A 56,955-nucleotide genomic window follows, 5' to 3' on the forward strand; every position below is an offset into this window, starting at 1 on the left:
GGCGATATTGTCGAAGTAGGCATAAAGTTTATACGTGTCGGTAGTCGAAGTCGGAGACAGGCCACTGACCCGCAGAGCAAGCAGCAACAAAGCCAGGATCCCTGCCAGCAGGAACAGGCCGACACCGATTTCCAGGGTGCGGTTTTGCATCAGAAATCTCCAAACATCAAAGCGGTCAGAATAAAGTCCAGACCCAGTACCGCCAGCGAGGCGAATACCACGGTCTTGGTGGTGGCGCGACTGATGCCCTCGGAAGTGGGCTCACAGTCATAGCCTTGAAATACGGCGATCCAGGTCACGACGAAAGCGAAAACGATACTTTTGATGACGCCGTTGAGCACATCGCTGGTGAAGTTCACGCTGTTTTGCATGTTCGCCCAGTAGGAGCCTTCATACACTCCAAGCCAGTCGACAGCCACCCACGAACCGCCCCAGATACCGACCACGCTGAAAATCATCGCCAGCACTGGCAGGGAAATGAAACCGGCCCACAGACGCGGGGCAATAATGTATTTGAGCGGATCGACACCGATCATTTCCAGGCTGGAAAGCTGTTCGGTGGACTTCATGTTGCCGATTTCGGCGGTCAGCGCGGAACCGGCACGCCCGGCAAACAGCAGCGCTGTCACTACCGGCCCGAGTTCACGCAGCAACGTCAGGGCGACCATCTGCCCCACTGCCTGTTCGGAGCCATAGCTCGACAGAATATTGAAACCCTGCAGCGCCAGCACCATGCCGATGAAAATCCCGGACACGACGATGATCACCAATGACATCACGCCAACCGAATGCAACTGCTTGACCAACAGGCCAAACCCGCCACCGATACCGCCGCGTCCGAGCAAGGTGTGAAACAGGAACAACGTCGCACGACCGAAAACCGCGATGGAGTCGATCGCGGACTCGCCGAAGCGGCGCACGCGTTCTATCAATGAAATTCTGCGCATCAGCGCTTCCCCAGAAGATCTGCGCGGTAATCCGTCGCTGGAAAATGGTACGGCACCGGGCCATCGGGGTTGCCGGTCATGAACTGGCGGATACGCGGCTCATCCGAATTCATCAACTCGTCCGGCGTGCCCTGCCCCAACACCTGACCATCACCCACTACATAGATGTAGTCAGCGATGCTCGCGGTTTCGGCCAAGTCGTGAGAGACCACGATACTGGTGATACCCAGCGCATCATTGAGCAAACGGATCAGGCGGACCAATACGCCCATGGCGATCGGATCCTGACCGACGAACGGTTCGTCATACATGAGGATCTGCGGGTCGAGAGCAATCGCACGGGCCAGGGCGACACGACGCTTCATGCCCCCCGACAGCTCGTCGGGCATCAGCTCGATCGCGCCGCGTAGACCGACCGCCTGCAATTTGAGCAGGACGATGTCGCGGATCATCTCATCCGGCAATTGGGTATGAACACGCAGAGGGAAAGCGACGTTCTCGAAGACATCGAGATCGGTGAACAGCGCGCCACTCTGAAACAGCACGCCCATGTGCTTTCGCGCATCGAACAGATCACTGCGCGACAGCGTCGGCAGGTTCTGACCGTTGACCCAGACTTCGCCGCTGGAAGGACGCAATTGCGCCCCCATCAAACGCAGCAGCGTGGTCTTGCCACACCCGGAAGGCCCCATGATGCCGGTAACCTTGCCGCGCGGGATGCGAATATCGACGTTATTGAAAATGCTGCGCGCACCGCGCTTGAAGGAGACTCCCTTCAGCTCGACCGCGTAGGCGTTATCGGCACTCATCTAAACTCCTTGCGATGCAGCCTCTCACTCGGACGCCTGGCTTTCCTTGGAAAGCACATACCTCCCGGGCAGGCCGAACTGGCGGCGAACTATATCACTGCAAACCCCAAGCGCCCAAGGCCCACGCTGGTCCGAGTTCAGCGATATGACAGGCCCGACGGTACTTTTTAAGGGTTTTGGTGACGAGGAATGACAAAGCACGACGAACTTGCGTGAGGCTTTTCAACATAACCGCTATAATCGCCGCCTTTTCATCGGGCTATACGATTTCTGACATGAGCCAATCCAGCGACCTGATTCAATCGGCACAACGCACCATCCGCCTCGAAGTGGAAGCCGTACAAGGCTTGTTGCCCCATATCGACGCCGATTTCGTACGCGCTTGCGAGATGATTCTGGCCAGCAAAGGCCGTGTGGTCGTGGTCGGCATGGGCAAGTCCGGGCACGTCGGCAACAAGATCGCTGCGACCCTGGCCAGCACCGGCACCCCGGCGTTTTTCGTCCATCCGGCCGAAGCCAGCCATGGCGACATGGGCATGATCACCCGCGACGATGTGATCCTCGCCCTGTCCAACTCGGGCTCGACCAACGAAATCGTCACCCTGCTGCCATTGATCAAGCGCCTGGGCATCCAGTTGATCAGCTTGACCGGCAATCCTCAGTCGCCGCTGGCCAAGGCCGCCGAAGTCAACCTCAACGTGCATGTCGAGCATGAAGCCTGCCCGCTGAACCTGGCACCGACCTCCTCGACCACCGCCGCGCTGGTCATGGGCGACGCCCTGGCGGTAGCGCTGCTGGAAGCCCGGGGTTTCACCGCTGAAGATTTCGCCTTTTCCCACCCGGGCGGTGCACTGGGTCGACGCCTGCTGCTGAAAGTGGAAAACGTCATGCACGCCGGTCAGGAGCTGCCGCAAGTACAGCGCGGCACCCTGCTCAAGGATGCGCTCATGGAAATGACCCGCAAGGGCCTGGGCATGACCGCGATTCTTGAAGCCGACGGCAAACTGGCCGGGATCTTCACCGATGGCGACTTGCGTCGCACGCTGGATCGCAGCATCGACATCCGCAGCGCCACCATCGACCAGGTCATGACCGCGCACGGCAAAACCGCACGCCCCGAGATGCTCGCCGCCGAAGCGCTGAAAATCATGGAAGACCACCGAATCAACGCACTGGTTGTCGTGGACGAAGAAGATCGCCCGATCGGCGCCTTCAACCTCTCCGATCTGCTGCGTGCAGGAGTGATGTAATGACAAGCGACCTGCTGCAGCGCGGCAAAGCGATCAAACTGGCGGTTTTCGACGTCGACGGCGTCCTCACCGACGGGCGCCTGTACTTCCTTGAAGACGGCAGCGAATTCAAGACGTTCAACACCCTCGACGGCCAAGGCATCAAGATGCTGATGAACGCCGGCGTCGAAACCGCCATCATCAGCGGTCGCAAGACGCCAGTGGTCGAGCGCCGGGCGAAGAACCTCGGGATCGCGCACCTGTTTCAGGGGCGCGAAGACAAATTGGTGGTTCTGGACGGTCTTCTGCAGCAACTGGGCCTAAGCTATGAACAGGTCGCCTATCTCGGTGACGACTTGCCTGACCTGCCGGTGATCCGCCGTGTAGGCCTCGGCATGGCCGTTGCCAATGCCGCCGACTTCGTGCGCGAGCACGCCCATGGCGTCACTCGGGCTCGCGGCGGCGAAGGCGCTGCCCGCGAATTCTGCGAATTGATCCTGCGCGCCCAGGGCCGCCTCGATGCGGCCAACGCCGCGTACCTGTGAGCCAAATCATGTTTAGCAAAAAATTTCGCAACTTCCTGCTGTTCGGCTGTATCGCCGCCATGTTTGCGGCGGTCGGCTACTGGAACATCAGCCCTGAGCGTTTCCTCGACAAACCTCCGGTCAAGGTCGAAGACACTGCCATCGACTGGTACGCCACCAACACGCATACCCTGCAATACCTTCCGGATGGCAAGCTGCAATACGAAATGACCTCCGACAAGGCCGAGCACCTGAAAGCGACGGATGTGACCCTGGTCACCAAGCCTGACCTGAACATGTTCCGCGGCACCGAATTCCCGTGGCACGTGACCAGCGAGCGCGGCGAAGTGAACCCTGACGGAACTCAGGTAGAACTGATCGACTCGGTACGTATCAAGCGCACCGATGAAAAGAACCGCGACACCCTGATCACCAGCACACGCATGACGGTGTTCCCTCAGCAGCAATATGCGCAGACCGAGCAACCCGTTAGAATTGACGGCGCTGGCGGTGTATCGACTGGCGTGGGAATGAAGGCGTATTTGAAGGAAAGCAGGATACACCTGCAATCGAACGTAAGAGGACAGTATGAGGCTCGTTAAAACCCTCCCTATTTTGCTCAGTCTGGGCGCAGCACTGGGAAGCGTGAGCGCCTGGGCTCTGCCGAACGATCAGCAGCAACCTATCCGCATTCAAGCCGACGACGCCCAACTGGACGACAAGAACGGCATTGCCACCTATAAGGGCGATGTGATCATCACTCAGGGTTCGATGATCGTTAAAGGCAACACGGTAACCATCACCCGCACCCCGACCGGTGACATCGACGTCGTGACGTCGGTGGGCAATCTTGCCTACTTCGAGCAGCTGCAAACCCAGGGCGACACCAAGCCTGTACAGGGCTGGGGCGTGACGATCCAGTACCACGCCGCGCAAAACCGCGTCGTGCTGATCGACAAGGCCAAGGTTGTCGACAAGGACAACAACACCACTCAGGGCGAGAAAATCGTCTATGACACGGTGAGAAAACTGGCCAGCGCAGGCCGCGCTACCGGCAACAAGGTCACCGAGGCGCGTCCACGCATCGACATGGTGATCCAGCCGAAGAAGAAAACCGACGAGAAGGCCCAGTAATGGCGACTCTGAAAGCCCAGCACCTGGCCAAGGCCTATAAAAGCCGCCAGGTCGTGCGTGACGTCAGCCTGTCGATCGACAGCGGCCAGATCGTCGGCCTGCTCGGCCCGAACGGTGCCGGCAAGACCACCTGCTTCTACATGATCGTCGGCCTGGTGCAGGCCGATCAGGGCCGCGTGCTGATCGATGATCTGGACGTCAGCCACCAGCCGATGCACGGCCGCGCCAAGGCCGGTATCGGCTATCTGCCGCAAGAAGCGTCGATCTTCCGCAAACTGTCGGTGGCCGACAACATCATGGCCATCCTCGAGACCCGCACGGAACTCGACAAGGCCGGTCGCCGCAAAGAGCTGGAAAGCCTGCTGCAGGAATTCCACATCAGCCACATCCGCGACAACCTGGGCATGAGCCTGTCCGGTGGTGAACGCCGCCGCGTGGAAATCGCCCGCGCCCTGGCTACCGCACCGAAGTTCATCCTGCTCGACGAACCGTTCGCCGGTGTCGACCCGATCTCCGTCGGCGACATCAAGCAGATCATCCACCACCTCAAGGCCAAGGGCATCGGCGTACTGATCACCGACCACAACGTCCGCGAGACCCTGGATATCTGCGAAACCGCGTACATCGTCAACGACGGTCAACTGATCGCCGAAGGCGACGCCGAGACCATCCTGGCCAACGATCTGGTCAAGGAAGTGTACCTGGGCCACGAGTTCCGCCTCTAAAGCGCGAGCGCATTCGGCCAGCCGTCCGGGCGCTGTAACGTTGAAGCTGATTTTTTATACGCTTTTATTGTTACAGCGCTCTGGGCAGATACGACGCTTCAAAGATGTTCACCGCGCTTCGATGCGATGCGTCAACAAAGTTTTATACGCTTTTATTGTTACAGCGCTCTAGGCAAACACGACAGTTTCAGGCATATAATTTGCTTAAGTTTGGCGCTCCGGCGCCCTGTAGTGGATGGCGCATGCGCGCCGGCGAATAAGGTGTTTAGCCCCTGCCATGAAACCATCGCTAGTCTTGAGAATGGGCCAGCAGCTGACGATGACACCGCAGCTGCAACAGGCCATCCGCCTGCTCCAATTGTCCACCCTGGACCTGCAACAGGAAATCCAGGAGGCCCTGGAATCCAACCCGATGCTCGAACGCCAGGAAGAAGGCGACGACTTCGACAACTCCGATCCTTTGGCCGACAACGCCGAACAAAAACCCAACACCGAGATTCAGGAACCCTCCTATCAGGAAACCGCCCCGACGGTGGACAACCTGGAGGACGGCGAATGGAACGAGCGCATCCCTAACGAATTGCCCGTCGATACCGCCTGGGAAGACGTTTACCAGACCAGCGCGAGCAGCCTGCCCAGCAGCGATGACGACGAGTGGGATTTCACCACCCGTACCTCCGCCGGGGAAAGCCTGCAAAGCCATCTGTTGTGGCAATTGAACCTGGCGCCGATGTCCGACACCGACCGCCTGATCGCCGTGACCCTGATCGACTGCATCAACAATCAGGGCTACCTCGACGAAACCCTCGAAGAAATTCTCGACGCCTTTGATCCGGAGCTCGATATCGAGCTGGACGAGATCGAAGCCGTCCTGCACCGCATCCAGCAGTTCGAACCGGCCGGTATCGGCGCGCGCAACCTCGGTGAATGCCTGCTGCTGCAACTGCGTCAGCTGCCGGCCAAGACCCCGTGGCTGAACGAAGCCAAGCGTCTGGTCAGCGATTACATCGATCTGCTTGGCAGCCGCGACTACAGCCAACTGATGCGGCGCATGAAGCTCAAGGAAGATGAACTGCGCCAGGTCATCGAACTGGTGCAGAGCCTCAATCCGCGCCCGGGTTCGCAGATCGAATCGAGCGAAGCCGAATACGTGGTGCCCGACGTCATCGTGCGCAAGGACAACGAACGCTGGCTGGTCGAGCTGAACCAGGAATCGGTGCCCCGCCTGCGGGTCAACGCCCAGTACGCCGGGTTCGTGCGTCGTGCCGACACCAGCGCCGACAACACCTTCATGCGCAATCAGTTGCAGGAAGCGCGCTGGTTCATCAAGAGCCTGCAAAGCCGCAATGAAACCCTGATGAAAGTCGCCACCCAGATCGTCGAGCACCAACGCGGCTTCCTGGAGTACGGTGACGAAGCGATGAAACCGTTGGTCCTGCACGACATCGCCGAAGCGGTCGGCATGCATGAATCGACGATTTCCCGGGTCACGACCCAGAAATTCATGCATACCCCACGCGGTATTTATGAACTGAAATACTTTTTCTCCAGCCACGTCAGCACCTCCGAAGGCGGCGAATGCTCGTCCACGGCGATCCGCGCGATCATCAAAAAACTGGTTGCAGCGGAAAATCAGAAAAAGCCGTTGAGTGACAGCAAGATCGCTGGTTTACTGGAGGCACAAGGCATTCAGGTGGCTCGCCGCACCGTCGCCAAGTACCGCGAATCCCTCGGGATCGCGCCTTCGAGCGAACGCAAGCGGTTGATGTAAGCCACGTTACAGCGTTCCAGTGGCAGGCTATCCGGCCTGCCGCTTTATGCACTGGCAACGAAGGAGAAGCTGTATGCAAGTCAACATCAGTGGACACCAACTGGAAGTGACCGAACCTCTGCGCACCTACATCAACGAGAAACTCGAACGATTGGAGCGCCATTTCGACAAGATCACCAACGTGCAGGTCACGATGTGCGTCGAAAAGCTGAAGCAGAAAATCGAAGCCACCTTGCATATTCCCGGCAGCGAAGTGGTCGCCAACGCAGAAGATACCGACATGTATGCTGCGATCGACTCATTGACCGACAAGCTGGATCGCCAACTCAAAAAGCATAAGGAAAAGACCCAGAGCCTCCTCCAGGGCGCAACCGGTCGTTAACACCCCCAACCCATGATCCGACTTGAAAGTATCCTGACCCCCGGCCGTTCCCTGGTGAACGTGCCGGGCGGCAGTAAAAAGAAAGCCCTCGAACAGATTGCCAACCTCATCCATAAAGAAGTGCCGGATCTGGCCATGCAGGATGTCTTCGATGCGCTGATCGCCCGTGAGAAACTCGGCTCCACCGGTTTCGGCAACGGCATCGCCATTCCCCACTGTCGCCTCAAAGGCTGCGAAGCGCCTATCAGCGCGTTGATGCACCTTGATGCCCCCATCGATTTCGATGCCATCGACGGCGCACCGGTTGACCTGCTGTTTGTCCTGCTGGTCCCGGAAGCGGCTACCGATGCCCACCTCGAATTACTGCGCCAGATCGCCAGCATGCTCGATCGCAAGGATGTGCGCGAAAAACTGCGCAGCGCACCGAGCAACGAAGCCTTGTATCAGGTCGTCCTGAGCGAGCAAAACGGTCACTAATCATGCGTTTGATCATCGTCAGCGGCCGCTCTGGGTCGGGTAAAAGCACCGCATTGAATGTCCTTGAGGACAACGGTTACTACTGCATTGACAATCTGCCGGCCGGCCTGCTGCCGGAACTGGCCGAACGCGCCCTGATTCACACCGAGCTGGCCCAGCCGCTGGTGGCCGTCTCGATCGATGCCCGCAACCTGCCAAGTCACCTGTCGCGCTTCCCCGAGCTGCTGGAAGAGGTCCGTAGCCGCCACATCCAGTGCGATGTGGTCTATCTGGATGCCGATGAGGAAACCCTGCTCAAGCGCTTCTCGGAAACCCGTCGGCGCCATCCTTTGAGCACCGCCAATCGCTCGCTGGCCGAAGCCATTCAGGACGAGACAGCCCTGCTCGGGCCGATCGCCGACCTGGCCGACCTCAAGGTCAACACCACCAATCTGAACCTGTACCAGTTGCGCGACACCATCAAGCTGCGCCTGCTGAACCAGCCAGAGCCAGGCACTGCCTTTCTGGTCGAGTCGTTCGGCTTCAAGCGTGGCATGCCGGTGGATGCGGACCTGGTGTTCGACGTACGCTGCCTGCCCAACCCGTACTGGAAGCCGGAACTTCGCGCGCAATCAGGTCTCGATACACCGGTCGCCGAGTATCTGGCGGCGCAACTGGAAGTCGAAGAGATGTATCAGGATATCTTCGGCTATCTGAATAAATGGCTGCCGCGCTTCGCCGCGAGCAACCGCGCCTATGTCACCATTGCCATTGGCTGCACCGGCGGGCATCACCGCTCCGTTTACCTGACCGAACGCCTGGGTCAGGCCCTGCAGAAAACCCTGAAGAACGTCCAGGTTCGCCACCGCGACCTCACTTAAAGGATTCACACCGCGATGCCTGCTCTGGAAATCGAAATCATCAATAAACTGGGTCTGCATGCCCGGGCGTCGGCCAAGTTCGTTGGCGTGGCGGGCCAGTATCCGGATTGCACGATCAGAGTGGGTCGCACGCCGGAGACCACGGTCGATGGCAAAAGCATCATGGCGATGATGATGCTCGCCGCCGGCAAGGGCACGAAGATCTATCTGAGTACCGAAGGCCATCAAGAACAGGAAGCGCTGAACGCGCTGGTGGCGTTGATCAACAACTATTTTGATGAAGGCGGTTGACAGGTCAACATCAAAAGATCGCAGCCTTCGGCAGCTCCTACATTGGAATGCGTTCCCTGTAGGAGCTGCCGAAGGTTCGGCCCGCGTTCGGACGATCTTTTGATCTGCTTCAACCCAATGCTGTATCCATCACCATCATCAGACAGAACCCGATCAGCAAGCCAAGACTGGCCAGCTTGTCATGACCATTACGTCGCGACTCGGGGATCACCTCATGTGTCACCACCAGCAGCATAGCCCCCGCCGCCAGCGCCAGTCCCAACGGCAATAACAACTCTGCCAGACTGACCAGCCACGCACACAGCAGCGCGAACACCGGTTCCACCAGACCTGACGCCGCACCGATCAAGAATGCCTTGACCCGCGACATCCCCGCCCCGGCCAGCACCAGTGCAATCACCAGCCCCTCCGGCACGTCCTGCAAGGCAATGCCCATCGCCAGACTGTCCGCGTCGGGCATGCCGCCGCCGGCCGACACGCCGACCGCCATGCCTTCGGGAATGTTGTGGGCAATGATCGCGAAGACGAACAGCCAGATCCGTGGCGCAATAACCGGGTGCTCAAGAGTGCCAACGAGCATTTCCGGTGAGGCGCCGGACAGCCGCAGATCCACCAGGTACAAGCCGAACGCACCGAGCATGATGCCGAAACAGATCAGACTGCTGGCGGCCCAGGGAGTCAGGCCCAGACTTTCGGCGGCAGCGATGCCGGGCACGATCAGCGAGAACGCCGTCGCGGCCAGCATCACCCCGGCACCGAACCCCAGCAGGGTATCGCTGAGCATTTGCGGCATGCGCCGAATCACCAGCACCGGCACCGCCCCGAGCGCCGTACCGAGGGCGCAGATCGCGCCACCTTGCAAGGCCCGCGACAGCTTCGGCGGCAGGTCCAGCCATTCCAGTCCGTGCGCGACCAACAGGGTCATGCCCGCCAGCAGCAACAGCGATCCCACCGCGTAACGAAACATACGCCCACCGCCGATCGCCAGTGTTTCAGTGCCCATAGTCAGCCTTGGATTGTTTTTATAGATGACTTAAACCAGTGCGGCCTGATAGCGCGCGGCGACTTCAGGCCAGTTGATCACGTTGTAGAACGCGCTGATGTATTCCGGGCGACGGTTCTGATAACGCAGGTAGTAGGCGTGCTCCCAGACGTCCAGACCGAGAATCGGCGTATTGCCGTTCATCAGCGGGCTGTCCTGGTTGCCGCTGCTCTCCACCACCAACTGCTTGCCGGGTGTCACGCTCAGCCAGGCCCAACCGCTGCCGAAACGGGTCAGCGCGGCTTTGGTGAACGCTTCCTTGAAACTGTCGAGCCCGCCCAGTTGTTCATCAATCGCCTCGGCCAGCACACCGCCTGGCTTGCCGCCGCCGTTGGGCACCATGACTTCCCAGAACAGCGAATGGTTGGCGTGTCCGCCGCCTTGGTTGATCACTGCCGCGCGGAGTTTTTCCGGCAGTTGCTGAACGCTGGCGACCAATTTCTCGACCGGCCACTCGGCAAACTCGGTGCCTTCGACTGCCGCGTTGAGGTTATTGATGTAGGTCTGGTGGTGCTTGGTGTAATGGATTTCCATGGTTTGCGCATCGATATGCGGTTCCAGGGCGTCATAGGCGTACGGCAAGGCAGGCAAGGTAAAAGCCATTTCAGTGGACTCCATGGTGATGTGAGGCTGGCGCGCGGCGCGCATTGCCGGTATCCGGGTGCAGCAGGCGCTGGGTGCGCGGATATTCGCCGTGCTCGCTGATGAAATTCAGCAGCTCGACATAGGTCTTGCTGCTCTGGCGCAACGCCGCTTCCCGCAGGGCCGGGCGCAGGCGCTCATCCTGCATGGTCTGCAGCAGCCGCTGATGAATCGCGCAGAGGTACTCGGCGCTCTCCTCCGGCTGGTTCAGACGCAAATGCAGATCCGCCAGGTTGTGGTGGGAGATGACGCAGGCCGCCACCGCTTCGTCGGCATCGGCCCAGCGTTCGAACAGCACTTGCGCCAGGGCCAGGGCTTGCAGGTAAGCCTCGCGGGCATCGATCAGCTCGCCGAGCATGAAGCAGCGATTGGCCCGTTCGATCGTGCGTTTCCAGTGCTCCATGGTGAACCTCCAAAGCGGTTGCGGGGGTTACACGCCGCCGGCGGTGAGTTTCTCGGGATTGAGCAACTCTTCCAGCTGGCTGCGTGACAGGTCGGTGTGCTCCAGTGCAACGTCGATCACCGGACGACCTTGCTTGTAGGCCTGCTTGGCGATGTCGGCGGCTTTCTGGTAGCCGATGATCGGATTGAGCGCGGTGACCAGAATCGGGTTGCGCGCCAGCGCTTCCTTGATCCGCGACTCGTTGACCTTGAAGCTGGCAATGGCCTTGTCGCCGAGCAGACGGCTGGCATTGGCCAGCAATTCGATGCTGCTCAGCAGGTTCTGGGCGATGATCGGCAGCATCACGTTCAGCTCGAAGTTGCCCGACTGGCCGGCGATGGTGATCACCGAGTCGTTGCCGATCACTTGGGCGGCTACCATTGCGGTGGCTTCCGGGATCACCGGGTTGACCTTGCCCGGCATGATCGACGAGCCCGGTTGCAGGCCCTCGAGTTCGATTTCACCCAGACCGGCGAGCGGGCCGGAGTTCATCCAGCGCAGGTCGTTGGCGATTTTCATCAGCGACACGGCCGTGGCTTTGAGCTGGCCGGAGACAGCAACGGCGGTGTCCTGCGAGCCGATCAGCGCAAACAGGTCCTTGCCCGGAGTGAATTGCACATTCGTCAACTGACTCAGTTGGCGACTGAAACGTGCAGCGAATTCCGGGGGCGCATTGATCCCGGTCCCCACCGCCGTACCGCCCTGCGCCAGCGATTGCAGGCTCGGCAGCAAATCCTGCAGGTGAGCGATGTTGGCCTTGAGCTGCTGCGCCCAGCCATTGAGCACCTGGCTCATGCGCACCGGCATCGCGTCCATCAAGTGCGTGCGGCCGGTTTTGACGTGGTGGTGCACTTGCTCGGCTTTCTGTTCGATCACCTGCACCAGGTGCAACAGCGCCGGCAGCAGTTGTTCGTGCAACGCCAGGGCGGCGCTGACGTGGATGGTGGTCGGGATGATGTCGTTGCTGCTCTGGCCGCAGTTGACGTGATCGTTCGGATTGACCGGCTCGTCGAGCAGACGGCTGGCGAGGGTCGCGATCACTTCGTTGGCGTTCATGTTCGAGCTGGTGCCGGAGCCGGTCTGGAAGATATCCACCGGAAAATGCTGCATGAAGTCGCCTTCGAGCAGACTTTGTGCGGCATCGCAGATGGCTTTGCCTTGCGCCGCACTGAGCTGATTGAGTTCGACGTTGGCCCGTGCGGCGGCCGCTTTGGCGAGGATCAGCGCGCGAATGAATTGGGTCGGCATCGGCTTGCCGCTGATCGGGAAGTTATCCACTGCACGCTGGGTCTGCGCGCCATAGAGAGCGTCCATCGGCACCTGCAGTTCGCCCATGCTGTCGCGCTCAATACGTGTCTGATGGTAGATACTACTCATCGGTAAATCCTTGGACTAATTCAATAAGAGGAATCGAGGGAAGCAACTCGCAGGTCGCCAGTTGCCAGGTGTAGCGCTGCCAACGCTGGAGCCGGCAGTTGCACAGCGACAGGCGCTCCATGTCACGCAACGGGCGCCAGGCTTGATCGAGACACAGGCTGCGCCAGTGCCACGGCAAGGCGATGTCGCTGGCCGTGTCGAACAGCAGACAGAAGGAGGTTTCAGCGATGGTCCAGGGGGATGTGGCCGTGCAGCAGGCCAGATAACGGCCTTCAGCCAGGTAATGTTCGATCAGGCGCGGTTCGTCAGGATCCATCGCGCAGCGGATCTGGCGACTCATCCAGCGCCAGCTTTCGAGGTACGGCTGCTCGTGCAAGGCAGAACTCATGATCCGGGACTCGTGCGGAGATGAGATTTATTATTAGATGATAATGAGAACCAAAACAAGAGTGCTTTTGTAGGAGCTGCCGCAGGCTGCGATCTTTTGATCTTGTCTTTAAAAGCAAAATCAATCGCAGCCTGCGGCAGCCCCTACAGGGCGGACATAAAAAAGGCGCGCCATCCGACTGGATGGCGCGCCTTTTGGCGTGACGGACTGGGGGCTTAGCTGCCCGCCACCGTCATCCGCTCGATCAACACCGAGCCTGTACGAATGTTGCTGCGCAGCTCCAGATCGTTACCGACTGCGACGATCTGCTTGAACATGTCGCGCATGTTGCCGGCGATGGTCACTTCCTGCACCGCGAACTGGATTTCGCCGTTCTCGACCCAGAAACCCGCCGCACCACGCGAATAGTCGCCGGTGACCATGTTCAGACCGTGGCCCATCAATTCGGTGACCAACAGGCCACGCCCCATCCGCCGCAGCAGTGCCGCCTGGTCTTCATCGCCGTGGGTCACGAACAGGTTGTGCACGCCACCCGCGTTGGCGGTGCTCGGCATGCCGAGTTTGCGCCCGGAGTACGTGCCGAGGATGTACGACACCAACTCGCCTTTCTCGACGAACGGTTTGGCGTAGGTGGCCAGACCATCACCGTCGTACGACGCACTGCCCATGGCGCGCATCAGGTGCGGACGCTCGTCGATGGTCAGCCATTCCGGAAACAGCTTCTGCCCCAGCGTGCCTTCCAGGAACGACGATTTGCGATACAGACTGCCGCCAGACACCGCCGACAGAAAGCTGCCGAACAACCCGCCCGCCAACTCGGCGGAAAACAGCACCGGCACTTCGCAAGTCGGCACCGGACGCGCACCCAGACGGCTCGCTGCCCGCTGCGCGGCACGCTGGCCAATGCTCGCAGGATCGGCCAGCAGGCTGCCCTGGCGATTGACGTCATACCAGTAATCGCGCTGCATCTGGCCGTTGGCCTCGGCGATCATCACGCAACTGAGGCTGTGCCGGGTCGACGCGTAACCGCCGATGAAACCGTGACTGTTGCCGTACACACGGCAGCCCTGATGGGTGCTGAGGGTGGTGCCGTCGGCGTTCTTGATCCGCGCATCGGCGTCGAACGCGGCCGCTTCACAGAGCAAAGCCTTCTCGATGGCCTGCTCCGGGGTGATGTCCCATTCGTGGAACAGGTCGAAATCCTGTTGATCCTTGGCCATCAGCGCCGCATCGGCCAGGCCCGAGGCTTCGTCTTCAGAGGTGTGTTTGGCGATCGCCAGTGCGGCGGCAACCGTTTCGCGAATCGCATCAGGCCCGGTGGCGGACGTGCTGGCCGAGCCTTTGCGCTGGCCGACGTACAGGGTGATGCCAAAGCCCTGGTCGCGGTTGAACTCGACCGTCTCGACCTCACGCTGGCGCACCGACGTCGACAAACCCTGCTCCAGCGATACCGCGACTTCGCAGGCACTGGCGCCCTGACGCTTGGCTTCGGCGATGATCTGCTCGACCTGTTCCTGCAGTGCCGGCAATGCCTGCGGGCCGACGCTTTGAACTGCACTCATGCTCATCTCCACTCAAATTCTGCTTTCGGCTGGGGTCATCGAGCGACCGGGCCGGACAAGCGGCCCCCGACTGGTTATCATGGCGGCGTTTCTTTGCGGACTGCCACCATGGTTGATTCTTACGACGACTCCCTCGATACGGGAGAAAAAAGCAAATCTCAGGTCAAACGCGAGCTGCATGCTCTGGTTGACCTTGGCGAGCGCCTTACAACACTCAAGCCCGACTTGCAGGCAAAACTGCCATTGACCGACGCTTTGCGCCGGGCTCTGGCCGATGCGCCCAAGCACACCGCGAACATCGCGCGTAAACGGCACCTGCAGTTCATCGGCAAACTGATGCGCGATCAGGACACTGACGCGATTCTGGTCCTGCTCGATCAACTCGATGCCTCCACCCGTCAGTACAACGAGCGTTTCCATAATCTCGAACGCTGGCGCGACCGCCTGATCGCCGGTGACGATGCCGTGCTGGAGAAATTCGTCGTCGAGTACCCGGACGCCGATCGCCAGCAGTTGCGTTCCCTGATCCGTCAGGCTCAGCACGAGGTTGCACACAACAAACCTCCTGCTTCCAGCCGCAAGATCTTCAAGTACATCCGTGAGCTGGACGATACGCAACGCGGTCTGCGTTGATATCTCGCCCCTGCAGGAGCTGGCGCAGCTGCGATCTTTTGATCTTTTAAAAGCAAAGATCGCAGCCTGCGGCAGCTCCTACAGCCAGTTTATTTATGCGCCCGTGCCACCCACGGTAATCGCATCGATCTTCAGCGTCGGCTGACCGACACCCACCGGCACCGACTGCCCGTCCTTGCCACACGTGCCCACACCGCTGTCCAGCGCCAGATCGTTACCGACCATCGACACTCGGCTCATCGCCTCGGGGCCGTTGCCGATCAACGTCGCGCCCTTGACCGGCGCGGTGATCTTGCCGTCTTCGATCAGGTACGCCTCGCTGGTGGAAAACACGAACTTGCCGCTGGTGATGTCGACCTGACCGCCGCCAAGGTTGGCGCAGTAGATACCTTTCTTCACCGAAGCAATGATTTCCGCCGGATCACTTTCGCCGCCGAGCATGTAGGTGTTGGTCATGCGCGGCATCGGTAGATGCGCGTAGGACTCGCGACGACCGTTGCCGGTACGGGCCACGCCCATCAGGCGCGCATTGAGCTTGTCCTGCATGTAACCCTTGAGCACGCCGTTTTCGATCAGTGTGGTGCACTCGGTCGGGGTGCCTTCGTCGTCGACGCTGAGCGAGCCGCGACGACCACTCAGCGTGCCGTCATCGACGATGGTGCACAGCTTGGAAGCAACCATTTCGCCCATGCGCCCGCTGTAGGCGGAGCTGCCCTTGCGGTTGAAGTCACCTTCCAGACCGTGGCCGACCGCTTCGTGCAGCAGCACGCCGGACCAGCCCGAACCCAATACCACCGGCAAGGTACCGGCCGGTGCCGGAATCGCTTCCAGGTTCACCAGGGCCTGACGCAGCGCTTCACGGGCATACGACATGGCGCGGTCTTCAGCGAGGAAATAACGGTAATCGGTCCGCCCGCCACCGCCATGCCCGCCGCGCTCGCGACGACCATTCTGCTCGACGATCACACTGACATTGAAACGCACCAGCGGACGCACATCGGCGGCCAGACCACCGTCGGTGGACGCCACCAGAATACGCTCCCAGACCCCGGCCATACTCACGCTGACCTGCTGAATCCGTGGATCGAGGGCGCGCGTGGCGACATCGATGCGCTTGAGCAACTCGACTTTCTCGGCGCGGCTCAGCACTTCCAGGGGGTTGTCCGGCGCATACAACTGCGCGACATCCTGAGTGGTGAATGCCTGCACCGTGCCGTTCTGCCCGGCACGGGAGATCGAACGCGCAGCACGGGCCGCAGCGCCGAGGGCTTCGAGGGTGATCGCGTTGCTGTAGGCAAAACCGGTTTTCTCACCGGACTGCGCACGCACCCCGACACCCTGGTCGAGGTTGAAGCTGCCTTCCTTGACGATACCGTCTTCCAGCGACCACGACTCGGAGATCTGGCCCTGAAAATACAGGTCGGCCGCATCGATGCCCGGGCCTGCCAGGTCACCGAGCACGCCTTGCAGGCTCTCGATGGTCACGCCGCCGGGCGCCAACAGGTGATCACTGACTGAGGACAACAACTCGCTCATAGGTTTACGCCTTAAATTCATGTTCTGAAGCAGGCCGCTGTGCGCCCTGCGAGAAAAACCGCCGATGATTCGTCACCGGCATTCGCGCCCTGATAGACGCCTGTTCATCACTGTCGCGTTCGGCCAATAACACCGCTTCGCCTTGATCCTGATGCGCCAGCACCCGGCCCCACGGATCGATGATCGCTGCGTGACCGAAGGTTTCCCGCGGCCCCGGGTGGGTCCCGCCCTGTGCTGCCGCCAACACATAGCACTGAGTCTCGATGGCCCGGGCACGAATCAGCACGTCCCAATGCGCTGCACCGGTCACCGCCGTAAACGCCGATGGCGCCGTGATCAACTCAGCACCGGCGGCGCGCAACTCGCTGTACAGCTCCGGAAAACGCAGGTCATAGCACACGGTCAGACCGACCCGGCCGACCGGCGTATCCGCCACCACGACACCACTGCCATAAGCATAGTCATCGGATTCGCGATACCGCCCGCGATTGTCCGCCACATCGACGTCGAACAGGTGCAACTTGTCATACCGCGCCACGGTTTCCCCCTGATCGTTGACCAGCAGCGAACAGGCGTGGGACTTGGCGTCCGGCTGCCCAAGTGGCGGCAACGGCAACGTGCCGGCCACTATCCATAACTTGAGGTCACGGGCGGTCTGTTTCAACCATGGCAGGATCGGGCCTTCGCCGAGCGCTTCGGCGCGGCCGATGTCGGCAATGTCGCGACGGCCCATGGCGGCGAAGTTTTCCGGCAGCACTGCCAGCTTCGCACCGCCGGCCGCGGCCTGCTCGAGCAGGCGTCGGGCCTGGGCCAGATTGGCCAGCACATCGCTCTGGCTGACCATTTGAATCACCGCTAAAGACATGGCCGCTCCTCGGGATCTGCACCTAACTTTGTAGGAGCTGACGAAGGCTGCGATCTTTGGATCTGACTCTAAAAAACCAAATCAAAAGATCGCAGCCTTCGGCAGCTCCTACCAAGGGGTAGTTTCTGCTAGTTAAAAAGGCTTGTCGAAGGTGATTTTCGGCTCTTTCCACGGCCCTTTGACGGTGTATTTGACGCTGGCGAAGCGCGCCACGCGATCACCGATCAGCTTGTCGATCAGGAACAACGCCCCGCCGACCGCCGGCGCGCCGACGATCAGCGCCGCAATCGGCAGGTTGTTGGTCACCGGCAACGTCACCAGCAACTTGGCATCGACCTGCTCACGGACCAGGTCCAGCGTACCGTTGAGTTCAATGTTGCTCGACGGACCGGTCAGGCGAATCGGCTCGCGAGTGTCATACACACCGGCGTTGGCCACCAGCAGGCCCTTGACCCGGTCGTAGCTCAAGCCTTTGCCAAACAAGTCGGAGAAGTCCAGACGCAGTCGGCGACCGATGGAGTTGAAGTTGAGCAGACCGAACACCCGCAACGCCTGCGCGCCGCCCTCCACTTCAACGAACTGACCTTTATTGAGCGAGGCATCCAGGGTGCCGGAGAAGCGCTTGGTCGCCAGCCATGCCGGCGAGCCTGGCCAGCGGCCATCGACGTCCATGTGGAACTCTTCGCTGGTCACGCTTGGCGCAAAGCCCCAGCCTTTGAGCACGTCAGCGAGGTTCTTGCCGCTGATCCGGCCCTTGAACCAGCTGTTGGTCGAGCCCGGCGCACCTTCCCAGCCGCCATTGCCCTGCAACAGGATGCCCTTGAGGCCCATGTCGAGGTTGTTCAGGGCGATGCCTTTGGCTGTCGGACGCACCTTCAGTGACCAGCCGCCGACCAGATCCTGGCCCAGAAACAATTGATTGATGGTGATATCCAGCGCGGGAATCTTCGTCGGGTCGACGGAAACCAGCGGATCGGGCGAATTCTCATCGGCCTGCACCGCCGGGTCCGGCGCCGGCAGCCGCACGTATTGCAGATTGACCGCAATCGGTGCGCCTTTGGCATCGGGAAGGCTGGCCGAACCCTTGGCCTGCTGACTGTCGAGCGACAGGTTCCACGCCCACGGTTTGCGATTGACCTGCACCGCAGCCTGATCGAGCATGGTGCCGAATGCGCTGAGCTTGCCCACTTTGAAATCGGCGCTGTTGAGCAGTTGCTTGGCGCTGCCACCCGGATCGTTACCGGCGTATTTGTTGACCAGATCCTGCCACGGCCCGACATCCAGCTCAGACAGCACACCGCGTATACGCAGGCCCTTGGCATCCGGCAGGACCGCGTCGCCCGTACCGAGGAACAGCTCGCCCCGGCCATCAGCGATATTGCCCGGTGGCGCGGCGAAGGTGAAGCTCGCCAGTTGATCGTAACTGACCCAGTAACGCCGCTCCGGGCCTTGCAGGGTCATGCGAAACACGGTGTCACGGCCCTGCTCGGCCGACATGCCGAACGGCGCTGGCAGATCCACCGCCACGCCTTTCATGCTGGAACTGACGGTCAGCTGACTGTCGGTACCGTCAAGGTTGACCTGTAACTGATAAGGAATGGTCCCAGACACCGGCAACGGCTGCGTCACGCCCAGCCAGTCGGTGAGTTTCTTGACCTCGACCTGCCCGGAAGCCGCGACCCGAGTCTTGAGCCTGTTCGGGCTGCCATCAGCGAAAATCTGCGCGGTCACAGGCTTGTCGAAAGCCCTGGCGGCGATGTTCTGCCCGCTCAGGCCCTTGGCGCTGTCGAAGCGGAAATCCCCCTTGAGCTGGCTCAGCTCAAGCTTCGGCTCGGCCAGTTTCAGGCGCGCATTGGCGGTCTTGAAGTCGACGAGGATCTTCGGCAGATCGCCCTTTTCCAGCGGGATGTCGAGTTTGACCTTACCCTGCAGATCGCCCTCGCCTTCCCAACCGGCGAAGGTTTCTCCGGTGCCGATCGGTGCGGTCTGCAGAATTTTCAGACCATCGCCCAAACCGCCGGCAAAACCGCCGTCGAGGAACAGATGCACGGGCTGCCCGGCCGGTACATGGGGAATGTTGACGAAAACATCGCTGACCTGGGTGTCGAGCAACTGGCCCTTGTCGGCCACGATGCGCACACCGCTGTCCTCAATGAACACATCGCCGCTGACCTTGCTCACGTGCGGCCAGCCCGGCTGGAACGCCAGCTCGGCATCATGCACCTTGAAGAACAGGCTGATACTGCGATCAACGTCCTTGGCATTTTTGCTCAGCGAACCCTGGTACTGGAAGAAGCCCTGGTCCACCGCACCCTTGAGGATCGCCGTACGCAGCCATTCGTCGAGGGCCGGGCTGAGGACTTCGGGCAGGTATTTGGCAGTGTATCGACCGTCGCCATCGACCAGGCCGACGCGCAGGTCCATGTAGTCTTCCTGGGTATGGTCGAAATGCAGGCGAATCAGGAAGTCGCCAGCAATCTTGCCCTCTTCGCCGAGCACCTTCAGGTACGGCGCGATCAGGGTGAAACCGTCCTTGTCGAGTTTCCAGGTCAACCGGGCGTTGGCTTGAATGTATTGCCATGGCTTGGCGAAGATCGGATCGAGGTGCAGGACAAAATCCTTGCTGTCCATGCGCAACTCGCCACCGTCGAGGTTGCCGCTGAGGCTGCCACTGACGTTTCGCGCCGCCGGGGCACCGTGATAGGCGTCGAAACCGACTTGATCCAGATTGGCAGCGAAGCTGAATTTCGAGCCGTCGGTGGCGTTGGGACGAAAATCCAGCAGCACATTGCGCAGCCCACCTGTCACTTTCAGGTGGTCGACGACGGTAGCGAAACCTTCCGGCAACGGCCCCAGCGCATTCAGCAGCGGAGTAATCGGCGTCAGATCGAGGCGATCAGCCTGCAAATGCCAGAGTTCTTCGACTTTATCGGTGGCTGCCGTCTGCTTGAGCTGCACATGGGATTCCCAGCGGGTCTCGCCGAAGTTCATCGCCAGTGAATCAAGGGTAACGGTCGCGCCGTCATCGCCGCGCTGGTAGTAGCCGTTGAGCGCCAGATTGTTGATCTGGATCGGCTTGCGCTCGGCATAGGCGCCGTTCAGTTGTGGCGCATTCAAACGAATGGCGGCGCTCTGCAGGGCGCCGTCATTCCAGTTCACCCAGAGCTCGCCACCAGCCTTTATCCGGGAAAAATTCCACTGCTGGGTCAAACGCTCGGGCAACCACTTCGACCAGTCGCTTTGCGGCAGGCTGACATAACCCTCCACCGAGCTGTCGGGCAACTGCGTGGGGCGGATCCGTGTGCGCAGGCTCATGGCCACCGGTTGCCCGTCGGGCAAGGTCAATCGCGCATCGAGACGCTGCCGGCTGGCACCGGTTTTCAGGTTGAGGCCGACGTAGGTGAACGTCATCGGCGCGTGGTCCAGCGGCAGCACGGTCACCTGACTGTCGAGCACCGACAGTTGCTGAATCATCTGCGAGCGGTTGAACAGTTGCTCGGGATTGAGCGGCTGATCGTTCTGCACCGGCAAACCTTCCAGCGCCCAGGTGCCGTCCTGCGCTTCCTTGAGGCTGATCTTCAGACCGTTCAATTCCAGATGGGCGATGCGTACTTCGCGCGCCAGCAGGCTGGCCCAGAGATCCGGCACGGCGCGCACCCGGTCCAGACGCAAAGCATTGGCGCCGTCGCCGACCATCACGTCATGGGCCAGCAGGATCGGCGCAAATCCGCTCCAGTTACCTTCCAGTTCGCCGATCCGTAGCGGCATGCCAAGGGCGGCACTGGCCTTGTCTTCGATGTCCGCGCGGTACTCCGCCACCAGCGGCGTCAGTTCCCGACCGAGGCTGACGTACAACGCCATCAACACCAGAACCAACGCGCACAGGCCCAACCCCCAGCGGGTAAGTGCGGCCAGAATGCGTGTCAGACGCTCCATGTCAGTTGGCTCCCATGGCGAAAAAACTGCGAAAAGCTGAGGCCAGCCGTTGAGGATTAAATGTGCCGCAGGGGTTCAGAGCAGCACCACGTCATATTGTTCCTGGGAATACATGGTTTCGACCTGAAAGCGTATGGTGCGACCGATGAACCCTTCAAGCTCGGCGACGTTACCGGATTCTTCATCAAGCAGTCGATCCACCACTTTCTGGTTCGCCAACACCCGATAACCCTCGGCCTGATAGGCACGGGCTTCACGCAGAATCTCGCGGAAGATTTCGTAACAGATGGTTTCCGGGGTCTTCAGCTTGCCGCGGCCCTGGCAACTGCTGCACGGCTCGCACAGCACTTGCTCCAGGCTTTCGCGGGTGCGCTTGCGGGTCATCTGCACCAGGCCCAGCTCAGTGATGCCGATGATGTTGGTCTTGGCGTGATCACGCTCGAGCTGTTTTTCCAGGGTACGCAGCACCTGACGCTGGTGCTCTTCATCTTCCATGTCGATGAAGTCAATGATGATGATCCCGCCCAGATTGCGCAGGCGCAGCTGACGGGCAATCGCGGTGGCAGCTTCGAGGTTGGTCTTGAAGATGGTTTCTTCAAGATTGCGATGACCGACGAATGCCCCGGTGTTGACGTCGATGGTGGTCATGGCTTCCGCCGGATCGACCACCAGATAGCCGCCGGACTTGAGCGGCACTTTGCGCTCAAGGGCTTTCTGGATTTCGTCTTCGACGCCATACAGGTCGAAAATCGGCCGCTCGCCCGGGTAGTGTTCCAGGCGATCGGCGATTTCAGGCATCAGTTCAGCGACGAACTGCGTGGTTTTCTGGAAGGTTTCCCGGGAGTCGATGCGGATCTTCTCGATCTTCGGGCTGACCAGGTCACGCAAGGTGCGCAGGGCTAGCCCGAGGTCTTCATAAATCACACTCGGCGCGCCGATGGTCTGGATCTGCGCATTGATCTGATCCCACAGGCGCCGCAGGTAGCGGATGTCCATGAGGATTTCATCGGCCCCGGCGCCTTCGGCGGCGGTACGCAGGATGAAGCCACCGGCCTCCTTGATCCCTTCCTTGGCCACGCAATCGCTGACCACCTGTTTGAGGCGCTCACGCTCGGCTTCGTCTTCGATTTTCAGGGAAATGCCAACGTGGGCGGTGCGCGGCATGTACACCAGATAGCGCGACGGGATCGACAGTTGCGTGGTCAACCGCGCGCCTTTGGAACCGATCGGGTCCTTGGTGACTTGCACCACCAGACTCTGGCCTTCGTGCACCAGCGAGCTGATGCTCTCGACCGCCGGCCCTTCACGCAAGGAAATTTCCGAGGCGTGAATGAACGCGGCGCGGTCCAGGCCGATGTCGACGAAAGCCGCCTGCATGCCCGGCAGCACTCGCACGATCTTGCCTTTATAGATGTTGCCGACGATCCCGCGTTTTTGCGTGCGCTCGACATGGACTTCTTGCAGCACACCGTTTTCGACCACCGCCACACGCGACTCCATCGGCGTGATGTTGATCAGAATCTCTTCACTCATGGCAGGATCTCGTTCAGGCATGTTCACGATAATGGCCGCATCTTGATTCGTACGACGCTCATTGCGCGTGCAGGTTTTGCCAACAGGGTATGCCGAAATGGCCCAACAGTTCTGCGGTTTCGCAAACCGGTAGCCCGACCACGGCCGAATAGCTGCCGTTGAGGCCCGCGACAAACACCGCGCCCAGGCCCTGAATGCCATAACCGCCGGCCTTGTCCCGAGGCTCGCCGCTGGCCCAGTAGGCGGCGGCTTCGTCGCGACTGATCGGGCGGAACCGCACCAGACTGCGCACCACTCGCGACTCACAGCGCTCACCTTCCAGCACGGCGATGGCCGTCAGCACCTCATGCTCCTTGCCGGACAACATCATCAGCATGGCGCATGCCTCGGCTTCGTCCACCGGTTTGCCAAGAATTTTGCCGTCGAGCACCACGGCGGTGTCTGCCCCCAGAACGCAAAACGCCGCGTCGGACGCGAGCGTGCGGCGACCAGCCTCGGCCTTGCCGCGCGCCAGGCGCTCGACATAGGCCGAAGGCGATTCTTCGGGTAGCGGGGTTTCATCGATGTCCGCACTGATGGCGGAAAATGGCACGCCGATCTGCGTGAGCAATTCACGCCGACGGGGCGATCCAGAGGCGAGGTACAGCGGCTTCATCAAAACATCTCCCTGTTCAGTGCCCAGCCTCACCGGATCAATTGATTTTGTAGCGGCGGCGCAATCCACGCAAAGCGAAGCTGACCCACGGCCAGAGCAAGGCACTGGTCAATGCCGGCAGCACCAGGGCCAGGGTTGGCTGACGGTTGCCGGTCAGGGCGCTGAGCCACAGCTGAACCAGCTGTGCGAGACCGAAGATCACCAGGATCACCAGGCATTGCTGCCATATCGGGAACATTCGCAGGCGCTGCTGCAACGACAGCACCAGGAAGGTGATCAGCGTCAGGATCAAGGCGTTCTGCCCAAGCAGCGTGCCGTACAGCACATCTTCGGCCAGCCCCAGGCAAAACGCCGTGACCATGCCGACGGTTTGCGGCAGCGCCAGAGCCCAGAACGTCAAGAGCAGCGCCAGCCACAGCGGACGCAGGATTTCCATGAATTGCGGCATCGGCGACACGCTGAGCAGCAGGCCGATAAGAAACGTCAGCCAGACCATCCAGCCGTTACGGGAAGCGGTAGCCCCAACCATTATTCTTGTCTCCCGGTAGTGGCCGGCGCAGTGACAGGCGGTTTGGCCGCTGGTCGAGCCGCCGGCTGGGACGCCGCAGGCCTGCTGTTCGCGGGCGTGGCTGCAGGTGGTTTGGCTTGCGCAGGCGGCTTGCTGGCGGCCGGTTTGGCCGGCGTGGCGCTGGTGGCCGGAGCGGCGGTCGCGGCAGGTGCAGGCGCTGCTGCGGGCGGCGTCACGGTTTTCGGCACCGTGGCCGGAATCACCGGGCCACCGCCCTGCGCATCAAGATTTTCCTGGGCTTGCGCGGCATCGTTGGCGCGCTCTTCGGCAGTGCGGTTGTCGCTGAACACCAGCAGCAGGTAGCGACTGCGGTTCAGCGCAGCCGTCGGCACGGCGCGGACAATCGCGAACGGCTGGCCGGAGTCGTGGATAACTTCCTTGACCGTCGCCACCGGGTAACCGGCCGGAAAGCGCTGACCCAGACCGGAACTGACCAGCAGGTCGCCTTCCTTGATGTCCGCGGTGTCGGCGACGTGGCGCAGCTCCAGGCGTTCCGGGTTACCGGTGCCACTGGCAATCGCCCGCAGACCGTTACGGTTCACCTGCACCGGAATGCTGTGAGTGGTGTCGGTCAGCAGCAGCACACGGGAGGTGTACGGCATCAACTCGACCACCTGGCCCATCAGACCGCGCGCATCGAGCACCGGTTGACCGAGCACCACGCCATCGCGCTCACCTTTATTGATGATGATGCGGTGGGTGAAGGGATTGGGGTCCATGCCGATCAACTCGGCCACTTCGACCTTTTCGTTGACCAGTGCGGAGGAATTGAGCAACTCGCGCAGCCGAACGTTCTGCTCGGTGAGGGCGGCAAGCTTCTGCATGCGCCCCTGCAACAGCAGGTTCTCGGTCTTGAGTTTTTCGTTTTCGGCGACGAGTTCGGTGCGACTGCCGAACTGACTGGCAACACCGTCCCACAACCGTCCGGGCAGGTCAGTGATCCAGTAGGCGTCCATCAGCACCAGCGACATCTGGCTGCGTGCAGGCTTGAGCAGACTGAAGCGGGCATCGACCACCATCAGCGCGACCGACAGCACGGCCAGCACCAACAGGCGCACACCCAGCGAAGGGCCCTTGGCGAAAAGCGGTTTAATAAGCCGCTCCTCCCAGGCAAATGTTCTGTTTATTCATACGGCATCAAACCGGCCTGGATGAAGACTGACAGAAGATAAACGCCAACAGGCAGCACTGCAAAGTGCTGCCTGCGCGCTCACCCACGTATTGCAAACCGGCGAGTTATTCGCTGGAGAGCAGGTCCATGGTGTGCTTGTCCATCATTTCCAATGCACGGCCACCGCCGCGAGCAACGCAGGTCAGCGGGTCTTCGGCAACGATCACCGGCAGACCGGTTTCCTGGGCCAGCAGCTTGTCGAGGTCACGCAGCAGCGCGCCACCACCGGTCAGCACCAGGCCACGCTCGGCGATGTCGGAAGCCAGTTCCGGCGGCGATTGCTCCAGGGCGCTCTTCACGGCCTGAACGATGGTTGCCAGCGACTCTTGCAGAGCTTCCAGCACTTCGTTGGAGTTCAGGGTGAATGCGCGTGGAACGCCTTCGGCCAGGTTGCGACCGCGAACGTCGACTTCGCGAACTTCGCCGCCCGGGTAGGCCGTACCGATTTCCTGTTTGATGCGCTCGGCAGTCGATTCACCGATCAGGCTGCCGTAGTTGCGGCGCACGTAGGTGATGATCGCTTCGTCGAAGCGGTCGCCGCCAACGCGTACGGATTCGGCATAGACCACACCGTTCAGGGAGATCAGCGCGATTTCAGTGGTACCACCACCGATATCGACGACCATCGAACCGCGTGCTTCTTCAACCGGCAGGCCGGCACCGATCGCAGCAGCCATCGGCTCTTCGATCAGGAACACTTCACGAGCACCGGCGCCAAGGGCCGATTCACGGATGGCACGACGCTCAACCTGGGTGGATTTGCATGGAACACAGATCAGCACACGAGGGCTGGGCTGCAGAAAGCTGTTTTCGTGAACCTTGTTGATAAAGTATTGCAGCATCTTTTCGCAGACGCTGAAGTCGGCGATCACGCCGTCCTTCATCGGACGAATGGCAGCAATGTTGCCCGGCGTACGGCCGAGCATGCGCTTGGCTTCGGTGCCGACAGCTACGACACTTTTCTGGTTACCGTGTGTCCGAATGGCCACAACCGATGGCTCATTCAGGACGATACCGCGCTCGCGCACGTAAATAAGGGTGTTGGCAGTGCCCAGGTCAATGGAAAGATCGCTGGAAAACATGCCACGCAGTTTCTTGAACATGGGAAAGGGACCCTAGGCAACGCGTGGGTAAAAAAGTGCGGCAAACTCTAACAACGACAGGGATTTTGGGCAAGGCGCCAATATGTTAAATTGGCCGCTTTTCTGTGCACCAAGCCCCACAATCGCGGCCTTATGACCGTAGAAGTGCGGTAGTGTTCCGACAATCTAACACACGGACGCCGTCCGTTCTGTTTTCCACTGGAGAATCCCGATGGCGCTAGAACGCTCCGACGTGGAAAAAATCGCACATTTGGCCTGTCTAGGTCTTAATGATGCCGATCTTCCGCACATTACTTCCGCCCTCAACAGCATTCTCGGGCTGGTCGACGAAATGCAGGCCGTCGATACCGACGGTATCGAGCCTTTGGCCCACCCGCTGGAAGCCAGTCAGCGCCTGCGCGCCGACGTCGTGACCGAGACCAATCATCGCGAGGCCTATCAGTCCATCGCACCAGCGGTCGAAAACGGCCTGTATCTGGTTCCGAAAGTCATCGACTAAAGGGAAAGAGCCTGCAATGCATCAAATGACTCTGGCCGAGATCGCCCGCGGTCTCGCCGATAAAAAGTTTTCCTCCGAAGAGCTGACCAAAGTCCTGCTGGCGCGTATCACCCAGCTCGATCCGCAGCTCAACAGCTTCATCAGCCTCACCGAAGAGCTGGCGCTTGAGCAGGCGAAAGCCGCCGACGCGCGCCGGGCCAACGGTGAGAGCGGCGCCCTGCTGGGTGCGCCGATCGCCCACAAGGACCTGTTCTGCACTCTGGGCATCCGCACCAGCTGCGGCTCGAAGATGCTCGACAACTTCAAGGCGCCGTACGACGCCACCGTGGTGGCGAAACTGGCCGCTGCCGGCGCCGTGACCCTGGGCAAGACCAACATGGACGAATTCGCCATGGGTTCGGCCAACGAGTCGAGCTGGTATGGCGCGGTGAAAAACCCGTGGAACCTGGAACACGTGCCAGGCGGTTCGTCCGGCGGTTCGGCGGCGGCGGTTGCCGCTCGTCTGTTGCCAGCGGCCACGGCCACTGACACCGGCGGTTCGATCCGTCAGCCGGCGGCATTCACCAACCTGACTGGCCTGAAACCGACCTACGGTCGAGTTTCGCGCTGGGGCATGATCGCTTACGCCTCCAGCCTCGATCAGGGCGGCCCGTTGGCACGCACGGCCGAAGACTGCGCGATTTTGTTGCAAGGTATGGCCGGGTTCGATCAGAACGACTCCACCAGCATCGATGAGCCGGTTCCGGATTACTCCGCCAGCCTCGGCGATTCGCTGCAAGGCCTGCGCATCGGCGTGCCGAAGGAATACTTCAGCGCCGGTCTGGACCCGCGTATCGCCGAACTGATCCAGAACAGCATCCAAGAGCTGCAAAAGCTCGGTGCCGTGATCAAGGAAATCAGCCTGCCGAACATGCAGCACGCGATTCCTGCGTACTACGTAATCGCGCCGGCAGAAGCCTCCTCGAACCTGTCGCGTTTCGACGGCGTGCGCTTCGGCCATCGCTGCGAGAACCCGGAAAACCTGATCGACCTGTACAAGCGCTCCCGTGGCGAAGGCTTCGGTACCGAAGTGCAGCGCCGGATCATGGTCGGTGCCTACGCGCTGTCCGCCGGTTACTACGACGCCTACTACCTGAAAGCGCAGAAGATCCGTCGTCTGGTGAAGAACGACTTCATGGCAGCCTTTAATGAGGTCGACATCATCCTCGGCCCAACCACGCCGAACCCGGCCTGGAAGCTCGGCGCCAAGAACAGCGACCCGGTCGCTGCCTATCTGGAAGACGTCTACACCATCACCGCCAACCTCGCGGGCCTGCCGGGCCTGTCGATGCCGGCCGGTTTTGTCGACGGTCTGCCGGTTGGCGTGCAGTTGCTCGCGCCGTATTTCCAGGAAGGTCGCCTGTTGAACGTTGCCCACCAGTATCAGTTACACACTGACTGGCACACCCGCACCCCGCAGGGGTTTTGAAACTGCTGCGCTCGGTAATGCTGCGTTGAAAACTGGCTCGTAATGCTCATTGACTAACGTCAACTCCGCTTACTCGCCAGTTTTCGCCTTGCCTTACCTTCGCTCGTGACGTTTCAAAATCCCCAGCAAAAGGCTAGGAGACACACATGCAATGGGAAGTCGTGATCGGGCTGGAGATTCATACTCAGCTCACTACCCGATCGAAAATCTTTTCCGGTAGTTCCACCCAGTTCGGTGCGGAGCCGAACACCCAGGCCAGCCTGATCGACCTGGGCATGCCCGGCGTGTTGCCGGTGCTGAACCAGGAAGCGGTGCGCATGGCGGTGATGTTCGGTCTGGCGATTGACGCCGAGATCGGTCAGCACAACGTGTTCGCGCGTAAAAACTACTTCTACCCGGACCTGCCGAAGGGCTACCAGATCAGCCAGATGGAATTGCCGATCGTCGGCAAGGGCCACCTGGACATCGCGCTGGAAGACGGCACCGTCAAACGTGTCGGCATCACCCGTGCGCACCTGGAAGAAGACGCCGGCAAGAGTCTGCACGAAGAATTCAACGGTGCCACCGGCATCGACCTGAACCGTGCCGGCACGCCACTGCTGGAAATCGTGTCCGAGCCGGACATGCGCAACGCCAAGGAAGCCGTGGCTTACGTCAAGGCGATCCACGCACTCGTGCGTTATCTGGGCATCTGCGATGGCAACATGGCCGAAGGTTCGCTGCGTTGCGACTGCAACGTGTCGGTACGCCCGAAAGGCCAGGTCGAGTTCGGCACCCGCTGCGAGATCAAGAACGTCAACTCGTTCCGCTTCATCGAGAAGGCGATCAACTCCGAGATCCAGCGTCAGATCGAGCTGATCGAAGACGGCGGCAAAGTGATCCAGCAGACCCGTCTGTACGATCCGAACAAGGACGAGACCCGTCCGATGCGTTCCAAAGAGGAAGCCAACGACTACCGTTACTTCCCCGATCCGGACCTGTTGCCGGTGGTCATCGAAGAGTCGTTCCTGGGCGAGGTGCGCGCCACCCTGCCGGAACTGCCGCCGCAAAAACGCGAGCGCTTCCAGAGCCAGTTCGGTCTGTCGGCCTACGACGCCAACGTGCTGGCTACCAGCCGTGAGCAAGCGGACTACTTCGAGAAAGTCGCAGCCATCGGCGGCGACGCCAAACTGGCGGCGAACTGGGTGATGGTCGAGTTGGGCAGCCTGCTCAACAAGCAAGGCCTGGACATCGAGGATTCGCCAGTCTCCGCCGAGCTGTTGGGCGGCATGCTGCAGCGCATCAAGGACAACACCATCTCCGGCAAGATCGCCAAGGTGGTGTTCGAAGCGATGGCCAACGGCGAAGGCACGGCGGATGAGATCATCGACAAGCGCGGTCTCAAGCAAGTGACCGACACCGGCGCGATCTCCGCCGTACTGGACGAAATGCTCGCGGCCAACGCCGAGCAGGTCGAGCAGTACCGTGCGGCCGACGAAGCCAAACGCGGCAAGATGTTCGGCTTCTTTGTGGGCCAGGCCATGAAAGCCTCCAAAGGCAAGGCCAACCCGCAGCAAGTGAACGAACTGCTGAAAAGCAAGCTCGAAGGCTGATGAAAATGGAGCCAGACAAACAGCCTGGCTCCATCCCCTGTAGGAGTGAGCCTGCTCGCGATAGCGATTTGACAGTCACTTTTCCGGTGTCTGACATTGCGCTATCGCGAGCAGGCTCACTCCTGCATTTGTTTTTGGGAAACCTTGAATGAAGCGTCTGCTCAGCCTTTTTGCCCTGCTCTCTCTACTGGCCGGTTGCGCCAGCAACGACATCATCGACCCGCACGGTTACGACCAGACCGGCGTCGCCTCCTACTATGGCGCCAGGCACCACGGTAAGCGCACCGCCAGCGGCGAAGCGTTCAACCAGAATTCCCTGACCGCCGCCCATCGCCAACTGCCGTTCGGCACGCGGGTGAAGGTCACCAACCTGAAAAACGAAAAATCCTGCATTGTGCGCATCAACGATCGCGGACCGCACACCCGTGGCCGCTTGATCGATGTCTCGCGCGAAGCGGCCGAACGTCTCGGCATGCTCAGCAGCGGCACGGCACGGGTGCGCATACAGGCCCTCGACGACTGATGGAGCGCTGACCATTTTTGCTCTTGCCGATTTACCGCTGATCAACGTGATCGAACTGCTCAGCGGTTTGTTCCTGCTGATCGTCGGCGCCGAACTGATGGTGCGTGCCGCCGTGCGTCTGGCGGCGCGCCTGCATGTGCGCCCCCTGATTATCGGCCTGACCATCGTCGCCCTCGGCAGCAGTGCCCCGCAGATGGCCGTCAGCCTGCAGGCGACGCTGGCGCACAACCCCGACATCGCCGTCGGCAGCGTGATCGGCAGCAGCATCTTCAACATCCTCGTGACCCTCGGCCTGTCGGCGCTGATCATTCCGCTGCGGGTCTCGCGGCAACTGGTGCGCCTGGACATTCCGCTGATGATCGGCGCCAGCCTGCTGGTGTTCGTCCTCGCCTGGAATGAACAGATCGGCCGCTTCGACGGCGTCCTGCTGCTCGCCGCACTGGCGCTGTATCTGGGCTTGCTGCTACGCCAGTCGCGGCACTCGGCCCGGCCGCATTCCGAATTGCCACAAACCCCGCAAGCACCGTGGTTCAGCAGCCTGCTGATGATCGTTGTCGGCCTGGCAATGCTGGTGTTCGCCGGGCATTTGCTGCTGGGCGCGGCGGTGGCGGTGGCGACCGACCTGGGCTTCTCCGAGCGAGTGATCGGCCTGACGGTGGTCGCGGTCGGCACCTCGCTGCCGGAACTCGCCACCTCGCTGATCGCGGCATTGCGCGGTCAGCGCGACATTGCGGTGGGCAACGTGATCGGCGCCAACCTGTTCAACCTGCTGGGGGTGCTTGGTGTCACCGCGCTGATCGCGCCGACGCCACTGTCGGTATCGCCCAACGCACTGGATTTCGACTTGCCGGTGATGCTCGGCGTCGCCGCGCTGTGCCTGCCGGTGTTTTATTCCGGCTACCGCGTGACCCGCGCCGAAGGTTTGTTGCTGCTCGGTTTGTACCTGGCTTACGGGCTGCATGTGGTGTCGTTCACCACCGGCATGCCGCTGGCCGGCAGACTCGAAAAGCTGATGCTGTTTTACGTGCTGCCGACGCTGCTGGCGTTCCTGTTGTTCACGTCCGTACGCGCCTGGCGCCGCCAACACCACAAGAGGGATGTGCCATGACCGATTCGAAGAAATCCGGGGTTGAAATCCGCCGCCAGGTAATGGGCGATGCGTTCGTTGATCGCGCGCTGGGCAATGCCACCGAGTTCACTCAGCCGTTGCAGGACTTCGTCAATGAACACGCCTGGGGCGGCGTGTGGAATCGCGAAGGTTTGCCGCTCAAGACCCGCAGCCTGATCACCCTTGCCGCGCTGACGGCATTGAAGTGCCCGCAGGAATTGAAAGGCCACGTGCGCGGTGCGCTGAACAATGGCTGCACCGTCGAAGAGATCCGCGAGGCGCTGCTGCATTGCGCGGTGTACGCCGGGGTGCCGGCGGCGATCGATGCGTTTCGCGCGGCGCAGGAAGTGATCGACAGTTACCAGAAAAGCTAAAAGATCGCAGCCTGCGGCAGCTCCAACATTGGAATGCATTTTCCTGTAGGAGCTGCAGGTTGCGATCTTTTGATCTTGCCCGTCAGATCCACCCACCCCACTGCAACAGAAAGATCCCGACATTGGTGGTCACCGCCGCCATCAGCGTGGTCAGCACAATGATCGCCGCCGCCAGTTCATGATTACCCTGCGCCGCCCGGGCCATGACGAAACTGGCTGCCGCCGTCGGGCTGCCGAAGTACAGAAACAGAATCCCCAGCTCCGCCCCGCGAAAACCCCACAACCATGCGCCGAGCGTCGCCAGCAGCGGCAAACCGATCATCTTCACCAGGCTGGAGCTGAGCGCCATGCTCCCGCTCTTGCGCAACGCCGCCAGTGACAGCGTGCCGCCAATACAGATCAGCGCCAGCGGCAAGGTGGTTTGTGCCAGGTACTGGCCGGAGGTTTCCAGCCAGCCCGGCAGGCTGATCTTGAACCAGGCAAACGGCGCCGCCGCAATCACGCTGATGATCAACGGGTTGCTGAAGACGCTTTTGCAGATGCTCCACGGATCGGACTTGATCACCGGGCTGTACACCGCGAGCACAATGGTCGACAGCGTGTTGTAAAACAGGATCACCAGCGCCGCGAGAATCGCCCCGAGGGAAATCCCGTAGTCGCCGTACATGCTCGCCGCCAGCGCCAGGCCGATCACCCCGTTGTTGCCGCGAAACGCGCCCTGGGTGTAGATGCCGCGATCTTCGCGCGGGCACTTGATGATCGCCCAGCCCCAGGCCAAGGCAAAACTCGCCAGCGTGGCAACCGCGAAATAGATCAGCAACGCCGGTTGCAGCGCCGCGTGCAGATCCGCATGCAGAATGCCGAGAAACAGCAGCGCCGGCATGCTGACGTTGAACACCAGCGACGAGGCGGTGTGGATGAAGTTGTCGTTGATCCAGTCGATGCGCTTGAGCAACACCCCCAGAAACAGCATGGCAAACACCGGCGCGGTGATGTTCAGGGTTTCGAGGAAGATTGCCAGCATGCCGGGAGAGCCTTTGGGTGAGCGTCGTCAGGGGTTAATGATAAGCCACTGAGCCTCACATGAAGATCAAAAGATCGCAGCCTGCGGCAGCTCCTACAGAGAAACGCAAATCCAATGCAGGAGCTGTCGCAGGCTGCGATCTTTTAATACAGGCACCTCAGTCTCAGGTAATCGGCGCCGGATTGAACAGGGTGATGTCGTTATGCAGCTTGTGCTTCTCCGCCCAGGTCTGCTGCTTGCCGCTCGCCACATCCAGATAGTAGTGAAACAGCTCCCAGCCCAACTCCTCGATAGTCGCCCGCCCGGTCGCAATCCGTCCGGCGTCGATATCGATCAAGTCCGGCCAGCGTTGCGCCAGTTCGGTCCGGGTCGAAACCTTGACCACCGGCGCCATCGCCAAGCCATACGGCGTACCACGCCCGGTGGTGAACACATGCAGGTTCATCCCCGCCGCCAGTTGCAACGTGCCGCAGACAAAATCACTGGCCGGGGTCGCGCAGAAAATCAGGCCCTTGCGCTTGAAGCGCTCGCCCGGGCCGAGCACGCCGTTGATCGCGCTGCTGCCGGATTTGACGATCGAGCCCAGGGACTTCTCGACAATGTTCGACAACCCGCCTTTCTTGTTGCCTGGGGTGGTGTTGGCACTGCGATCCGCTTCGCCCTTGGCCAGATAGCGGTCGTACCAGTCCATTTCGCGCACCAGCTCCTGCGCCACGGTCTGCGTCTCGGCGCGGGAGGTCAGCAGGTAGATCGCATCGCGCACTTCGGTGACTTCGGAAAACATCACCGTCGCGCCCGCGCGCAGCAGCAGGTCCGAGGCGTAGCCCAGCGCCGGGTTGGCGGTGATCCCGGAAAACGCATCGCTGCCGCCGCACTGCATGCCGAGGATCAGCTCGGAGGCCGGCACGGTCTCGCGACGACGCTGGTCGAGCTTCTTCAAGCGGACTTCAGCCAGCGCCATGATCTGCTCGATCATCTCGGTGAAACCGTGACTGGAATCCTGCAGGCGATACAGCCACGGCTCGCTCAAGTCGACCGACGCATCGTCCTCGTGCATCACCTGCCCGGCCTGCAATTTCTCGCAGCCGAGGCTGATCACCAGCGCCTCGCCACCCAGGTTCGGGTTGCGCGCCAGGTTGCGCACGGTGCGGATCGGGATATACGCATCGGTGGCGGTGATCGCCACGCCGCAGCCGTAACTGTGGGTCAGCGCGACCACGTCATCGACGTGCGGATATTTCGGCAGCAACTCGTCCTTGATACGCTTCACCGCGTGATCGAGCACCCCGGTGACACACTGCACCGTGGTGGTAATCCCGAGAATGTTGCGCGTGCCGACGGTGCCGTCGGCGTTGCGGTAACCCTCGAACGTGAAGCCTTCCAGTGGCGCCTGAGCGGCCGGCACTTCGGTGGACAGCGGCAGGCTGTCCAGCGGCGGCGCGGTCGGCATGCGCAGTTGATCTTCCTTGACCCAACTGCCGCGGCGAATCGGCTGCAACGCATAGCCAATCACCTGACCGTAGCGAATCACCTGGCCGCCCTCGGGTATGTCTTCCAGCGTGACCTTGTGGCTTTGCGGGACGAAATCCACGGTCACCAGACCGTCGGGGAATTCGGTGCCGGCCGGCACGCCCTGGTCGTTGACCACAATCACTACGTTGTCCCGCTCGTGCAGGCGGATGTAGCGCGGCGAGTCGGAATGTTCAATCAACTGCATGACGCCGCTCCTCAGGAATGCGCTTGAGACAATTTGCCGGTGGCTTCAGAACCACCGTTGGTTGGCGGCTCTTTGAGCACCACCCGTTTGATCGGGCCGACGATCACCAGATAACTGAACACCGCGACCAGTGCGTTGGCGCCGACGAACACCAGTGCCCATTTGAACGAACCGGTGGAGCTGATGATGTAGCCGATCACGATCGGTGTGGTGATCGAGGCGATGTTGCCGAAGGTGTTGAACAGGCCACCGCTCAGACCGGCGATCTGTTTTGGCGAGGTGTCGGAGACCACCGCCCAGCCCAGCGCGCCCACGCCTTTGCCGAAGAATGCCAACGCCATGAAACCCACGACCATCCATTCAACGTCGACATAGTTGCAGGCCACGATGCTGCTGGACACTAGCAAACCGGCGATGATTGGCGCCTTGCGGGCGAAGGTCAGCGAATGCCCTTTGCGCAGCAGGTAATCGGAAATCACCCCGCCGAGCACACCACCAATGAAGCCGCAGATTGCCGGCAACGAAGCGATGAAACCGGCCTTGAGAATGGTCATCCCACGCTCCTGCACCAGGTACACCGGGAACCAGGTCAGGAAGAAATAGGTGATGCCGTTGATGCAGTACTGGCCCAGGTACACGCCGAGCATCATGCGGTTGGTCAGCAACTGGCGGATGTAATCCCACTTCGGCCCGTCAGCCTTTTTGCCTTGCTTCTGGTCCATGTCGACCATGCCGCCGTTGTCGGCGATGAACTGCACTTCCGCTTCGTTGGCCATCGGGTGCTGACGCGGGCTGTGGATAACCTTGAGCCAGATCCCCGAGAAAACGATGCCGAACACGCCCATGACGATGAACACGTGTTCCCAGCCGAAGCTGTAGACGATCCAGCCCATCAGCGGTGCGAACAACACGGTGGCAAAGTATTGCGCCGAGTTGAAGATCGCCGAAGCGGTGCCGCGTTCAGCAGTCGGGAACCACGCCGCTACGATGCGTGCGTTACCCGGGAAGGATGGCGCCTCAGCCAGCCCCACCAGAAAGCGCAGCATGAACAGCGCCACAATGGCCGTGGACATGCCGAATTCACCGACAAAACCTTGCAGCACGGTGAACAGCGACCAGGTGAAGATGCTCAGGGCATAGACTTTTTTCGAGCCGAAGCGATCGAGCAGCCAGCCACCGGGAATTTGCCCGGCGACGTAGGCCCAACCGAATGCGGAGAAGATATAGCCGAGGGTGACCGCGTCGATGCCGAGGTCTTTTTGCAGGCTGGAACCGGCGATGGCGATGGTCGCGCGGTCGGCATAGTTGATCGTGGTCACCAGAAACAGCATGAGCAGGATCAAATAGCGGACGTGAGTCGGCTTGGACGATTGCATGTAGATGTACTCCCACTGATTATTTTTATGCGCGGGTGAATCTGTTGTGTATTCGCTTGCTCCCTGTAGGAGCTGCCGCAGGCTGCGATCTTTTGATCTTCGGCGTCATCCGAGACGCCAGAGAATCAAGATCAAAAGATCGCAGCCTGCGGCAGCTCCTACAGGGGTATTGCGTCGATCAGGAGCCGATGTAGGCAGTTTTCACGACCGTGTAGAACTCTTGCGCATAGCGGCCTTGCTCACGTGAGCCATAGGATGAACCCTTACGGCCACCGAACGGAACGTGGTAATCGACACCGGCGGTCGGCAGGTTGACCATCACCATCCCGGCTTGCGAGTGGCGCTTGAAGTGGTTGGCGTACTTCAGCGAGGTGGTGGCGATACCCGCCGACAGGCCGAACTCGGTGTCGTTGGCCATCGCCAGCGCCGCCTCGTAATCCGCCACGCGGACGATATTCGCCACCGGGCCGAAGATTTCTTCACGGCTGATGCGCATCGACGCTTCGCTGTCGGCAAACAGCGTTGGCGCGAGGAAGTAGCCTTCGGTGTCGCAGGTCACCAGACCACCGCCGCTGACCACTCGCGCACCTTCGCTCTGGCCGATGTCGATGTATTTCAGGTCCTGTTCCAGCTGCGCCTGGGAGACCACCGGGCCGATGTCGGTGCCGGACTTCAGCGCGTGACCGACCTTGATCGACTGCATGCGCTCGGCCATGGCTTCGACGAACTTGTCGTGAATTCCAGCGGTGACGATCAAGCGGCTGGACGCTGTGCAACGCTGACCGGTGGAGTAGAACGCGCTCTGCACCGACAGCTCGACCGCTTGTTTGAGGTCGGCATCGTCGAGAATGATCTGCGGGTTCTTGCCGCCCATTTCCAGCTGCACCTTGGCTTGGCGCGACACACAGTTGACCGCGATCTGCCGGCCCACGCCCACCGAACCGGTGAAGCTGATGCCATCGACTTTCGGGCTGTTGACCAGCGCTTCGCCCACCACGCGACCACTGCCCATCACCAGGTTGAACACGCCGGCGGGGAAGCCTGCGCGGGAGATGATTTCCGCCAGCGCCCAGGCGCAGCCCGGTACCAGATCCGCCGGTTTCAGCACCACGCAGTTGCCGTAAGCCAGGGCCGGAGCGATCTTCCATGCCGGGATGGCAATCGGGAAGTTCCACGGGGTGATCAGGCCGACCACGCCGAGGGCTTCGCGGGTCACTTCGACGTTGACGCCCGGGCGCACCGACGGCACGTAGTCACCGGACAGACGCAGGCATTCACCGGCGAAAAACTTGAAGATGTTGCCGGCGCGGGTCACTTCGCCGATGGCTTCAGGCAGGGTCTTGCCCTCTTCCCGGGCCAGCAGGGTGCCGAGCTCTTCGCGACGGGCGAGAATTTCCGTGCCGACTTTATCCAGCGCATCGTGCCGGGCCTGAATGCCCGAAACCGACCAGGCCGGGAACGCGGCGCGGGCCGCATCGATGGCCGCGTGCACCTGAGTCAGGTCAGCCTTGGCGTAGTCGCCGATGGTGTCGCTCAACTCGGACGGGTTGATGTTGGCCGAGTAATCGGCACCGGCGACCCATTCACCGTTGATGTAGTTGTCGTAACGCTTGGAATCAGCCACAGAATTTTCTCCTCTCTACGCAAAAGCCGCTGATTGCTCAGCGGCCTTGTGGGTCGGTGTTTATTGCGCGCCTTGCTTGTCGATCAGTGCGGCGAGCATTTCGAATTCTTCGCCGGTCAGGTCGGTCAGCGGCGCCCGCACCGGGCCTGCGTCATAGCCGGCAATTTTTGCCCCGGCCTTGACGATGCTCACGGCGTAACCGGCCTTGCGGTTGCGGATGTCGAGGTACGGCAGGAAGAAGTCGTCGATGATCTTGCCGACGGTGGCGTGATCGTCGCGGGCAATGGCGTGGTAGAAATCCATCGCGGTTTTCGGAATGAAGTTGAACACCGCCGACGAATAAACCGGCACGCCGAGGGCCTTGTAGGCGGCGGCATAGACTTCAGCGGTCGGCAGGCCGCCCAGGTAGCTGAAGCGGTCACCGAGGCGGCGACGGATCGACACCATCAGCTCGATGTCGCCCAGGCCGTCCTTGTAACCGATCAGGTTCGGACAGCGCTCGGCCAGACGTTCCAGCAGCGGAGCGTTGAGGCGGCAGACATTGCGGTTGTAGACCACCACCCCGATGTTCACCGATTTGCACACCGCTTCTACGTGGGCGGCGACGCCGTCCTGGCTGGCTTCAGTCAGGTAGTGCGGCAGCAGCAACAGACCTTTGGCGCCCAGACGCTCGGCTTCCTGTGCGTATTCGATGGCCTGACGGGTCGAACCGCCGACACCGGCCAGAATCGGCACGCTGGTGGCGCAGGTGTCGACCGCAGTCTTGATGATTTCCGAATATTCGCTGGCCGCCAGGGAGAAGAATTCACCAGTGCCACCTGCGGCGAACAAGGCCGAAGCGCCGTACGGGGCCAGCCATTCCAGACGTTTGATGTAGCCGGCGCGGTTGAAATCGCCTTGGGCATTGAAATCGGTGACCGGGAACGACAGGAGGCCGGCGGAGAGGATGGACTTCAGTTCTTGTGGATTCATTTTTCGAACACCCTGGGTAGCAACGTTTTTTGTGAGTTTTAGGGTTCAGCCAGCGCTGAAGTTGTAGGTCATCGTACAACTTAAAAAATAACCGTCAACTGCATTTCATCGCTGCCGGGCATTTTTTGTCGGACAGGATTCTTTCTTGACGTAGGAAAAATCTCGTCTAGGCTCGATTTGGCTGTATGGATATACAGTTAAATTAAATCCTACCGATGACATATCAAGGAGAAAGAAATGTCCGGACTGCACCCCAAACCACAGGAAAGACCCACGCCAGTCATCGCCCGTTTCGATGATCTGTTCACCCCAACCGGCATCCGCTTCAGCGCCGACAACCCGCATCTGGTGCTGCACATTGCCGATGCTCACAGCGATGTCGAACCGGACACCGCCCAACCCGGCAAACCGCTCAAAGGCAAACCGCAATTGCGCTTCGAAGGCGGTGAACACACGGCCATCGGCGATAACACTCTGCTGCGCTTCGTCGAAAACGCCGAACCGATCCGCGCGCAGAACGTGCAACTGCACCTGCCGAATGGCCTCGCCCTGACCTACGGCCAGGTCGTGGCGCTGGCCGGCGATTTCTACGGTGTCGTCGACCGGCCAATCAGCGAAGGCGCGACCCCGGCCGATCGTCTGAACCGCTTCAACGCCGCCTTCGATTCCCTCGCCGTGCTGCCGGCCTCCCGCGCCGAGGCGCCGCAGATCCTCGCGGTCATGCAGAAAGAGATCGACGCGGTTAAACAGGCGATCAAGGACGGTAAACCACCGCACGAAGCCTACGACGCCCTGGGAGATACGTTGTCCGAAGAGTGGAACAAGCTCACCGGTGGCGGCAGTTTCGTCTCCGCACTGTTCCCCCTCGGGCGTTACCTGAAACTGGCGGCGAACAACGCCGACCACTTCGGCGAATGGGCAAAACTGGCTTACATCGCCGGGCACACCGCCGCCCTGCAGACCGCCGTCGCGGCCCGCGCCAATCACGATGAACAACAGTTGGAACGGGCCTACGCGATGAACGCGTTCGCCGACCACTTCCTCACCGACCTGTTCTCCTCCGGCCACCTGCGCGTGCCACGTAAAGAGATGGCGGCGGTGGTAACGCCAAGCGATCTCGGCTCGCTGGTGACCCGCTTCATGCACGACGAGGACAGCAAATTCGGCCTCAAGGTACGCAACGCCCATGGCGATCAATGGCGCGCCTACGGTGACAAGCGCTACTTCGAGGCCAGCGACGCGGACAACCGCACCCAAGTCAACCTGGCGGTGCAGGCCTCGGCGGATGAAATCTTCGCCGCCTACCTCAACGGCAATGTGCCCGTCCCTTCGACGTTCGCCGCGCTGCAACGGCTGCCGGATCTGACGGCGGTGCAGAGTCTTTCCAACAACTTTTCACCACTGTTCCGCGTCGAGGGCGGCAAGGTGCTGCGGCGTAAAGACGTGAATAACCTCAACGACACCGCCACCGTCGATGACTGGTGGGGCTGGAGCACGTACCTGCTGCTCAAGGACTACCACCCGACGGGCAACGTCAATTAAGGAGAACGACCATGACGATCAAATTGAAACTGGAACTGGCGTCGGGCCAGTCGCTGCAAGGCGCGCCGCTGGAGTTGCTGGCCGATGGCAAGCCGATTGCGCGAGGGGTTGTGGATAAGGAGGGGTGGGTGGCGTTTGCGCTAGTGCCAGGGAAAGCGGAATTGGCAGTAAGGGTCGATCACTCGATATTGCCGCGCTGAAGTCAAGGGCCCCTTCGCGAGCAGGCTCACTCCTACACTGATTGATGCCTCCCTGTGGGAGCGAGCCTGCCTGCGAAAGATGTCGTGACCACGACCGTTCGTCGAAACTGGTATTTCTTACAGGTGCAGGCCACATTCGAACTTGACTGAATGACCGAGGAGCAAACGACCGGCTCCGACATCGCAACGCCGCAACTTATGCTCACTCCACGGTCAATGGTTAGTAAAAAGGAATTGGATCATGACTGCACAAGCAAAAGCATTGGCGACTCCAGTACTGAAGGAAGCCGTGAACGGGGTACTTCACGTTGGCAAATTGGAAGGAAGCGCTCACGCTGTTGTACCTCCTCCCCCTGGTTTGGCTGTCGGTGACTTAGTGTCATTGCGCGTAGCTACATCTATGGGAAACGACTTTCAAGAACGGATCGTAGTGACCGCTGCCGAAATCGGGAAACCGCTCACGTTCGCCATTCCAAAACACGTTTTTGAGAAAAATCTCGTTTCGGACGCCAGCGCCAAGATTGACTACTCCGTTACCAAAATGTCTCAGCCGCCCGAAACTTCTCCAGCGCTAACCGTCAAACTCGAACGTTAAACCCATCACCCCTGCGCCTGCGCCTCTTCATGGGCCTGGCGCAGTCTCTCGCGACTGTTGGTCAAATGCAGCCGCATCGCCGCCCGCGCCGCATCGGAATCCTGGCGAGCAATCGCGTCATAGATCTCTTCGTGCTCACGGCTCAGGCGATTCATGTAGTGCTGTTGATCATCATGCGCCAATCGCGCCGAATTCAGCCGCGTGCGCGGAATGATGCTGGTGCCCAGGTGGGTCATGATGTCGGTGAAGTAGCGGTTGCCGGTGGACAGGGCGATTTCCAGGTGGAAGGCGAAGTCCGATGCCACCGCATCACTGGCGTGGGCCACGCTGTCGTTCAGCGCATCAAGGGCGGCGCGCATGGCGGCCAGTTGCTCGGGGCTGCGACGTTGCGCGGCAAGGCCTGCGGACTCCACTTCCAGGCTGATGCGCAATTCCAGAATCGCCAGCACGTCACGCAGGGTGACGACCGTGGCCGGGTCGATGCGGAAACCGCTGGGGCTCGGCGTATCGAGCACGAACGTGCCGATGCCGTGGCGGGTTTCCACTTGGCCTGCGGCCTGCAAACGGGAAATCGCCTCGCGCACCACGGTGCGGCTGACGCCATGCTCCTGCATGATCGCCGACTCGGTGGGCAGCTTGTCGCCACGCTTGAGCAGACCATCGCGGATCTGCTCGGTCAGCACCGTCACCAGCTCCTGGGCCAGGCTGCGGCGCTTGCGAGGAAGGCGCGGTGTCTCGATCGGGTTTTCCATGGTTAACGTCTGGTCTCGAAAATTCGGCTAGGTTCGCATCATAGCGCAGGCGGGTTGTACGATCACTCGCCAAAGCCCCCCCTGTAGGAGCTGCCGCAGGCTGCGATCTTTTGATTTTGTCTTTTAAGATCAAAAGATCGCAGCCTGCGGCAGCTCCTACAAGGGGATTTGTGTGGGTCAGGCCGTCACGGCCTGTTCCACCAGATGCCCGCTGTCGATCCGTACATGCCGTGGGTGGAAACGCTTGAGGCTGCTGCGGTGGCCGACGCTGACGATGCTCAGCCCCGGCAACTGATCGATCAGCGCCTGATACAGCGTCGCCTCATCCTCTTCATCCATCGCCGATGTCGCTTCGTCCATGTACAGCCATTGCGGTGCGAAGAGCAACGCACGAGCGAAGGCCAGACGTTGCTGCTCACCCGGCGACAGCATGCGCTGCCAGTGATTGGCTTCATCCAGACGCGCGACCAGATGCGGCAGACGGCAGGTTTCCAGCACCTCGGCGTAGCGCTCAGGCGCATAGGTATCGCCCGGTTGTGGATAACTCAAGGCTTCGCGCAGGGTACCGATCGGCAAGTACGGTTTCTGCGGCAGGAACAGATAGCGCGCTGCCGGCAGCCGGATGTTGCCGTGGCCCGCCGGCCACAAATGCCCCATCGCCCGCAGCAACGTGGACTTGCCGCTGCCGGATCGGCCGCTGAGCATCACCCGCTCGCCCGGTTCCACCGTCATGTCGGCATGGGTCAGCAGGTGACGACCGTCGGCCAGGTCCAGACCGAGGTTGTGCACTTTCAGTTCGCTGCCCTGGTTCTGCACATCGATGGCCGGGGTGCGATCTTCGTTGTCGGTCATGGCCTGACGGAAGCTCAGCAGACGATCACAGGTGGCGCGCCAGGCGGCCAGCTCCGAATACGCACTGATGAACCAGCTGAAGTTCTCCTGCACGTTGCCGAATGCCGAGTTGATCTGCATCAGCTCGCCCAGCTCGATCTTGCCTGAGAGGTAGCGCGGCGCAGCAACGATGAACGGGAAAATGATCGCGATCTGGCCGTAGCCAGAGGTGAAGAACGTCAGGCGCTTGGACACGCGCATGATGTCCCAGAAGTTGTGCCAGACCAGCCCGAAGCGGCTGCTCAAGCGGCGGTTTTCGTTTGGTTCACCGTTGTACAACGCAATGCTTTCGGCGTTCTCACGCACGCGGACCATGGAGAAACGCAGATCGGCTTCGAAGCGTTGTTGTTGGTTGTTCAGGCCGATCAAGCGTTTACCGATCAAGTGCGTCAGCCAACTGCCGACCGCGGCATAAATCAACGCACACCAGAACATGTAGCCGGGGATCTCGATGCCGAACACCTCGATGCTGCCGGAAACGCCCCACAGAATGATCGAGAACGACACCAGACTGACCACCGTGCGCACCAGTCCCAGGCCCAGGCTCAGGGTGTTGGCGGTGAAGGTGTTGAGGTCTTCGGAGATCCGCTGGTCGGGGTTATCGGTGTAACCGCCCTGCTCCAGCTGGTAGTAGTTCTTGTTGCCCAGCCAGCGCTGGAAGTGGTTCTCGGTGAGCCACGCCCGCCAGCGGATGGTCAGCATCTGCGTCAGGTACAGGCGATATACCGCACCGAGGATCGCCACCGTAGCGATGCCGCAGAAATACAGGATCAGTTGCCAGAACGCGGCCTCATCCTTCTTCTGCAGGGCGTTGTAGAAATCCTTGTACCAACTGTTGATCCACACCGAGATCGCCACGCTGAACAGCGACAGCGCGATCACGGCAATCAGCAATGTCCAGGCCTTGCCCTTCTCTTCGCTGCGCCAGTAAGGCGTGGTCATCGCCCACACTTTGCGAAAAAACTGCCCGCGCACAGCATCGTTGACCGCGGAGTATTCAGCGTTCTGATTCATGGAAAAGGCTCAATAAAGAAAAGAACAGACACGCACCGATCATAGATGATCGGTGCGTGTTATCGCGAGGGCTGGCGATGGCCGTTCAGCGCAGGTTCAGCGACGAACCGGGCGCTTCTGCAGTTTGCGCTGCAGGGTGCGGCGGTGCATACCCAAGGCGCGGGCAGTAGCGGAAATGTTGCCTTCGTGCTCGGTCAGCACACGCTGGATGTGCTCCCACTGCAGGCGGTCAACCGACATCGGGTTTTCCGGCACCAGGCTGTCGAGGTCGGCGTGCTCGGAGAGCAGCGCGGCCAGCACGTCGTCGGCATCGGCCGGTTTGCACAGGTAGTTGCAGGCGCCGCGCTTGATCGCTTCGACCGCGGTGGCAATGCTCGAATAACCGGTGAGGATCACCACGCGCATTTCCGGGTCCAGCTCCAGCAGCTTGGGCAGCAGCACCAGGCCGGAGTCGCCGTCCATTTTCAGGTCCAGCGCGGCGTAGTCCGGCAGGTCGGCCTGGGCGATGGTCAGGCCTTCTTCGGCGGAACCGGCGGTGCTGACGCGAAAGCCACGGCGGGCCATGGCACGGGCCATCACTCGGGTGAAGGTCGCGTCGTCGTCGACCAGCAGCAGATGCGGCAGTTCTTCGCCTTCGACTTGGATTTCGTCACTCATGTTGGTCTCCTCGGGCGCCGTGGGGCAGGCGCAGCTCGGTGAGCGTGCCGCCTTCCTCATGACTATAGAGTTTCACTGAGCCGCCAGCGCGTGTCACGCTGGCCTTGCTCAAAAACAGGCCCAGGCCGAAACCTTTGCCCTTGGTGGTAAAAAACGGCTTACCGATCTGCTCGGCGATGGCCAGCGGCACACCGGCGCCGTGGTCACGAATGCTGATGGTCACGGTTTCCGCGTCCCAGTCCAGCGTCACCTGGAGATTTTCCGGGCAGGCGTCGGCAGCGTTGTTCAACAGATTAAGCAGCGCCTGGGTCAGGTCCGGCGGCGGCGCCATGCGCGGCACAGAGCCCTGGCCGAGACGCTGGAAGCGATAACTGGCTTCCGGACGCATCAGGTGCCAGCGGTTCAGCGCTTCGTCAAGCCACTGGGTGACGTCCTGCATCTCCACCGCCATACGGCGATTGGCCTCAGCGGCGCGCACCAGTTGCTGCAGGGTTTCTTTGCACAACTTGACCTGATCCTGCAGCACCTTGAGGTCGTCCTGCAGCATCGGATCGGGGTGATCCTGCTGCATTTCCTTGAGCAACACGCTCATGGTCGCCAGCGGTGTGCCCAACTCATGCGCCGCGCCAGCCGCCTGGGTGGCGACAGCGAGCAACTGCTGGTCACGCAGGCCCTCTTCGCGACGAATCGCGCGCAACTCTTCCTGACGGCGCAGCTCTTCGGCCATGCGTGCAGCGAAAAACGTAATCACCGCAGCAGCCAGCGCGAAGCTCAGCCACATGCCGTAGATCTGCAGGTTCTCGCGGGCCACCGGCAGGGTTTCCAGCGGGTAGAACCGCGTCAGCATCACGGTGTACAGCGCCAGCGCGATGCCGGACAGAATCACCGAATAACGCCACGGCAGCGTCACCGCCGCGATGGTCAGCGGCACCAGATAATAAGACACGAACGGGTTGGTCGAACCGCCGGAGAAATACAGCAGCGCACTGTGGATCACCAGATCGCAGGCCAGTTGCAGGGCGTATTCAAGCTCGGTCACCGGCCACGACGTGCGCAGGCGCACAGCGGTGAACACACAGAGCAGAATCGAACAGCCAAGCGTCATCGCCAGTTGCACCCACGGCAACGGCAACAATTGCAGCCAGTAGGCCAGGCCGACGGAACCGGCCTGCGCGGCAAGCACCAGGGTGCGGATAAAAGTCAGCCGCCAGAGGTTCTGGCGAGTGGCGGAAGTCAGTTGTACGGGGGCGAGCATGAGCTCTCCTGATGAGCGCTCCAGGCGAATCGCACGGAGTATAACCAAGCCGCGGCCTTGAGAGGCGAAAGTGCGGCAAACGACCACATGGCGCTGGCGGTAAAATCGGCTACTGCGCATGGCTGTCCGAGATCGACTGTGGCGAGGGAGCTTGCTCCCGCTCGGCTGCGAAGCAGTCGTAAATCAGGTATCTGCGGTATTTCTGGCAGACCATGTTTGCCGGTTTTGGACCTGCTCCGCAGTCCAGCGGGAGCAAGCTCCCTCGCCACAAAAATCTCACTCGCTCAAGGAATACGTGCAGACATGACATCTGTATAGAAGTTGTAACTGGGCGAACCGGACCGCAGCAGCTAGAGTCTGATGGTTTCACGCAGGGACGAACCAACACCTGCGCATTATTCAAGGAGCCTTCATGCACACCTTTCGCCGCAGCGCCGCCCTTCTCGCTCTGACCGTCGGCAGTGTCGCCAGCCTTCCGGCCCTGGCCGCCGATGAGTTGCACTACAACCAGATTTCCCTGCGCGCCGAAGTCAGCCAGGAAGTGGCCCGCGACCTGATGATCGTGACGCTCTACACCGAAGAGCAAAACACCGACCCGGCCAAACTCGCCGCCGACGTCAGCACCACCATGAACAAGGCACTGGCCCAGGCCAAGCAAGTCAAAGACATCACCCTGCGCCAGGGCAGCCGCAACAGCTACCCGATCTACGACACCAAAGGCCAGAAAATCACCGGCTGGCGTGAACGCGCCGAACTGCGCCTGGAGAGCGCCGACTTCGCGGCCCTGTCCAAACTCACCGGCGAACTGCTGACCGACCTGAAGATGGGCGGCATGGACTTCGCCATCGCCGAGCCGACCCGCAAGGCCAGCGAAGACAAACTGCTCAAAGAAGCCGTCAGCGCCTTCAAGGCCCGCGCCCAACTGGCCACCGATGCACTGGGCGGCAAGGGCTATAAAATCGTCAACCTGAACCTCAACAGCAACGGCTACCCACAACCGTACATGCGCGCCCCAATGATGATGAAAGCCGCCGGCATGGATTCAGCACCGGTCACACCGGAAGTCGAAGCCGGCACCAGCCAGGTCAGCCTGACCGCCGATGGCTCGATTGAAGTGTTGATGCAGTGAGTTGATGTGGGCTGAATGAGAAACCGGCGATCCGTGAATGATCGCCGGTTTTTTTGTGTCTGGGATTTTTGGTGAATCATCTGGTGCCATCGCGAGCAGGCTCACTCCTACAGGGGTAACCCATTCCAAATGTAGGAGTGAGCCTGCTCGCGATGAACGATGACGCGGTCTCAGGTCTGCGGATCAACCTGATCCAGCGCGCGGTTCACCGCCAGTTCAGCCAGCATGATGATCTGCTGGATCGCCAGCGCCGTATTGCGTTGCGGGCGACTGAGTTGATCAGCGAAATCGCTGGCCATGGTGTTGGCCGACGCCAGGGACTCACAGGCGTGCGCCAACAGACTTTCGGTGTCGATGCCCGGATGGACGAGGAACATCGAGCTGGGTGGGCGCGGTTTTGCGGCTTCGGGGCTGAGGTAGAAATCGAGGGCGCGCTTTATGGCTTCGCGGTTTTTCGCGAGGTCTTCGGCGTGGAGGGCTTCGGCGAGTGGGGTTGTTTCTGGAGGTGGATCGGGGACAGGCTTGGACATTGATAGCGTTCCTAATCAATAGCCATTCACTTGCCGTTTCTCACGCGGCGGAGTGGTGGCAGCAATGTGCGGGGTGAGAAACCGGTAGGAACAAGCCCGGCCGGACCGAAGCCCGCCCGCACACAGCCGCCATAAAACATTGCGAGCAGCAGAAATGCCGGCGGCAATTATGGTGGTACTGATTGTGGATTAACAGTTCCTATGGGTTCTCACACCCGATCGCCGAGTTTTCAGCGACAACCCAAGGCTAGAGAGCCGGCGTCCGACGGACAACCTGAAAACATTGTGGGAAGGTTCTGGTTATTCCACACACTTTTAAACACAACCACACTCGCTGTAGGAGCTGCCGAAGGCTGCGATCTTTTGACCTTGGCTTTTCACAGTCAAAAGCAAAATCAAAAGATCGCAGCCTTCGGCAGCTCCTACAGGGGGACTGGGTGTATTCAGTTAGAGATTGGTCAGCTGGCAGGCCCCACAGTTTTGATTTGAGTAAGCCCATGCGGCGCAGCCGCCCCACTCAACAGGATGAGCGTTAGCTCGGCTGCAGCTCTTGATCTTGATCTTGATTCACAGGCCCCTTCGGCAGGCTGAGTGGAGGGATTCATCCGGGGGTGGGAGCGCAGCGACCGTTCGACGAAGTCGAACACATCGAGAGGAGGTGCAGCGAAGCAAACCGTAGGCGATGCCCCCGGATGAGTCCCGTAGCGAAGGAACCCGAGCCCCAGCGAGGGCCGTACGCTGGGGCAAGACTTTTTGGTTACTTTTGGGGCGTTTGCCAAAAGTGACCCGCCGTAAGGGCGGAACCCTAAGCCGCCGTTACCGCAGCAACGGATATGTACCCGACAAAAGCCGCCACATATACCGAGATAGACATCTCAGCAGGAAAAACGATATTTCCGAACACCCCCAAATCCCCGCTAACCTCAACAAACAACCACCTCCAAATCCCGGGGACTCCATGGAAAGATCCACCCTAAAACCACTACTAATCACCCTCGCACTCACCGCCATCGCCCCGATCGCCAACGCAGCCACCACCCTGGTCTACTGCTCCGAAGCCAGCCCCGCAGGCTTCGACCCCAGCCAATACACCAGCGGCACCGACTTCGACGCCTCCGCCGAAACCGTCTTCAACCGCCTCACCCAATTCCAGCGCGGCGGCACCGACATCGAACCCGGTCTGGCGACAAAATGGGACGTTTCCAGCGACGGCCTGCAATACACCTTCCACCTACGCCAAGGCGTGAAATTCCACACAACGGAATATTTCACCCCGACCCGCGACTTCAACGCCGACGACGTGCTGTTCACCTTCCAGCGCCTGCTCGACCCGGACAACGCCTTCCGCAAGGCCTACCCCGCCGAGTCCCCGTACTTCACCGACATGGGCCTGAACACCACCATCAAGTCGGTAGAAAAACTCGACGACAACACCGTGCGCTTCAACCTGAACAACGTCGACGCCGCGTTCGTGCAAAACCTCGCCATGAGCTTCGCCTCGGTGCAATCGGCCGAATACGCCGCCCAACTGTTAAAGGAAGGCAAAGCCGCCGACCTCAATCAGAAACCGGTGGGCACCGGCCCGTTCGTGTTCAAGCGCTACCAGAAGGATTCGCAGATCCGCTACGCCGCCAACAAGGCCTACTGGAAACCCGAAGACGTGAAGATCGACAACCTGATCTTCTCGATCACCCCCGACGCCGCCGTACGCCTGCAGAAACTCAAGGCCGGTGAATGCCAGGTCAGCGGCTACCCGCGTCCGGCTGACATCGAAGTGATGGAAAAGGACCCGAACCTGCGCGTGCTCAAGCAGGCCGGTTTCAACCTCGGCTTCCTCGCCTACAACACCACCCATCCGCCGCTGGATCAGCTCAAGGTCCGTCAGGCGCTGGACATGGCCATCGACAAACCGGCGATCATCAAAGCCGTTTACCAGAGTGCCGGCCAGTTGGCACAAAACGCCTTGCCACCTGCGCAATGGTCGTATGACCCGAACATCAAGGACGCGCCTTACGATCCGGTGAAAGCCAAGGCGCTACTCAAGGAAGCCGGGGTTGCACCGGGTACCACCATCAACTTGTGGGCGATGACCGTGCAGCGCGCCTCCAACCCGAATGCGCGGATGTCGGCGCAGATGATCCAGCAGGACTGGGACAGGATCGGGATCAAGGCCAATATCGTCAGCTATGAATGGGGCGAGTACATCAAGCGCGCCAAGAATGGCGAACACGACGCGATGATCTACGGTTGGACCGGCGACAACGGCGACCCGGACAACTGGCTCGGCGTGCTCTACAGCTGCGCGGCGGTCAAGGGCAGCAACTACGCCAAGTGGTGCGACCCGGCCTACGACAAACTCGTGCAGCAGGCCAAGGTGACGACCGACAAGGCGCAACGGGTAAAACTGTATCAACAGGCGCAATTGATCCTTAAACAGCAGGTGCCGATCACGCCGATTGCCAACTCCACGGTGTTCCAGCCACTGCGCAAGGAAGTGACCGACTTCAAGATCAGCCCGTTTGGCCTCACACCCTTCTACGGCGTGGGTATAAATAAGTAACACCGGGCCCCAAGGCGGCGCGCACAACGTGACCAACGCACCGTTTTGGGGCTCCATTTGCACCGTTAAAAACACCCGCAAACGGTCAAATGCGTCAACTCTTATACAAATGCGACATTAAGGTACGTTCGTGCCACGCTTTGAGGCCGGCAGTCGCTCTGGATCTTGCATTGGGTATGGCCCCTGCATAAGTATCCGCAGGCACGACTCACGAGGTCGTACCTCAATATTAAAAAATGACAACAAATCATGAGGCCAACATGCTTAAACACGCGGTCATTCCGTTTTTAGTCGGCGCAGGCTTGTTAGCCTCCGCACCTTTCGCAACCGCTGCGACTAACCTGGTGTTCTGCTCCGAAGGGAGCCCGGCCGGTTTTGATCCAGGCCAGTACACCACCGGAACCGACTTCGACGCCTCAGCCGAAACCATGTTCAACCGTCTGAGCCAGTTCGAGCGTGGCGGCACCGCCGTAATCCCGGGCCTCGCCACCAGCTGGGACATTTCCCCGGATGGCCTGACCTACACCTTCCACCTGCGTGAAGGCGTCAAGTTCCACACCACCCCGTATTTCAAGCCGACTCGTAACTTCAACGCCGACGACGTGCTGTTCACCTTTAATCGCATGATTAACAAGGATGACCCGTTCCGTAAGGCGTACCCGACCGAATTCCCGTACTTCACCGACATGGGGATGGACACCAACATCACCAAGATCGAGAAAGTCGACGACAACACCGTCAAGTTCTCCCTCAAAGAAGTCGACGCTGCGTTCATCCAGAACATGGCCATGAGCTTCGCCTCGATCCAGTCCGCCGAGTACGCTGCTCAGCTGCTCAAGGAAGGCAAGGCCGCCGACATCAACCAGAAGCCGATCGGCACTGGCCCGTTCGTGTTCAAGAGCTATCAGAAAGACTCGAACATTCGCTACACCGGCAACAAGGACTACTGGAAACCTGAAGACGTGAAGATCGACAACCTGATCTTCGCTATCACCACCGACCCGTCGGTGCGCATCCAGAAGCTGAAAAAGAACGAGTGCCAGGTCACCCTCTTCCCGCGTCCGGCGGATCTCGCGGCGCTGAAAGCCGACAAGACCCTGAAGATGCCTGACCAGGCCGGTTTCAACCTGGGCTACATCGCCTACAACGTGATGGACAAGGTCAAGGGCAGCAACGAGCCTAACCCGCTGGCTGACCTGCGCGTGCGCCAGGCGCTGGACATGGCGGTGAACAAGCCGCAGATCATCGATTCGGTTTACCAGGGCGCCGGCCAGCTGGCCGTCAACGCCATGCCGCCGACCCAGTGGTCCTACGACACCACCATCAAGGACGCCAAGTACGACCCTGAAAAAGCCAAGCAACTGCTCAAGGAAGCTGGCGTCAAGGAAGGTACCGAGATCGTTCTGTGGGCGATGCCGGTGCAGCGTCCGTACAACCCAAACGCCAAGCTGATGGCTGAAATGCTCCAGTCCGACTGGAAGAAGATCGGCCTGAACGTGAAGATCACCAGCTACGAGTGGGGCGAGTACATCAAGCGCTCCAAAGGTGGCGAGAACCAGGCCATGCTGATTGGCTGGAGCGGTGACAATGGTGATCCGGACAACTGGCTGAACGTGCTGTTCGGCTGCGATTCGCTCAATGGCAACAACTTCTCCAAGTGGTGCGACAAGAAGTACGACGGTCTCGTCAAGGATGCCAAGCGCACCACCGATCAGGCCAAGCGCACCGAACTGTACAAACAGGCGCAACACGTCCTCAAAGATGCTGTGCCCTACACACCTATCGCTCACTCGACGGTGTTCCAACCCATGCGCGCCAACGTGCAGGATTTCAAGATCAGCCCATTCGGCTTGAATTCCTTCTACGGCGTCAGCGTCAGCAAATAAGCCATTGCAACGGCGACGTTCGTGACGTCGCCGTTGTTTTAGCTGCCGGGAAGTCAGGAATTTGCCTACAGCCAATTCCGCTGCGGATGACTGCAGCGGCAGAGGACGTGTCGACTTTTCCTACGAGTTTTCAGGCAATTACGCATTTACTGCCAGACCCACGGCCCCTACCGTCGGGTTCTGACCAGCTTCTGCGTGGGCCACCGGCTTGCCGTACGTGCTGGATTGAGCTCAATGCACCTCAACGTCCCTGGACGGGATCGCGGTGCATTGAACAACACTACAAAAAGAGGGAGCGTCATGCGCCATACCTTGGTTTTTTCCGCATTGCTGGGCGCCGGCCTGTTGGCCGCCACGTCCGCCAGTTACGCCGCCAGCAACAGCCTGGTGTTCTGCTCCGAAGGCAGCCCGGCCGGTTTTGATACCGCGCAATACACGACCGCGACCGATAACGACGCCGCCGAGCCGCTGTACAACCGTCTGGTTGAATTCGAAAAAGGCGCGACCAATGTCGTACCGGGCCTGGCAACCAAGTGGGATATTTCCGAGGATGGCCTCAAGTACACCTTTCACCTGCGTGAAGGGGTGAAATTTCATACAACGCCGTACTTCAAACCGACGCGTGATTTCAACGCCGACGACGTGCTGTTCACGTTCAACCGCATGCTCGATCCGCAACAACCATTCCGTAAGGCTTATCCGACCGAGTTCCCGTACTTCAACGGGATGAGCCTGAACAAGAACATCGCCAAGGTCGAAAAGACCGGGCCGCTGACCGTGGAGTTCACGCTCAACAGCGTCGACGCCGCGTTCATCCAGAACATCGCCATGAGCTTCGCCGCCATCCTGTCCGCCGAATACGCCGACAAGCTGCTGGCCGAAGGCAAGCCGAGCGACATCAACCAGAAGCCGGTCGGTACCGGGCCGTTCGTGTTCAAGAGCTATCAGAAAGACTCGAATATCCGCTACACCGGCAACGAGCATTACTGGGACCCGAGCCGGGTCAAGCTGAAGAACCTGATCTTCGCGATCAACACCGACGCTTCGGTGCGCGTGCAGAAGCTCAAGGCTGGCGAATGCCAGATCACCCTGCACCCGCGCCCTGCCGATGTCGAAGCGCTGAAGGCCGACCCGAAACTGCAACTGATCACCAAGCCGGGTTTCAACCTCGGTTACATCGCCTACAACGTGCGCCACAAACCCTTCGACCAGCTCGAAGTGCGCCAGGCGCTGGACATGGCGGTGAATAAACAGGGGATTCTCAACGCTGTTTATCAAGGCGCCGGCCAACTGGCCGTCAACGCCATGCCGCCGACCCAGTGGTCCTACGACGACAGCATCAAAGACGCCGCCTACAACCCGGAAAAAGCCAAAGAGCTGCTCAAGGCTGCCGGCGTGAAAGAAGGCACCGAAATCACCCTGTGGGCGATGCCGGTACAGCGTCCGTACAACCCGAACGCCAAACTGATGGCCGAAATGCTCCAGGCGGACTGGGCCAAAATCGGTCTGAAAGTGAAGATCGTCAGCTACGAATGGGGCGAGTACATCAAGCGCACCAAGAATGGCGAGCACGACATCAGCCTGATCGGCTGGACCGGCGACAACGGGGACCCGGACAACTGGCTGGGCACCCTGTACAGCTGCGACGCCATTGGCGGCAACAACTACTCCATGTGGTGCGACCCGGCGTACGACAAGCTGATCAAAGAGGCCAAGGTCGTCACCGACCGCGACCAGCGCACCACGCTCTACAAACAGGCGCAGCAGTTGCTCAAGCAGCAAGTGCCGATCACGCCTGTCGCCCACTCGACGGTCAACCAGCCGTTAAGCGCCAGGGTTGAAGGCTTCAAGGTCAGCCCCTTCGGTCGCAACGTGTTTTCGGGCGTCAGTATCGATTAACCCAACCGATTAGCCGCAACGCTGAGGGGGACCGTCTATCCCCCTCACGCAAGCGCTTTGCCGAAATTCGCCAATCAGGCATTTTGCAAACGTTTGCGGTGTGTGAATGAGTTCTAAACCAATAACCGGCCAACCCAAAAAAGCCGGCATAAAAAGAAAGTAAAGGAGCTTCACCCATGAAACTGAGCAGCACCGCGATACTGGCTCTGGCCATCAGCAGCATCACTGCCACGGCTTATGCCGAGCAACAGAGCCAGGCGTTCACCCCGGTGACCGTCAACGAAAAGAGCGCCCAGGCTGACGCCACCGGCTTCCTCGAAGGTTCCACGATCAGCGGCACGACCCGTAACTGGTATGCCAACGAGCAACTCAAGCGCGGCGGCAAGTTCACTTACCGCAAGGACGGCGTGGCCACCCCGACTGACCGTCGTATCAACTGGGTGCAGGGCACCATCGTCAACTTCAACTCCGGCTTCACTCAGGGCACCGTCGGTGTCAGCACTGAAGTCGCCGCGTACAACGCCGTGGCCCTGGAACGTAATCGCAAGGATCTGGCCTCCAACAACGGTGGCGCACCGGGTTCGCGTCCAGGCGCAGGTAACAACCGTACGCTGACCAAAGAAGGCGGCGACGCTGAAGGCCAGTGGAGCAAACTGGGCCTGGCCAACGTCAAGTTCCGCGTGTCGAACACCACACTGACCGCCGGTCGTCAGAACTTCAGCACGCCAATCGTCGATACCATCGGCAACCGTGCACTGCCTTCGAGCTTTGAAGGTGTCAGCCTGCACAGCGAAGAACTGAACAATCTGTCGTTCGACGCCGGCAGCTTCGACCGCGTATCGCCGCGTACCGAAGAGAGTCTGTCCAAGTTCCGCTCCGAGTACACCAACAACAACGCTGAAACCGATCGCGTAAGCATCGTCGGCCTGAACTATCAGCCGCTGAAAAGCCTGAAGACCAGCCTGTACGCCTCCAAAGTTGAAGACTTCTGGAACCAGTACTACTTCGGCGCCACCCACGAACTGGGTGACAGCAATATCGTGAGCCTGACCACCGGCCTGAACTACTACAAAACCGTCGATACCGGCAAAAAAGAGATGGGCGAAATCGACAACGACACCTACTCGCTGTCGTTCGGCCTGACTCACCAGGCCCACAGCCTGACCTTCTCGTACCAGGCCATCAACGGTGACGAGTACTTCGACTACCTGCACGAAACCAACGGCATCTACCTGGCCAACTCCCTGCTGTCGGACTTCAACGGCCCGAACGAGAAATCCTTCCAGGTGGCCTACGGTCTGAACATGGCCGAATACGGCGTGCCAGGCTTGAAGTTCAACATCTACCAGGCTCGCGGCTGGGGCATCGACGGTACTCACTACACCGGCACTGCGTATGACGTACGCAACATGGACGGCGAGCACCACTACGAATACGGCATTGGTGCAACCTACGCGGTACAGAGCGGCCCACTCAAGGCGACCACCATCCGTGGCACCTACACCGCTCACCGCGCCAGCGAAAACCAGTCCGATGGCAGCATCAACGAGTTCCGTCTCGTGACCACGATTCCATTCAACATCCTGTAAAAACCGCCAACCGACGGCTGACTCATGAAGAGTCGGCCGTTCGGTTTTTTGTCTTCAACCGATTGCAGAGGGTTATCGATGAAAATGCTTCCCCTACGTGCGGCCGTCGCGGCTGCGTTGTTGAGCGCCGCCATCGGCGTCTCGGCCAAACCCTTGGTGGTCTGCACCGAAGCCAGTCCGGAAGGCTTCGATATGGTCCAGTACACAACTGCAGTCACGGCGGACGCTGTGGCCGAAACCATCTTCAACCGCCTGGCGGACTTCAAGCCCGGCACCACCGAAGTGATTCCGGCGCTGGCCGAATCCTGGGACATCAGTGAAGACGGCCTGACCTACACGTTCCACCTGCGCAAAGGCGTCAAGTTTCACACCACCGAATACTTCAAGCCGACGCGCGACATGAACGCCGACGACGTGGTCTGGAGCTTCCAGCGCCAGCTGGACCCGAATCACCCGTGGCACAAACTGTCGAGCGTGGGCTTCCCGTACTTTGAAAGCATGGGCTTCAAGGAACTGCTCAAAAGCGTAGAAAAAGTCGACGACAACACGGTCAAATTCACCCTGACCCGCCGCGAAGCGCCGTTCCTGGCCGACATCGCCATGGCGTTCTCCTCGATCTACCCGGCCGAATACGCCGACCAGTTGCTCAAGTCCGGCAAGACCGGCGACCTCAACAACAAACCGGTCGGCACCGGCCCGTTCATCTTCCAGCGTTACGCCAAGGACGCCCAAGTGCGCTTCAAGGCCAACCCGGACTACTTCCGTGGCAAGCCACCGGCCGACGCGTTGATTCTGGCGATCGCCACCGACAACAACGTGCGCCTGCAGAAGCTCAAGGCCAACGAGTGCCAGGTCGCGCTGTATCCGAAACCGGATGACATCCCGAGCATCAAGAAAGACAGCAACCTGAAGGTCGATGAACTGGATGCGATGACCGTGTCCTACGTCGCGATGAACACCCAGCACAAATACATGAGCGATGTGCGCGTGCGTAAGGCCATCGACATCGCCTTCGACAAGGAAGCCTACGTCAACGCGCTTTTCGGCAAGGGCAATGCTTCGGTGGCGGTCAACCCGTACCCGCCGACCCTGCTGGGCTATAACCACGACCTGAAGAACCCGCCACGCGACCTCGACAAGGCCCGCGCCCTGCTCAAGGAAGCCGGGGTTCCGGAAGGCACCGTGTTTACCCTGTTTACCCGTAACGGCGGCGGCCCGACCAACCCGAACCCGATGCTCGGCGCGCAAATGATGCAGGCTGACCTGGCGAAAGTCGGGATCAAGATCGACATCCGTGTGATGGAATGGGGCGAAATGCTTAAACGCGCCAAGGCCGGCGAACATGACATGGTCTCGGCCGGATGGGCGGGCGACAACGGCGACCCGGATAACTTCCTGACGCCTATGCTCAGTTGCGAAGCCGCCAAGAACGGCGAGAACTACGCGCGCTGGTGCAACGAGAAATTCCAGGCGCTGCTGGACGAAGCACGGGCTAAAGTAGATCCGGCCGAACGTGCGAAACTCTACGAGCAAGCCCAGGTCCTGTTTAATCAGGACCAGCCGTGGATCAGCATGGC

General features: G+C 60.4%; 53 protein-coding genes (2 of these 53 running past the window's edge). 26 read left to right on the forward strand and 27 right to left on the reverse strand.

Translation table 11 applies throughout. The features are described 5' to 3' along the window. The 3 genes in view from mlaD to KKQ10_RS17635 are tightly spaced (each overlapping or abutting the next) and all read right to left on the reverse strand, a layout consistent with a single transcriptional unit that may run on beyond the window. Positions 1-150 carry the beginning of an outer membrane lipid asymmetry maintenance protein MlaD gene (gene mlaD, locus KKQ10_RS17625; RefSeq protein ID WP_007967220.1) on the reverse strand. 318 nt of this gene lie to the left of the window's left edge, so only the first 150 of its 468 coding nucleotides appear in the window; its start codon is at positions 148-150; the stop codon falls past the left edge of the window. Beyond that, the gene (gene mlaE / locus KKQ10_RS17630; protein WP_127651142.1) at positions 150-947 is read right to left on the reverse strand and encodes a lipid asymmetry maintenance ABC transporter permease subunit MlaE; all 798 of its coding nucleotides are present in this window, start codon (positions 945-947) and stop codon (positions 150-152) included. Before mlaE ends, mlaD begins: the two co-directional genes overlap by 1 nt. Next, positions 947-1,756 carry an ATP-binding cassette domain-containing protein gene (locus KKQ10_RS17635; protein ID WP_003221703.1) on the reverse strand — a complete coding sequence of 270 codons (810 nt, stop codon included), beginning with the start codon at positions 1,754-1,756 and terminating at the stop codon, positions 947-949. Before KKQ10_RS17635 ends, mlaE begins: the two co-directional genes overlap by 1 nt. A gap of 275 nt (positions 1,757-2,031) precedes the next feature. Between KKQ10_RS17635 and KKQ10_RS17640 the strand changes: the two genes are divergently transcribed. The 10 genes from KKQ10_RS17640 to KKQ10_RS17685 all read left to right on the forward strand — a co-directional run bounded on the left by KKQ10_RS17640 (position 2,032) and on the right by KKQ10_RS17685 (position 9,149). Next, positions 2,032-3,006, forward strand: a complete 975-nt coding sequence (locus KKQ10_RS17640) for a KpsF/GutQ family sugar-phosphate isomerase (RefSeq protein ID WP_127651143.1) — start codon at positions 2,032-2,034, stop codon at positions 3,004-3,006. Next, a complete protein-coding gene (locus tag KKQ10_RS17645) occupies positions 3,006-3,530 on the forward strand; it encodes a KdsC family phosphatase (protein ID WP_127651144.1) in 525 nt (174 codons plus the stop codon). Before KKQ10_RS17640 ends, KKQ10_RS17645 begins: the two co-directional genes overlap by 1 nt. An 8-nt stretch (positions 3,531-3,538) precedes the next feature. Further along, entirely contained in the window at positions 3,539-4,111 is a 573-nt protein-coding gene (lptC, locus tag KKQ10_RS17650; protein WP_102356078.1) for an LPS export ABC transporter periplasmic protein LptC, read from the forward strand. Then, complete coding sequence (gene lptA / locus KKQ10_RS17655) at positions 4,098-4,643, forward strand: lipopolysaccharide transport periplasmic protein LptA (RefSeq protein ID WP_127651146.1); 546 nt, start codon at positions 4,098-4,100, stop codon at positions 4,641-4,643. Before lptC ends, lptA begins: the two co-directional genes overlap by 14 nt. Then, positions 4,643-5,368, forward strand: a complete 726-nt coding sequence (gene lptB / locus KKQ10_RS17660; RefSeq protein WP_127651147.1) for an LPS export ABC transporter ATP-binding protein — start codon at positions 4,643-4,645, stop codon at positions 5,366-5,368. Before lptA ends, lptB begins: the two co-directional genes overlap by 1 nt. A 277-nt stretch (positions 5,369-5,645) precedes the next feature. Next, positions 5,646-7,139 (forward strand): RNA polymerase factor sigma-54, encoded by a 1,494-nt coding sequence (locus KKQ10_RS17665; protein WP_127651148.1) that lies wholly within the window; start codon positions 5,646-5,648, stop codon positions 7,137-7,139. A gap of 73 nt (positions 7,140-7,212) precedes the next feature. Beyond that, entirely contained in the window at positions 7,213-7,521 is a 309-nt protein-coding gene (gene hpf / locus KKQ10_RS17670; protein ID WP_025109458.1) for a ribosome hibernation-promoting factor, HPF/YfiA family, read from the forward strand. Between the two features lie 12 nt (positions 7,522-7,533). Beyond that, the gene (gene ptsN, locus KKQ10_RS17675) at positions 7,534-7,998 is read left to right on the forward strand and encodes a PTS IIA-like nitrogen regulatory protein PtsN (RefSeq protein ID WP_127651149.1); all 465 of its coding nucleotides are present in this window, start codon (positions 7,534-7,536) and stop codon (positions 7,996-7,998) included. A 2-nt stretch (positions 7,999-8,000) separates the two neighbouring features. Then, complete coding sequence (rapZ, locus tag KKQ10_RS17680; RefSeq protein ID WP_215501819.1) at positions 8,001-8,858, forward strand: RNase adapter RapZ; 858 nt, start codon at positions 8,001-8,003, stop codon at positions 8,856-8,858. A 15-nt stretch (positions 8,859-8,873) separates the two neighbouring features. Then, positions 8,874-9,149 carry an HPr family phosphocarrier protein gene (locus KKQ10_RS17685; protein WP_127651151.1) on the forward strand — a complete coding sequence of 92 codons (276 nt, stop codon included), beginning with the start codon at positions 8,874-8,876 and terminating at the stop codon, positions 9,147-9,149. A gap of 109 nt (positions 9,150-9,258) precedes the next feature. Here the strand turns inward: KKQ10_RS17685 and KKQ10_RS17690 are convergent, their stop codons facing one another. The 6 genes from KKQ10_RS17690 to pmbA all read right to left on the reverse strand — a co-directional run bounded on the left by KKQ10_RS17690 (position 9,259) and on the right by pmbA (position 14,608). After that, positions 9,259-10,152 carry a ZIP family metal transporter gene (locus tag KKQ10_RS17690; protein WP_215501820.1) on the reverse strand — a complete coding sequence of 298 codons (894 nt, stop codon included), beginning with the start codon at positions 10,150-10,152 and terminating at the stop codon, positions 9,259-9,261. Positions 10,153-10,182: 30 nt separating this feature from the next. After that, positions 10,183-10,794 carry a superoxide dismutase gene (locus KKQ10_RS17695; RefSeq protein ID WP_215501821.1) on the reverse strand — a complete coding sequence of 204 codons (612 nt, stop codon included), beginning with the start codon at positions 10,792-10,794 and terminating at the stop codon, positions 10,183-10,185. A 1-nt stretch (position 10,795) separates the two neighbouring features. Continuing rightward, complete coding sequence (locus tag KKQ10_RS17700) at positions 10,796-11,236, reverse strand: DUF2753 family protein (RefSeq protein ID WP_003221677.1); 441 nt, start codon at positions 11,234-11,236, stop codon at positions 10,796-10,798. Between the two features lie 27 nt (positions 11,237-11,263). Further along, complete coding sequence (locus tag KKQ10_RS17705; RefSeq protein ID WP_215501822.1) at positions 11,264-12,652, reverse strand: class II fumarate hydratase; 1,389 nt, start codon at positions 12,650-12,652, stop codon at positions 11,264-11,266. Then, on the reverse strand, positions 12,645-13,040 hold the full coding sequence (locus KKQ10_RS17710; RefSeq protein WP_215501823.1) for a FagA protein: 396 nt from the start codon (positions 13,038-13,040) through the stop codon (positions 12,645-12,647). Before KKQ10_RS17710 ends, KKQ10_RS17705 begins: the two co-directional genes overlap by 8 nt. 215 nt (positions 13,041-13,255) lie before the next feature. Then, on the reverse strand, positions 13,256-14,608 hold the full coding sequence (gene pmbA / locus KKQ10_RS17715; protein ID WP_215501824.1) for a metalloprotease PmbA: 1,353 nt from the start codon (positions 14,606-14,608) through the stop codon (positions 13,256-13,258). Between the two features lie 102 nt (positions 14,609-14,710). On the opposite strand from pmbA, the gene yjgA reads away from it, so the two are divergent. Next, positions 14,711-15,235, forward strand: a complete 525-nt coding sequence (gene yjgA, locus KKQ10_RS17720) for a ribosome biogenesis factor YjgA (RefSeq protein ID WP_007961589.1) — start codon at positions 14,711-14,713, stop codon at positions 15,233-15,235. A gap of 93 nt (positions 15,236-15,328) precedes the next feature. On the opposite strand, the gene tldD is transcribed toward yjgA, so the two are convergent. The 8 genes from tldD to mreB all read right to left on the reverse strand — a co-directional run bounded on the left by tldD (position 15,329) and on the right by mreB (position 26,602). After that, positions 15,329-16,771, reverse strand: a complete 1,443-nt coding sequence (tldD, locus tag KKQ10_RS17725) for a metalloprotease TldD (protein WP_215501825.1) — start codon at positions 16,769-16,771, stop codon at positions 15,329-15,331. Between the two features lie 4 nt (positions 16,772-16,775). Continuing rightward, positions 16,776-17,636: a carbon-nitrogen hydrolase family protein gene (locus tag KKQ10_RS17730; protein WP_127651158.1), complete on the reverse strand. Its 861-nt coding sequence runs from the start codon at positions 17,634-17,636 to the stop codon at positions 16,776-16,778. A 132-nt stretch (positions 17,637-17,768) separates the two neighbouring features. Further along, positions 17,769-21,572: a YhdP family protein gene (locus KKQ10_RS17735; RefSeq protein ID WP_215501826.1), complete on the reverse strand. Its 3,804-nt coding sequence runs from the start codon at positions 21,570-21,572 to the stop codon at positions 17,769-17,771. Positions 21,573-21,647: 75 nt separating this feature from the next. Further along, on the reverse strand, positions 21,648-23,105 hold the full coding sequence (rng, locus tag KKQ10_RS17740) for a ribonuclease G (protein ID WP_064585972.1): 1,458 nt from the start codon (positions 23,103-23,105) through the stop codon (positions 21,648-21,650). Positions 23,106-23,163: 58 nt separating this feature from the next. Then, the gene (locus KKQ10_RS17745; RefSeq protein ID WP_215501827.1) at positions 23,164-23,760 is read right to left on the reverse strand and encodes a Maf family protein; all 597 of its coding nucleotides are present in this window, start codon (positions 23,758-23,760) and stop codon (positions 23,164-23,166) included. A 37-nt stretch (positions 23,761-23,797) separates the two neighbouring features. Further along, a complete protein-coding gene (gene mreD, locus KKQ10_RS17750; protein WP_127651161.1) occupies positions 23,798-24,289 on the reverse strand; it encodes a rod shape-determining protein MreD in 492 nt (163 codons plus the stop codon). Continuing rightward, positions 24,289-25,422 (reverse strand): rod shape-determining protein MreC, encoded by a 1,134-nt coding sequence (mreC, locus tag KKQ10_RS17755; RefSeq protein WP_127651162.1) that lies wholly within the window; start codon positions 25,420-25,422, stop codon positions 24,289-24,291. The genes mreD and mreC overlap by 1 nt, the downstream gene beginning before the upstream one ends. Positions 25,423-25,564: 142 nt before the next feature. After that, a complete protein-coding gene (gene mreB, locus KKQ10_RS17760) occupies positions 25,565-26,602 on the reverse strand; it encodes a rod shape-determining protein MreB (RefSeq protein WP_002555108.1) in 1,038 nt (345 codons plus the stop codon). 211 nt (positions 26,603-26,813) lie between these two features. On the opposite strand from mreB, the gene gatC reads away from it, so the two are divergent. From gatC to KKQ10_RS17790, 6 genes are all read left to right on the forward strand, one after another. Beyond that, on the forward strand, positions 26,814-27,101 hold the full coding sequence (gene gatC, locus KKQ10_RS17765; RefSeq protein ID WP_003221657.1) for an Asp-tRNA(Asn)/Glu-tRNA(Gln) amidotransferase subunit GatC: 288 nt from the start codon (positions 26,814-26,816) through the stop codon (positions 27,099-27,101). 16 nt (positions 27,102-27,117) lie between these two features. Then, positions 27,118-28,569 carry an Asp-tRNA(Asn)/Glu-tRNA(Gln) amidotransferase subunit GatA gene (gatA, locus tag KKQ10_RS17770; RefSeq protein WP_215501828.1) on the forward strand — a complete coding sequence of 484 codons (1,452 nt, stop codon included), beginning with the start codon at positions 27,118-27,120 and terminating at the stop codon, positions 28,567-28,569. A gap of 146 nt (positions 28,570-28,715) precedes the next feature. Next, entirely contained in the window at positions 28,716-30,161 is a 1,446-nt protein-coding gene (gatB, locus tag KKQ10_RS17775) for an Asp-tRNA(Asn)/Glu-tRNA(Gln) amidotransferase subunit GatB (RefSeq protein ID WP_215501829.1), read from the forward strand. Positions 30,162-30,309: 148 nt separating this feature from the next. Then, entirely contained in the window at positions 30,310-30,684 is a 375-nt protein-coding gene (locus KKQ10_RS17780) for a septal ring lytic transglycosylase RlpA family protein (RefSeq protein ID WP_215501830.1), read from the forward strand. A gap of 46 nt (positions 30,685-30,730) precedes the next feature. Then, on the forward strand, positions 30,731-31,792 hold the full coding sequence (locus tag KKQ10_RS17785; protein WP_127651166.1) for a calcium/sodium antiporter: 1,062 nt from the start codon (positions 30,731-30,733) through the stop codon (positions 31,790-31,792). Next, positions 31,789-32,166 (forward strand): carboxymuconolactone decarboxylase family protein, encoded by a 378-nt coding sequence (locus tag KKQ10_RS17790; protein ID WP_127651167.1) that lies wholly within the window; start codon positions 31,789-31,791, stop codon positions 32,164-32,166. Before KKQ10_RS17785 ends, KKQ10_RS17790 begins: the two co-directional genes overlap by 4 nt. 82 nt (positions 32,167-32,248) lie before the next feature. Here KKQ10_RS17790 and KKQ10_RS17795 read toward each other — a convergent pair whose 3' ends face one another. The 5 genes from KKQ10_RS17795 to kdgD all read right to left on the reverse strand — a co-directional run bounded on the left by KKQ10_RS17795 (position 32,249) and on the right by kdgD (position 38,879). Next, the gene (locus tag KKQ10_RS17795) at positions 32,249-33,190 is read right to left on the reverse strand and encodes an AEC family transporter (RefSeq protein ID WP_127651168.1); all 942 of its coding nucleotides are present in this window, start codon (positions 33,188-33,190) and stop codon (positions 32,249-32,251) included. Between the two features lie 163 nt (positions 33,191-33,353). Beyond that, a complete protein-coding gene (gene garD, locus KKQ10_RS17800; protein ID WP_127651169.1) occupies positions 33,354-34,907 on the reverse strand; it encodes a galactarate dehydratase in 1,554 nt (517 codons plus the stop codon). An 11-nt stretch (positions 34,908-34,918) separates the two neighbouring features. Next, positions 34,919-36,283 carry an MFS transporter gene (locus KKQ10_RS17805; RefSeq protein ID WP_127651170.1) on the reverse strand — a complete coding sequence of 455 codons (1,365 nt, stop codon included), beginning with the start codon at positions 36,281-36,283 and terminating at the stop codon, positions 34,919-34,921. A 178-nt stretch (positions 36,284-36,461) separates the two neighbouring features. Further along, complete coding sequence (locus KKQ10_RS17810; RefSeq protein ID WP_127651171.1) at positions 36,462-37,907, reverse strand: aldehyde dehydrogenase family protein; 1,446 nt, start codon at positions 37,905-37,907, stop codon at positions 36,462-36,464. A 60-nt stretch (positions 37,908-37,967) separates the two neighbouring features. Then, a complete protein-coding gene (gene kdgD, locus KKQ10_RS17815; RefSeq protein WP_127651172.1) occupies positions 37,968-38,879 on the reverse strand; it encodes a 5-dehydro-4-deoxyglucarate dehydratase in 912 nt (303 codons plus the stop codon). Positions 38,880-39,116: 237 nt separating this feature from the next. On the opposite strand from kdgD, the gene KKQ10_RS17820 reads away from it, so the two are divergent. From KKQ10_RS17820 to KKQ10_RS17830, 3 genes are all read left to right on the forward strand, one after another. After that, positions 39,117-40,421, forward strand: a complete 1,305-nt coding sequence (locus KKQ10_RS17820) for a phospholipase (protein WP_215501831.1) — start codon at positions 39,117-39,119, stop codon at positions 40,419-40,421. Positions 40,422-40,432: 11 nt separating this feature from the next. Continuing rightward, positions 40,433-40,621, forward strand: coding sequence for a hypothetical protein (locus KKQ10_RS17825; RefSeq protein ID WP_215501832.1), 189 nt, complete (start codon positions 40,433-40,435; stop codon positions 40,619-40,621). Between the two features lie 241 nt (positions 40,622-40,862). Continuing rightward, positions 40,863-41,216 (forward strand): hypothetical protein, encoded by a 354-nt coding sequence (locus KKQ10_RS17830; protein ID WP_215501833.1) that lies wholly within the window; start codon positions 40,863-40,865, stop codon positions 41,214-41,216. A 5-nt stretch (positions 41,217-41,221) separates the two neighbouring features. Here KKQ10_RS17830 and KKQ10_RS17835 read toward each other — a convergent pair whose 3' ends face one another. The 4 genes from KKQ10_RS17835 to KKQ10_RS17850 all read right to left on the reverse strand — a co-directional run bounded on the left by KKQ10_RS17835 (position 41,222) and on the right by KKQ10_RS17850 (position 45,785). Continuing rightward, complete coding sequence (locus KKQ10_RS17835; RefSeq protein ID WP_215501834.1) at positions 41,222-41,968, reverse strand: FadR/GntR family transcriptional regulator; 747 nt, start codon at positions 41,966-41,968, stop codon at positions 41,222-41,224. 177 nt (positions 41,969-42,145) lie between these two features. Beyond that, positions 42,146-43,873: an ABC transporter ATP-binding protein/permease gene (locus KKQ10_RS17840; RefSeq protein WP_215501835.1), complete on the reverse strand. Its 1,728-nt coding sequence runs from the start codon at positions 43,871-43,873 to the stop codon at positions 42,146-42,148. A 96-nt stretch (positions 43,874-43,969) separates the two neighbouring features. Further along, complete coding sequence (locus KKQ10_RS17845) at positions 43,970-44,530, reverse strand: response regulator transcription factor (RefSeq protein ID WP_003221630.1); 561 nt, start codon at positions 44,528-44,530, stop codon at positions 43,970-43,972. Then, complete coding sequence (locus KKQ10_RS17850; RefSeq protein ID WP_215501836.1) at positions 44,523-45,785, reverse strand: ATP-binding protein; 1,263 nt, start codon at positions 45,783-45,785, stop codon at positions 44,523-44,525. The genes KKQ10_RS17845 and KKQ10_RS17850 overlap by 8 nt, the downstream gene beginning before the upstream one ends. A 412-nt stretch (positions 45,786-46,197) precedes the next feature. Between KKQ10_RS17850 and KKQ10_RS17855 the strand changes: the two genes are divergently transcribed. After that, positions 46,198-46,914: an SIMPL domain-containing protein gene (locus KKQ10_RS17855; RefSeq protein ID WP_102356046.1), complete on the forward strand. Its 717-nt coding sequence runs from the start codon at positions 46,198-46,200 to the stop codon at positions 46,912-46,914. Between the two features lie 170 nt (positions 46,915-47,084). On the opposite strand, the gene KKQ10_RS17860 is transcribed toward KKQ10_RS17855, so the two are convergent. Next, complete coding sequence (locus KKQ10_RS17860) at positions 47,085-47,444, reverse strand: DUF6124 family protein (RefSeq protein WP_215501837.1); 360 nt, start codon at positions 47,442-47,444, stop codon at positions 47,085-47,087. Positions 47,445-48,402: 958 nt separating this feature from the next. Here KKQ10_RS17860 and KKQ10_RS17865 point away from each other — a divergent pair. The 5 genes from KKQ10_RS17865 to KKQ10_RS17885 form a co-directional block, all read left to right on the forward strand. Next, complete coding sequence (locus KKQ10_RS17865; protein WP_215501838.1) at positions 48,403-50,004, forward strand: ABC transporter substrate-binding protein; 1,602 nt, start codon at positions 48,403-48,405, stop codon at positions 50,002-50,004. Between the two features lie 260 nt (positions 50,005-50,264). After that, positions 50,265-51,890, forward strand: coding sequence for an ABC transporter substrate-binding protein (locus KKQ10_RS17870; protein WP_215501839.1), 1,626 nt, complete (start codon positions 50,265-50,267; stop codon positions 51,888-51,890). 300 nt (positions 51,891-52,190) lie between these two features. Further along, the gene (locus KKQ10_RS17875) at positions 52,191-53,789 is read left to right on the forward strand and encodes an ABC transporter substrate-binding protein (protein WP_215501840.1); all 1,599 of its coding nucleotides are present in this window, start codon (positions 52,191-52,193) and stop codon (positions 53,787-53,789) included. Positions 53,790-53,965: 176 nt separating this feature from the next. Next, entirely contained in the window at positions 53,966-55,378 is a 1,413-nt protein-coding gene (locus KKQ10_RS17880; protein ID WP_127649822.1) for an OprD family porin, read from the forward strand. A 78-nt stretch (positions 55,379-55,456) separates the two neighbouring features. Then, a protein-coding gene (locus tag KKQ10_RS17885) for an ABC transporter substrate-binding protein (protein ID WP_127649823.1) crosses the window boundary here: on the forward strand, positions 55,457-56,955 show its 5' portion. Its footprint extends 97 nt past the window's final position; the window shows 1,499 of its 1,596 coding nt (coding positions 1-1,499); the start codon lies at positions 55,457-55,459; its stop codon lies beyond the right edge, outside the window.

Source organism: Pseudomonas sp. MG-9, from assembly GCF_018729515.1.
Taxonomy (GTDB): domain Bacteria; phylum Pseudomonadota; class Gammaproteobacteria; order Pseudomonadales; family Pseudomonadaceae; genus Aquipseudomonas; species Aquipseudomonas serboccidentalis.

What these genes read in the sequence shown, in the direction of transcription:
- KKQ10_RS17695 (WP_215501821.1), bottom strand. Translation starts at nt 10,794, where the DNA reads ATGGCTTTTACCTTGCCTGCCTTGCCGTACGCCTATGACGCCCTGGAA.
- hpf (WP_025109458.1), top strand. Translation starts at nt 7,213, where the DNA reads ATGCAAGTCAACATCAGTGGACACCAACTGGAAGTGACCGAACCTCTG.
- tldD (WP_215501825.1), bottom strand. Translation starts at nt 16,771, where the DNA reads ATGAGCGAGTTGTTGTCCTCAGTCAGTGATCACCTGTTGGCGCCCGGC.
- KKQ10_RS17710 (WP_215501823.1), bottom strand. Translation starts at nt 13,040, where the DNA reads ATGAGTTCTGCCTTGCACGAGCAGCCGTACCTCGAAAGCTGGCGCTGG.
- KKQ10_RS17780 (WP_215501830.1), top strand. Translation starts at nt 30,310, where the DNA reads ATGAAGCGTCTGCTCAGCCTTTTTGCCCTGCTCTCTCTACTGGCCGGT.
- mreD (WP_127651161.1), bottom strand. Translation starts at nt 24,289, where the DNA reads ATGGTTGGGGCTACCGCTTCCCGTAACGGCTGGATGGTCTGGCTGACG.
- KKQ10_RS17795 (WP_127651168.1), bottom strand. Translation starts at nt 33,190, where the DNA reads ATGCTGGCAATCTTCCTCGAAACCCTGAACATCACCGCGCCGGTGTTT.
- lptA (WP_127651146.1), top strand. Translation starts at nt 4,098, where the DNA reads ATGAGGCTCGTTAAAACCCTCCCTATTTTGCTCAGTCTGGGCGCAGCA.
- KKQ10_RS17690 (WP_215501820.1), bottom strand. Translation starts at nt 10,152, where the DNA reads ATGGGCACTGAAACACTGGCGATCGGCGGTGGGCGTATGTTTCGTTAC.
- KKQ10_RS17855 (WP_102356046.1), top strand. Translation starts at nt 46,198, where the DNA reads ATGCACACCTTTCGCCGCAGCGCCGCCCTTCTCGCTCTGACCGTCGGC.
- KKQ10_RS17820 (WP_215501831.1), top strand. Translation starts at nt 39,117, where the DNA reads ATGTCCGGACTGCACCCCAAACCACAGGAAAGACCCACGCCAGTCATC.
- ptsN (WP_127651149.1), top strand. Translation starts at nt 7,534, where the DNA reads ATGATCCGACTTGAAAGTATCCTGACCCCCGGCCGTTCCCTGGTGAAC.
- gatB (WP_215501829.1), top strand. Translation starts at nt 28,716, where the DNA reads ATGCAATGGGAAGTCGTGATCGGGCTGGAGATTCATACTCAGCTCACT.
- KKQ10_RS17865 (WP_215501838.1), top strand. Translation starts at nt 48,403, where the DNA reads ATGGAAAGATCCACCCTAAAACCACTACTAATCACCCTCGCACTCACC.
- KKQ10_RS17860 (WP_215501837.1), bottom strand. Translation starts at nt 47,444, where the DNA reads ATGTCCAAGCCTGTCCCCGATCCACCTCCAGAAACAACCCCACTCGCC.
- gatA (WP_215501828.1), top strand. Translation starts at nt 27,118, where the DNA reads ATGCATCAAATGACTCTGGCCGAGATCGCCCGCGGTCTCGCCGATAAA.
- KKQ10_RS17835 (WP_215501834.1), bottom strand. Translation starts at nt 41,968, where the DNA reads ATGGAAAACCCGATCGAGACACCGCGCCTTCCTCGCAAGCGCCGCAGC.
- KKQ10_RS17730 (WP_127651158.1), bottom strand. Translation starts at nt 17,636, where the DNA reads ATGTCTTTAGCGGTGATTCAAATGGTCAGCCAGAGCGATGTGCTGGCC.
- KKQ10_RS17875 (WP_215501840.1), top strand. Translation starts at nt 52,191, where the DNA reads ATGCGCCATACCTTGGTTTTTTCCGCATTGCTGGGCGCCGGCCTGTTG.
- KKQ10_RS17640 (WP_127651143.1), top strand. Translation starts at nt 2,032, where the DNA reads ATGAGCCAATCCAGCGACCTGATTCAATCGGCACAACGCACCATCCGC.
- KKQ10_RS17870 (WP_215501839.1), top strand. Translation starts at nt 50,265, where the DNA reads ATGCTTAAACACGCGGTCATTCCGTTTTTAGTCGGCGCAGGCTTGTTA.
- mlaE (WP_127651142.1), bottom strand. Translation starts at nt 947, where the DNA reads ATGCGCAGAATTTCATTGATAGAACGCGTGCGCCGCTTCGGCGAGTCC.
- KKQ10_RS17685 (WP_127651151.1), top strand. Translation starts at nt 8,874, where the DNA reads ATGCCTGCTCTGGAAATCGAAATCATCAATAAACTGGGTCTGCATGCC.
- gatC (WP_003221657.1), top strand. Translation starts at nt 26,814, where the DNA reads ATGGCGCTAGAACGCTCCGACGTGGAAAAAATCGCACATTTGGCCTGT.
- KKQ10_RS17665 (WP_127651148.1), top strand. Translation starts at nt 5,646, where the DNA reads ATGAAACCATCGCTAGTCTTGAGAATGGGCCAGCAGCTGACGATGACA.
- KKQ10_RS17790 (WP_127651167.1), top strand. Translation starts at nt 31,789, where the DNA reads ATGACCGATTCGAAGAAATCCGGGGTTGAAATCCGCCGCCAGGTAATG.
- lptC (WP_102356078.1), top strand. Translation starts at nt 3,539, where the DNA reads ATGTTTAGCAAAAAATTTCGCAACTTCCTGCTGTTCGGCTGTATCGCC.
- pmbA (WP_215501824.1), bottom strand. Translation starts at nt 14,608, where the DNA reads ATGAGCATGAGTGCAGTTCAAAGCGTCGGCCCGCAGGCATTGCCGGCA.
- KKQ10_RS17745 (WP_215501827.1), bottom strand. Translation starts at nt 23,760, where the DNA reads ATGAAGCCGCTGTACCTCGCCTCTGGATCGCCCCGTCGGCGTGAATTG.
- KKQ10_RS17805 (WP_127651170.1), bottom strand. Translation starts at nt 36,283, where the DNA reads ATGCAATCGTCCAAGCCGACTCACGTCCGCTATTTGATCCTGCTCATG.
- kdgD (WP_127651172.1), bottom strand. Translation starts at nt 38,879, where the DNA reads ATGAATCCACAAGAACTGAAGTCCATCCTCTCCGCCGGCCTCCTGTCG.
- KKQ10_RS17830 (WP_215501833.1), top strand. Translation starts at nt 40,863, where the DNA reads ATGACTGCACAAGCAAAAGCATTGGCGACTCCAGTACTGAAGGAAGCC.
- KKQ10_RS17735 (WP_215501826.1), bottom strand. Translation starts at nt 21,572, where the DNA reads ATGGAGCGTCTGACACGCATTCTGGCCGCACTTACCCGCTGGGGGTTG.
- lptB (WP_127651147.1), top strand. Translation starts at nt 4,643, where the DNA reads ATGGCGACTCTGAAAGCCCAGCACCTGGCCAAGGCCTATAAAAGCCGC.
- garD (WP_127651169.1), bottom strand. Translation starts at nt 34,907, where the DNA reads ATGCAGTTGATTGAACATTCCGACTCGCCGCGCTACATCCGCCTGCAC.
- rng (WP_064585972.1), bottom strand. Translation starts at nt 23,105, where the DNA reads ATGAGTGAAGAGATTCTGATCAACATCACGCCGATGGAGTCGCGTGTG.
- rapZ (WP_215501819.1), top strand. Translation starts at nt 8,001, where the DNA reads ATGCGTTTGATCATCGTCAGCGGCCGCTCTGGGTCGGGTAAAAGCACC.
- mreB (WP_002555108.1), bottom strand. Translation starts at nt 26,602, where the DNA reads ATGTTCAAGAAACTGCGTGGCATGTTTTCCAGCGATCTTTCCATTGAC.
- KKQ10_RS17840 (WP_215501835.1), bottom strand. Translation starts at nt 43,873, where the DNA reads ATGAATCAGAACGCTGAATACTCCGCGGTCAACGATGCTGTGCGCGGG.
- KKQ10_RS17825 (WP_215501832.1), top strand. Translation starts at nt 40,433, where the DNA reads ATGACGATCAAATTGAAACTGGAACTGGCGTCGGGCCAGTCGCTGCAA.
- KKQ10_RS17700 (WP_003221677.1), bottom strand. Translation starts at nt 11,236, where the DNA reads ATGGAGCACTGGAAACGCACGATCGAACGGGCCAATCGCTGCTTCATG.
- KKQ10_RS17705 (WP_215501822.1), bottom strand. Translation starts at nt 12,652, where the DNA reads ATGAGTAGTATCTACCATCAGACACGTATTGAGCGCGACAGCATGGGC.
- KKQ10_RS17645 (WP_127651144.1), top strand. Translation starts at nt 3,006, where the DNA reads ATGACAAGCGACCTGCTGCAGCGCGGCAAAGCGATCAAACTGGCGGTT.
- KKQ10_RS17850 (WP_215501836.1), bottom strand. Translation starts at nt 45,785, where the DNA reads ATGCTCGCCCCCGTACAACTGACTTCCGCCACTCGCCAGAACCTCTGG.
- KKQ10_RS17845 (WP_003221630.1), bottom strand. Translation starts at nt 44,530, where the DNA reads ATGAGTGACGAAATCCAAGTCGAAGGCGAAGAACTGCCGCATCTGCTG.
- yjgA (WP_007961589.1), top strand. Translation starts at nt 14,711, where the DNA reads ATGGTTGATTCTTACGACGACTCCCTCGATACGGGAGAAAAAAGCAAA.
- KKQ10_RS17880 (WP_127649822.1), top strand. Translation starts at nt 53,966, where the DNA reads ATGAAACTGAGCAGCACCGCGATACTGGCTCTGGCCATCAGCAGCATC.
- KKQ10_RS17635 (WP_003221703.1), bottom strand. Translation starts at nt 1,756, where the DNA reads ATGAGTGCCGATAACGCCTACGCGGTCGAGCTGAAGGGAGTCTCCTTC.